Genomic DNA, 57,671 nt, shown 5'->3' on the forward strand with positions numbered 1-57,671 from the left:
GCTTGCTCGCACACTCAAAAAGGCAATAATAATGCTTACTGCCAAGACAGTGATATTAGCTGGGTAAATTGGAAACTTGATAAGCATGCTGATGAATTTAAAGTTTGGCTTGCCGATATAATCCAAGCACGACAAACTCATATGGTACCCATGATTAACGCCTTTAGTGGCAGTAAACGAACAAAGCAAAAAGTAAATTGGTATACACCTGAAGGAAATAACATGACCCATGGTGATTGGCACCGCGCCGAAGCACTGTGTCTTCACCTCAACATTTATGATGGTGAAAAAGAGTTATTAATAATGATAAATCAGTCCAATGTACCGACTCGTTTTGAGTTGCCTAAATCTCAGCATCATAATCGCTGGGCTTTGGTCTGTAATACCCAATACTCCACAATCGAATCAAAACATGTGATCTTTGATTACAGCCTTTCAGCACTATCTATCGCTATATTTAATGCAGAATAAAAAAGGAGGCTAATCAGCCTCCTTTTTAATTCATCGACTAAGCTAATCATCAAGCTTAGCTTCCGATTTTACACGTCCCTTGTGATATGTTCTATACGCTAAAACCATCAGCGTAATTACTAACTTGGATGTCATCCAGATCATATACGAACAATATACCTTAAATTGATGTGTAAAAAGACAAAGTGTCTTGTTCTAGTCGCCCCAATGTCATGGAACTGTCAAAATCTTACCAAAATAAAACATTATTGTCACAATATAAATACTATACGTCATGCTCTATATAATTTGAGCTAAACGATCTTGAACGACTCCAACAATCAAGTCTGGCTGGAATTTAGAGATAAATCGGTCACAACCTACTTTTGCTACCATCGCATCATTAAAGCTTCCGCTTAGTGATGTATTTAAGGTAATAAATAAATCATTCATTCTAGGATCGGTACGGATTTCATGAGTTAAACGATAGCCGTCCATTTCTGGCATCTCAGCATCGGTGATCATCAATAATATTTCATCATTAATGTTCTTGCCTTCATCACACCATTGTTTTAGTAAATTAAGTGCTTGTCTTCCATCACTTTTTTCTATCACTTCTAAACCAAGTTGCTCTAGTGTGTTTCGCACCTGTGTACGAGCAGTGCTTGAATCATCAACAATCAGTACTCTACGCCCATGCATATGATTTACTAACTCTTGATCTAATACACCTTCTGAAATAGAAATATCATATTCAATAATTTCGGCCAGCACTTTTTCAACATCGATAATCTCTACAATGCGACTATTCTCAGGCTCAACTTCAACTTGAGTGATTGCTGTAAGATAGTTATGACGCCCAACCGTTTTCGGTGGTGGCTGTATGTCTGCCCATGTTGTATTAATAATATTTTGCACTTGGCCAACTAAGAACCCTTGAGTCGTTCGGTTGTACTCGGTAATAATCAAGTTCATTTCTTCATCGTTACCCATCGCTTTCATACCAATAGCACCACGCAAGTCAATCACTGGTACTGATTCACCACGTAAACTCGCAACACCTGAAATATGATAATGAGATCCTGGAAGCTTAGTTAACTTTGGTACTTTCAGAATTTCTTTAACTTTAAATACATTGATAGCAAAAATTTGAGTTGTATTAAGCTTAAAAAGCAACAATTCCAACCGATTTTCACCTACAAGTTGAGTACGTTGGTCAACACTATTTAACATTCCACTCATATATATCGCTCATTTTATTATTTTCGTTGATAATATAGTCAACTATTGGTTTGATAACTCATTAATTATCTATAATATCGGCATTTTTCGAGAAGTCTTTAACAAGATAGTGCAAAAAAATAGACAATAATGTTACCATTCTTCGCATAAGCATCAGATAAGATGCATGTAGTACTCATTTAAAGGAATTTTATATGTCGCAAGCCCAGCCCCTATTCGTTCGTATGATGAATACAAACATCATAATTCAAATACTTATTGGTATTATTGCAGGTGTTGCACTTGCTACCTTATCCCCAGATATCGCCACTTCTGCGGGATTGTTTGGTCAGCTATTTGTTAGCGCACTTAAAGCAATTGCTCCTATCCTTGTTTTCATTTTGGTTGCCTCTTCTATCGCTAACCAAAAACGAGGACAAGATTCAAACATGAAACCTGTCATCGTTTTGTATTTAGTGGGTACTTTTTGTGCCTCATTAACCGCTGTGGTTATGAGCTTCCTTTTTCCAACAACCCTTACTTTAGTTACAGATGCTGCAACTAACAGCGCCCCTGAAGGGATTGCTGAAGTCCTTCATACTTTACTGTTTAAAATCATTGATAACCCAATCAATGCGTTAATAACAGGTAATTTCATTGGTATTTTAGGCTGGGCTGTCGCGTTAGGTTTAGGCCTACACTCTGCCTCTGATGCTACCAAAAAAGTCTTTATTGATCTATCGAACTGTATTTCAGACATTGTAACTGTTGTTATTCGTTTCGCTCCGATTGGTATCTTTGGTTTAGTATCAAGCACATTTGCTGAAACAGGCTTTGATGCGCTAGCGAGTTATTCTCACCTATTAGCTGTCCTGCTTGGTTCAATGGCATTCATAGCCCTTGTTGTAAACCCTCTTATCGTATTTATCCGTACGAAACGTAATCCATACCCACTTGTTTTCTTATGCTTACGTGAAAGTGGTGTAACGGCATTCTTCACTCGAAGTTCTGCGGCAAATATTCCGGTAAACATGGCACTGTGCGAACGTCTAAACCTACACAAAGATACTTACTCAGTATCAATTCCACTAGGTGCAACGATTAACATGGCAGGCGCTGCAATCACAATTACCGTATTAACGCTTGCAGCAGTAAATACAGCTGGTGTTGAAGTTGATTTAGCTACAGCATTACTACTTAGCCTAGTTGCTGCGGTTTCTGCATGTGGGGCTTCAGGTGTTGCTGGCGGTTCATTGTTGCTTATTCCATTAGCATGTAGCCTATTTGGTATTTCAAATGATATTGCAATGCAAGTCGTTGCTATCGGCTTTATCATTGGTGTAGTTCAAGATTCAGCTGAAACGGCGCTAAATAGCTCAACAGATGTTATCTTTACTACAGCAGCGTGCCGTAAAGCTGATAACCCATACAAACCACTAGTACAAACATCAAACTCTTAATATTGAATTAAGCGTTAGTTACTAAAACTGAAAATGGCCGCTAAGTTAGCGGCCATTTTTATTTGATAATCTTAAGTAAGATTACTTAATAATCTTTATGTTGGTATAAATAAACTGAATAAGAAAACGCTAACAACGCACATAATGTCGCAGGAATAGCTAGCGTATTTATCCCAAGAAAAGGATAGAAATAACCACCAATCACGCCACCAAACACAAAGCCCAATGCGATAAATAAATACAATGCTAAACGACGACGATGAATCGGCTCTCCCTTTAACTTCATACCTAGCATAATCCCAAGATCAGTAAGCACTCCGGTTACATGCGTGGTACGAACTACTGCACCACTATAAGTGGTAACCAAGCCGTTTTGTAATCCACAAGCTGCAGAAGCAAAGTAATGTCCCCACTGACTTCCTTCACCTAAAACAATCATTGCAGTAAACAACAAAATACTTTCAATACAGAGTGCGAAATTATATCGTCGCCCTAATTTTAATGCGGTACAACCGACAATTAAGCTACTTAATGAAGAGCCTAAGATAAAGCTAAAGATGATAAAGAATAAGTGCCATGTTGTTTCATTGAACCCAAGCAGTTGAGTTCCAAGCAACGTTGCTGTACCAGAGAGATGAGAGATAGATTGATGCTGAAAACCCAGTAAGCCTACTGAGTTAGTGATCCCAGCTAAAAGTGCTAGAAAGAAGGTGCCATATTCGACCCATTTAGGAAGTTTTGAAATCACAATGCGATACCTAGCCAGTAAAGAGCGTTATTCTATACCCAAGTAACGTCAAGATACAGTTTCAGAAAAATTTATCTTATCCTATACACTTATCGACCTTAAATAAAAAGGAAAGACGTAATGCCTTTCCTCTAAATATTGTCAATTAACTGTTTTATTCAAATTACGACAAATACATTTTAAGGTACTTATCTGCCGCTTCATCCCAACTAAAATTTTGCGTCATTGCATGTAACTGCACACGCTTAACCTCATTAAGATCTTGGCTATACAGTAATAAAGAACGCATTAGTACCAACAGTAATTCTATTGGATCTGGTTTTTTAAAACTAAAGCCTGTCGCATTTTCAGAGTCAGTATCATAATCAATAACACTGTCCTTAAGACCACCAACTTCTCGCACAATCGGTAATGTGCCATAAGCCATGCTATACATTTGATTTAAGCCACAAGGTTCAAATTCTGATGGCATTAAAAAGAAGTCTGAAGCCGCTTCTACCCAGTGTGCTAACTTATTACTGTAAGCTTCAACAAAAGCAAATTTATCGCTATGAATCGCAGAGATCTCAGCCAGTTGGTTCGCCAAAAAGGGATCTCCAGTACCCACAATAACGACTTGAACATCATTTTTTAAGAACTGTTCTAAGATTGGTAATAGATAATGAATGCCTTTTTGGTTAGTCAAACGACAAACCATGCCATAGATAGCAACATCTTTTTGAGGAAGATTCACTTCTGCTTGCAAAGCCGCTTTACACGCTTTTTTGCCTCGAACCATGCTGATACGATTTGCTTTAAACTGTTTAGGTATAAAACTATCTACTTCAGGGCTCCACTCACTGTAATCACAGCCATTCAGAATACCAAACAGATCGGCTTCTCTTGACTGAAATTCATTAGCCATACCATGAGAACCAAGCTCTGTCAGCAGCTCTTTGGCATACGTAGGGCTTACTGCATTAATTTTATCTGCACATAACACTCCTGCTTTAAGTAAGCTGACATGGCTATGACTGACAGCCGCTTCTGGCACATAATGTGATTTAAACTCAGAAAGGCATTCAATCTCATCATAATGGAAGATACCTTTAAACACCGCATTATGAACAGAAAGCACACTTCGGGTTTGTGCAAAAAACGCATCATTGCTATAACGTTTTTTCAGTAGGTATGGGACTAAGCCTGTATGCCAATCATTAGCATGAATGATTTCTGGCTTAATGTTCAATTTTGGCAGCATATCTAGACAAGCCGCACTAAAAAAAGCAAAACGCTCACCATTATCAGCATACGCTTGATTATTTTCTGCGTACATTTCTGTACGATCAAAATACTCTGCACACTCGATAGCAAATACAGGTACACCGTCCACGTCTAACGCTCGAACTTGATATGCGGTGTGTGGCCAGTGCTCTAATTTTGTAGTCAATAAGATATCTGCGTCATCTCGACCTGGAATAGTGATATAAGCAGGCATTGCAATGCTGACATTATGACCTAACTTTTTAAGCGATTTAGGCAGAGCCTTGGCAACATCGGCCAAGCCTCCACTTTTGATCAATCCTTCGACCTCAGATGCTACAAATAAAATTGAAAGCGTCTTAGTAACCAATTCTCTCTCCTTTAGGGATAACTACGATACCCTCGTCTGAAACATGATATTTTTTCTTATCTTCTTGAAGATTAACACCAATTTCAGTTCCAGGGGCAATATCTACACCTTTATCGACGATAACACGGCGTAAAACACAACCTTCGCCAATTTTTACATCACCCAAAAGAATACTTTCACTAATATCACACGCTGAAGCAATATTGCTACGGAAGCCTAAAACTGATTTTTCAATACGAGAGCCTCGAACATAGCTACCACCACATACAAAACTATCGATAATTTGCACACGGCCGTTATCAGAATCAGTAAATGTGGCTGGTGGTAATGGTGGATAGTACGTATGAAGAGGCCATTTTCGGTTATACAAAGAGAATGGAGCGTCCTTTTTAAGAAGATCCATATGTGCTTCCCAGTACGATTCAATCGTACCTACATCACGCCAATATACCTCTTCTTTTTCACCCGTAATATGGTTAGTACTGAAATCATAAACATAGACATTTCCTTCAGGGAACATCTTAGGAATGATATCTTTACCAAAATCGTGCGACGAATCTGCAAGATCTGCATCATATTTCAGCTCTTTACATAAACTTTCAGATTCAAAAATGTAATTTCCCATAGAAACAAGAGCAATGCCTGGTTGGCCTGGAATACATTTTGGATTTGCTGGTTTCTCTTCAAAACCAATCATTTTCCCATGCTCATCAACTTCAATAACACCAAAACCTGTTGCATCTTTCGCAGGCATACGAAGTGCAGAAACAGTCAGTGCTGCTTGTTTTTTCTTATGGAAATCGAGCATTTGTCGAATATCCATTTTGTAGATATGATCAGAACCAAAAATGCATACATGCTCCGGCTCTGATGCTTCAATAAAGCTAATATTTTGATAAATAGCATCGGCTGTTCCTTCATACCAACGCTTTCCTGTACGCATTTGAGCAGGAACAGGATCGATAAAGCGATCGGTAATTCCATTTACATTCCAACCTTTTTTCATATGTTGGAATAGAGACTGTGACTTAAATTGAGTTAAGACATAAATTCGCATTAAATCAGCATTTACAAAGTTATTTAATGCAAAATCAATTAAACGGTAACTACCACCAAACGGTACTGCAGGTTTTGTACGAGACTCCGTTAACGGACGAAGACGTGAGCCTTCACCTCCTGCCAAAATCATTCCTAATACACCAGCCATTTTCTCTCCTTGAGATTATTGTTAATATAGTCACTACTAATTAGTAGCGCTTTTAATCATTATTTGAGATTAACTTAACATATTTCATTTGCAAAACTGAGAAATATTCATCTTATATTTATTTGCAATATGAATTCATACAATAGTGTGCTTTAGTTCAATATTTCAAGTCTAGACAACGCAATTAGTTAACATTACATTTACCAATCCGATATATAGCCACTCATTCCTTAAAATAGTAATTGAAAGTGATGACTTTCAGTGCAATTATTTTATCAATAGTTACTTAGTAGGAATAATGGTATGGCACTCAGCTTGTTTCAACAGCTTCAACTTATTTGGGATTATCATCTTTTAAATCAACCAATCAAAAAAAGTGATGCTATTTTTGTATTATGTAGCTATGACTTACGTGTTGCTGAGCATGCAGCCCAACTTTATCTTGATGGTTATGCCCCTTTGCTTATTTTCTCTGGTGCGCAAGGACGTGCGACAGAAGGCTTGTTCAATTTAAGTGAGGCTGAAACTTTTGCAAATGTAGCGAAAGATATGGGGGTTCCCTCTTCTGCTATTCTTGTGGAAACAAAAGCGACTAATACGGGTGAAAATATTTTCTTTACTCAAGGTTTACTTAAAGAAAAAAATATCAACGTTGAATCTCTACTGTTAGTTCAGAAACCTTATATGGAAAGAAGGCTACTCGCCACTTTCTTAAAGAACTGGGACAATATAGAGTTCTGTATTAGCTCACCTAATATTAGCTTTATCAATTATCCGACTGACGACGTAACTTTTGATCATGTGGCTAGTATTATTTTAGGTGAATTACATCGATTAAAAGTCTATCCAACATTAGGTTATCAAGAAGCACAAAATATTCCCGAAGAGGTATGGGAAGCGTTTGAAAATCTTACTCAACTTGGCTTTGACGAATATTTATTACCCGAATAAAATAAATACATAAAAATAGCCCTGAATCACAAACATAATTCAGGGCTATATATTATCTTACTATTTTTTGACAGCTTACTTTAAACGATAGAATACCGTTGAAAGAGGAGGTAAGGTGATTAAGATAGATTGAGGTAATCCCTGAGACTCGATAGATTCCGTTTTCACTTTACTAACCACATCGTAATTACTGCCGCCATAGAAGTGCGCATCACTATTAAGTAGTAACTCATACTCACCAGAAACAGGCATGCCTAGACGGAAGTTTTCTCTTGGTGTTGGCGTAAAATTACTCACCACCAAAATACGCTCACCGTTATCGCCTAAACGTTCGTGAGCTAACACACTCATTTCTGCTTCATCCTGCAAACGCCATTCAAAACCACACGAGCTACAGTCATTTTGATACAGTGCTGGTTGTGACGTGTACATTTTATTCAAATCACGAACTAAAGCTTGCATACCAGAGTGACGATCAAACTCGGTTAAGAACCACTGCAGTTGACTATCATGATCCCACTCTGCGCTTTGGGCAATCTCTGCCCCCATAAAATTTAACTTCTTACCAGGCTGGCCATACATATAACCCATGTATGCCCGCATATTTGCGGTTTTTTGCCATTCATCGCCTGGCATTTTATCCAGAATAGCGCCCTTTCCATATACTACTTCGTCATGAGACAGTGATAATACGTAATTTTCACTAAAAGCATAAACCATAGGGAAAGTAATGGTGTCGTGATGATAACGACGATGGATTGGATCTTCTTGAATATAACTTAAACTGTCATGCATCCAGCCCATATTCCATTTAAAACCAAAACCTAAACCACCATCAAACGTTGGTGCAGAAACGCCAGGGAATGCGGTTGATTCTTCAGCAATAGTCATTGCATTTGGATAATGAGAGTAAACCTCTTCGTTCATCCATTTCAATAACGCAATAGCACCATGGTTGTGATTTCCGCCATCCCAGTTAGGGATCCACTCACCATCTTCACGAGAATAATCAAGGTAAAGCATCGAGGCTACCGCATCAACACGCAAGCCATCAATATGGAAATGCTCAAACCAATACAAAGCATTTGAAACTAAAAACTCACGTACGTGTTGTTGGTCATAATTATAAATAAAACTTTGCCAATCATTGTGCCAACCACGACGTGGATCTGGATCATTAAACAATGATGTACCATCAAAATTTGCTAAGCCATGCGAGTCAGATGGGAAGTGTGCTGGAACCCAATCCAATACTACTCCAAGGCCAGCTTGGTGACACTGATCAACAAAATATTTGAAATCGTCAGGCGTACCAAATCGGCTAGTTGGTGAGAACAAGCCTATCGGCTGATAACCCCAAGAGCCATAGAATGGGTGCTCAGATACAGGCATTAATTCAAGATGGGTATATCCCATATCAACCATGTATGGAATTAGCTGCTCAGCCAACTCACGATAAGTCAGAAACTCTCCTTGCTCATTTCGCTTCCACGATCCCGCATGAAGTTCATAAAAAGAGAGAGCTTCTTTTTGTTTTTGCGTTACAGAGCGTGTTTGCCAGGTAGAATCTTGCCATTGATAGCTTGCCTGGTCATAAACCACGGAAGCAAAAGAAGGGTATTGTTCATTATGAGCGCCAAATGGGTCCATTTTATGAGGCAGAGCTTCTCCTTGAGGCCCTTTAAGCTCAAACTTATATTTTACCCCTGTTGTATGTTCAGGGATAAACAAAGCCCAAAGCCCATTATCAATACGCTGCATTAGATGACGGCGGCCATCCCATTGATTGAAATCACCAATCACACTGACTGCTGATGCATTTGGAGCAAAAACAACATAACGCACACCCTGCACTGATTCACCACAACGCTCAACAGTCATGATATGTGCACCTAGGTGGTTATACATCTCTTTTGGCGTATGCGCTTGAGTATCACTTGGGGCAATATCATGATATTGATAAGGATCGTCAATTACTTGCTCTATACCGTCCCAATTAACGACTAACTGATAATGTTGATCAGTTAAATCGAGAGGCTCATTGAGAATAAACATCCCCTCTTGAGAAGGTTCAGTGTGTAATATGTAATTTTTTTGATTTGAAGAAAGGCGTGCACTAACGGAAGTGGCTCCCGGAAGCCAAACACGCAATGCAATGTCAGTAGATTGATATTGTGGACCTAAAAAAGAAAATGGATCTGAAAATGCAGCTCTTTCAAGCTGCATATAAATGTCCTTTTCTTTACGTTCAACAAGTAAGTTCAACGTAAATACTCCTATTATGTTCGGCTAGCTTGAGCACGAATGTCAGTTAAACGCTTAGTTAACTCATTCACTTCTTGACGATTAAAGATCTCATCCAAAGTAATAGATAACTTACGACGCCAGTTTGGATATTCATCAACAGTCCCCGGTATGTTAACTGGTTTATCCATCTCTAGCCAATCTTCAAGCTGTAAACTGAGAAGCGTGCTCGATCCGGCTGCCAAATGACACTGAAGCGCATTACTCAGATGTCTATCCATAGGTACATAAGCCGCATCACGACCAACGCCTTCAGGTAAGAAACCATGGAAATCAACACTGTTTAAGATCTCTTGCTTAGATTCCGCTCGAGTTTCGAATAACGCTTTTAACTGCTCCGCATCTGGGTATAAGCCAATTTCTTCACCCATTTTTAAATCATCGCAATGCCAGAAGCCGCGCAAAGTTGGCATATCATGCGTACACAACGCAGACATTGATTGCTCTTGGTAATGTGTTGGAGAGTAATAGCCACCATCTTCTGCTGTTTCGAAGAAGAACACTTTATAAGAATGAATACCAGCATCAGCTAGTAAATCAACGATTTCATCAGGAACGGTACCTAAATCTTCACCAATCACAGAGCACTCATAACGATGGCTTTCCAATGCTAAAATAGACAACATGTCTTCTACTGGGTAGTACATGTATGCGCCTTTAGTTGCATTTTCTCCTTTAGGGATCCACCACAGACGTAATAGTCCTAATACATGGTCTATACGTAATGCACCACAAGCTTTCATATTGGCACGCAGTAATTCGATGTACGCTTCATAAGCTGTCGCTTGTAATGCATGGGGATTTAATGGTGGTAAACCCCAGTTTTGACCTAGTGGACCTAAGATATCTGGCGGAGCACCAATGCTTACATCTAGGCATAAATTGCCATGATCTGCCCACGTTTCAGAACCAGAATCAGCAACCCCAACTGCCAAATCACGATACAGACCTACGTCCATGCCTTTTTTCTCGGCAAACTGCTGAACATCATTAATTTGCGTAAAAGCAATCCATTGTAAGTACATGTACAAATCAACTTGGTCGCGATTGTCTTTAATGAATTGCTGTACCTGCTTATTATCAAAGTGTTGAAGATCACTAGGGAATACTGGCCATCCCCAAATGCTTTGATCTTGGGTATAAAGTGAATTATGCAGCGCATCAAATGCCGCTTGATGAAGCAGACTTTCACCACCTTCTTCAACAAACGCAAGAAACGCATCAGAGCGAGCGCTACCCTTATCTAAATGACGTGTTTTAAACTCAGTAAACAACAAAGGAAGCACGCTCATTTTTAGCGCAGATACTTCAGTATAATTTACCCAATGAGACTGGCGAGCTTCATTCAGACGCTGTTGAAATTCAGCACTGCCAACCAATTCTTGTGCGTTATTACACAGTGCAAACTCAGGCACTGAACAAACATCAATATAAAGAATATTTAACCAACGACGAGAAGATGGGCTATACGGGCTAGCTCCTTCAGGGTTGGCAGGGAATAGAGAATGAATAGGGTTTAAACCAACAAAGTCACCACCACGTACCGCAATATCACCGACTAATTGCTTAAGATCACCAAAATCACCGATACCCCAGTTATGCGCGGTTCTTAACGTGTAAAGCTGAACACTTGGGCCCCACATTTTTTTGCCTTGAGTGATCGCTTCTTGTTTAAAACACGCTTGAGGTGTCACGATCAATGTCATTACATAAGGTGCTTTACGACGTTTGCGAATGATTTCTAATGTATGGTAACCCCATGCTAACGTAGGTAAAGAGAATAATAATACACCACCATTTTCACGGTCATCCTCAATGATTTGAGATTGCAAATAACCTTCAAGCGTCTCACCCTCTTCTGTAGTTACTTTCCAGTTAAATTCACTAATGCGAGCACTTTTTCCTAGGTGCATTTCTATTTGTAATGGCTCATTATCGCGAATCACTTTAACCGGCGCTAATACGTCTTTCTTCAACATTTTCTCAGAAGAGCTAAGTAATGTTTTATCATTTTTCGTATCATAACCTAAAGAAGCCAATAGACACGTTAAAGTATCGTCACTGACTTTTGCTTCATCGCCCCAAGCGCTTACATAACTATTTGCTAGCCCAGCCTGCTTTGCGACCTGATGTAGTACATTATTATTATCTTTCATCGCTTATCTCCAAGGGCAGCATAACACTGCCCTCATTATTTATTTCATAATCAATTAACGGTTTACTGCTTCTAGTTTCCAGATGTTATTTACATAATCTCGGATACTACGGTCAGAACTGAATTTGCCTACAAGAGCAGTGTTTAAAATAGCCATTTTCGCCCACTGTTTTTGATCACGATATGCCGCATCAATGTCATTTTGAGCACGAACATAATCTGCAAAATCAGCCAGTACTAGGTACGGGTCACCGCCATAAAGTAGGTTGTCACGCGTTGCTGATAGCAATCCAACTTTGCCAGGAGTAAACTCATCACCAGCAAGAAGATCTAATGACGCTTGCAGTAATGAATCTGCTTCATAATATTTATATGGGTTGTAACCAGAGGCTTTTAGCGCTTCAACTTCATCAACATCAAGACCGAAGATAAAGATGTTTTCGTCGCCAACTTCTTCACGGATCTCAACGTTTGCGCCATCCATCGTACCGACAGTCAATGCACCGTTTAGCGCCATTTTCATGTTACCAGTACCAGATGCCTCTTTACCTGCAGTAGAGATTTGCTCTGAAACATCCGCCGCTGGAATGATGATTTCAGCCATACTTACACGGTAATCAGGAATGAAGACCACTTTCAGTAAATCAGATACACGAGGATCGTTATTTACTTTCTCAGCCACTTTATTGATAGCAAAGATGATCTCTTTTGCTAAGTGATAGCCCGGCGCAGCTTTTGCAGCAAAGAAGAACACACGTGGGTGCATATCAAAACCAGGTTCATTCAAAATACGGTGGTATAAAGAAAGAATATTCAACAGATCTAAATGCTGACGTTTGTATTCATGCAGACGTTTAATTTGCACATCAAAGATCGCATCAGTATTTAGTTCAATACCCATGTTCTCTTGAACCCAATCCGCAAGACGCTGTTTGTTTTGCTTCTTAACCGCCATAAAGTCTTTTTGGAACTTCGCGTCATCGGCAAATTTTGCAATATCACGTAACTGGTCTAAATCTGCTGGCCACTCATTTCCAATTTTTTCAGAAATTAGATTTGAAAGCCCTGGATTACAGAACTTCAACCAACGGCGAGGCGTCACACCATTAGTCACATTGGTTAATTTGCCCGGAAAATATTCATTAAACTCAGGGAATAAATCACGCTTAACTAACTCAGAATGAAGTGCCGCTACGCCATTCACCGCATAAGAAGAAACAACACATAAGTTCGCCATACGCACCATACGGTGAGTACCTTCTTGGATAATTGATAGCTTACGTAGTTTATCTACATCACCCGGCCATTTCAGTTTTACGCCTTCTAAGAATAGATAGTTAATGTGATAAATAATTTCCATATGTCTAGGAAGTAAACGAGAAATTAACGATTCACTCCACGTTTCTAAGGCTTCTGGAAGTAACGTATGGTTAGTGTAAGCAAACGTCTTAGAGCAAATAGCCCAAGCCGCATCCCATGTTAAGCCACGCTCATCTACTAGAATGCGCATTAATTCAGGAATACCAATCGTTGGGTGAGTGTCGTTTAGTTGGATCGTTTCGTATTTTGGAAGATCTTCAATCTTATGACCTGCCGCATCATGGCGACGTAAAATATCTGCAATCGAACATGCACAATGGAAGTACTGCTGCATTAAACGCAGTGTTTTGCCTTTCTCATGGTTATCATTCGGATACAAGACTTTCGTTACGTTACCCGCATCAATCAGAGCGTGCTGCGCTTCAAAGTAATCGCCATTGTTGAAACTTGCTAGGCTGAAAGGCGCTTTTGCACGGCATTCCCATAAACGTAACGGGTAAACCGTGTCACTTTGGTAGCCTACAATAGGTAGATCCCAAGGCATACCTTCTACTGACATACTAGGAACCCAACGGCGCTTCTCTTCACCATTTTCAGTATAAGTTTCAACATGACCATAGAAACCAACATTTTGCGCGAAATCTGGACGCGCTACTTCCCAAGGGTAGCCTTCTACACCACACCATGCATCAGGTGCTTCTTGTTGGCTCCATCTTCAAAAGACTGACGGAACAGGCCGTATTCATAGTGTAGACCGTAGCCAATCGCTGGGAACTCTTGTGCCGCTAACGAATCCATAAAACACGCAGCTAGACGACCAAGGCCACCATTGCCTAATGCAGGATCACGTTCTTCTTCTAATAAATCCGTTAAGTTATGCCCTAACTCACCCATTGCCGCCGTAATTTCTTCGTAAAGCCCCATACTAATAAGGTTGTTGCCTGTTAGGCGGCCAATTAAAAACTCTAAAGATAAATAGTTTACACTGCGTGCGTTTTTAATTTTCTCATCATTTTCAGTTCCTACAAGGTCAAATGTAGTTAGTTCAGCCAGAGCTTTACCCATCGCTAAATACCATACTTTTGATGATGCTGTTTTTTCATCCGCACCAAACGTAGTAACTAAATGCTGTTTTACAGAAGCTTGAAATGCTGCTTTATCAAAATCTTTAATGTTGTTCGTTTTCATCTTGTGTCTCTCACGAAGGTTCATAAATCAACTGTGATTAATCCTGCCTTTTTCATCCAGTGGTCGCATCATCCTCCTAGGGGGAGGAGAATAAATGAAAGTAAGGCGTAGTAAAAAATAGTCAATTTAAGTGTGATAAGCAGCAAGTTTTGTAGGCTTACCTGCTTTTTTGGTGTGATGAAAAACACACATTCTCCACCTAAAACACAAAATGATAACAAGATCACAATTTTAAACATTATCAAAATTAATCTTTAATGTGTAATTAAAGATCTTGATTTATAAAACAAACACAAACTAAATAAAAACATAGATCACATTTATGGGGCGTAGATAAGACATTTCGTAACATTATTAAGGATAATTACCTCAGTATTTTTAAGAAGAACAATAATTATGTTAATACCATCGAAATTGCATTTCCCAAGGCGTTTGCATAACGCCATCATAAGACAACGTGTCCTCGATATCCTCGCTGATGCGATGCATTATAGACTCGTTTTATTTCGCTCTCCCGCAGGCTACGGGAAAACAACCATGGCAGCACAATGGTTATCCGACAAAGAAGCAACAGGTTGGTACAGTTTAGATGAGGCGGATAATGATGAATTTAAATTTGCCAAATACTTCATTCAAGCCATCAGCAATGCGACTCAATTAGAGCTCCCCCATTCCAAAGCGTTGACTGAAAAACGTCAATTTGCTTCGTTATCGAGCTTATTTTCCCAAGTCTTTACTGAGCTTATTCCTTTTCAAGATGAAGCCTACTTCGTTCTCGACGACTATCATTTAATCACCAATGAAGCGATTCATCTTGGGTTAAAGTTCTTCCTTAAACATTTACCTGATAATCTCACTTTGGTTATTACTAGCCGTTCTCAGCCACCACTAAATACCGCTAATTTACGAGTTCGAGATCTGCTTATTGAGATTGATAATCAAAGCTTGGCTTTTGATCAATCTGAGACTTCTCTTTTCTTTAATCAACGCCTTAATAGTGATATTGACCAAGAATCAATTACCAATGTTCGTAAACACGTTGAAGGGTGGCCATCTGCCTTGCAATTAATTGCACTCCACAGCATTCAACACAATCAGCCGTTAAGTAACTCGGCGCAGGTCATGGCTCAGCTTAATCATACTCATTTATGGGATTATCTTGCTGAAGAAGTGTTTGACCATTTAGATAAAGAAACTCAAGCATTCTTAATGCGTTGTGCCGTCTTTGAACGTTTCAGCACCCAACTGCTGCCAGAAGTCACCAGCCGTAATGACTCTCAATTGCTTATTGAAAACTTAAATCGCTTTGGGCTTTTTATTAACAGTGATGGTGATAATGGTGATTGGTATAAATTCCATAACCTCTTTGCCGAGTTTTTAACTCATCAACGACAAAGTCATCTTTCTCATGAAGAAACCGATTTACAACAAAAAGCAGCCCAAGCTTGGTTAAAACAAGAGAACATTTATCAAGCCCTTCGTCATGCAAAAATCGCTAAAGATGACCAATTAATTGCTAATATCCTCACGCAATATGGCTGGCATTTGTTTAATAATGGCGAGCTTGTGTTACTTGAATCAACCATTAAACAACTTGACCCAGAAGTCTTGTTTGCATCACCCAGACTTGTGATCATTCGTGCATGGTTAGCACAAAGTCAGCACAACTATTTACAAGTGGACGATCTTCTTTCTGAAGGCCAAAAAGAAATGTCTGCACGCAACATTACGTTAGACAGACACATGCAAGGCGAAATCGATGCTTTACGCGCACAAGTAGCCATCAATAAAAATGACCCTGAAGCCGCTCTCGCCTTTGCTGAAAAAGCACTTGAAGAGCTTGAGACCAATAAATACCGCAGCCGGATTGTTGCAACATCGGTGATTGGAGAATACCACCACGTTTCTGGTAACCTTGCACAAGCGCTTGCTTTAATGCAGCAAACTGAAAAAATGGCCATGACTTATGGTATTTATCACCAAGCACTCTGGGCGATTCTACAACAGAGTGAAATCTTAATGGCTCAAGGCTTTATGCAGGCTGCCTTTGATTTACAAGATAATGGTTTCAAACTAATTAAAGACCAAGATTTAGGCCAGTTACCTTTGCATGAGTTTTTACTTCGTTCGCGCGCTCAGATTTATTGGTTCTGGTTCCGTTTTGACGAGGCAGAGCAATGCACCTGGAAAGGCTTAGACGTTCTTTCACCCTTTGATGAGACCAAACACCTACGTGGTTACTCAATGCTTGCTCGTTTAGCAGTAGCTCGTGGTGAACTAGACAAAGCCGAGCGCTATCTTGAGAAGTGCCAACAGCTATTAAGCCAAGCTGATTACCATATTGATTGGAAAGCGAACGCGTCTTCTGCTCAGCTTTTCTATTGGCAAGCAAAAGGCAATATCGATGCTATCAGTTACTGGCTAACTCACACAGAAAAGCCAGAGACCCGTTGTAACCACTTTACTCAACTGCAATGGCGTAACATAGCAAGAGCCCAGTACCACTTAGGTGAGGTAGATGCCGCGATTATCACATTACAAGAGTCTCAGACCATTGCACAGCAACATAAATTAATCACCGATATTAATCGTAACGCGGTGATGGAATCCGTTTTACTTTATGAAAATAAGCAAGTAAATGAGTCAATCGAGGCTATGCATCTTGCTATAAAGCAATCCAATCAAACGGGTATTATTGGTAGCTTTTTAATGGCGGGTAAAGACATTTTAAAACCCTTAGCCAAATTACTACAAAAAGGAAATATCACCGAACTTGAAAAGCATCGAATTGAGCAATTACAAAAAGCATTATCTAATAATGAACGCTCTCGCTCTGCACATTTTGATGAAACCTTTATTGAAAAAGTGATTAATAATCCAGAGGTTCCCGAGTTGATCAGAACGAGCCCTCTAACTCATCGTGAATGGCAAGTGCTTGGATTAATTTATTCTGGTTTCAGTAATGAGCAAATTGCCGCAGAATTTGATGTTGCCCCTACTACAATAAAAACCCATATCCGAAATTTATACCAAAAGTTAAATTTAGCAAATAGAAAGGCAGCAATTGCTATGGCTGATGAACTAGTTAGTATGATGAAGTAATCTCATACTAGCTATTATCTCGTTAGTAATATTGGGATAATTAATTTTACGACATTTTTTATACAAAAACTTATGTATAATCACGTACCTTCGTGCATTATGCATAAGTTTTTTTTCATTTATATAGAGCTAAAATGAACTATTTAACGACATTCTTTAAAGGTATGGCAATGGGCGCAGCTGATGTTGTTCCTGGAGTATCTGGTGGTACGATTGCCTTTATTACTGGTATTTATGACACGCTTTTAGAAAGCATCCGTCGTATTAATCCTTCTATTTTAGGGTTATGGAAACGTGAAGGCTTTAAAGCGGCATTTGCACACATTAATGGTTTTTTCCTCATTTCTCTTTTTGGTGGTATTTTAACGAGCATTTTAACACTCGCAAAATTCATCACATGGATGCTGCATACGCACCCGATTCCTCTGTGGTCATTCTTCTTTGGTTTGATCATCATCTCTATTATTCATATCGCTAAGCAAATTGAGAAATGGTCATTAGATCGTTTTGTTATGTTATTGGCAGGAGCCGCGTTTGCTTATAGCATTACGGTACTAAACCCAATGACAATGACACCATCAACCTTTACTTATATTCTTGCTGGTTCAATTGCCATTTGTGCCATGATTTTACCGGGTATTTCAGGCAGCTTTATTCTTCTGCTTATTGGTATGTACAGCCCTGTTCTTGGTGCCGTAAAGTCTCTTGATTTGGTCACTATGGGACTATTTGCTTCAGGTTGTGTCATTGGCCTATTAAGCTTTTCTCATGTTTTATCTTTCTTACTAAGAAAATTTCGTGATATTACCTTAATCTTTTTAACCGGGTTAATGGTAGGTACGCTAGGTAAAATTTGGCCTTGGAAAGAAGTGATTGAATGGCGCGTGAACTCAAAAGGTGAACAAACCCCTTTAATTGAACACAACCTATCTCCATTTGACTATGAGCAAGTAACACAGCAACCTGCGCTTATTGGCTTTGCTGTTATTGGTGTGATTCTAGGTATAGGTTTGGTGGTTGGTTTAGAAATGTACGCAAAGAAAAACGACAAGTAATACGTATTTTTTGAACAAGCTATAAAAACAAAAATGGCGGTGAAAGCAAGTCTATACACCTTATCTTCACCGCCATTTTTATGGTAAAAAAATCAATCTCACTTAATACCATAAGATTGAATAAAAATAGACGTTACCGTATCGACCTTACTTTTCACCGCATCACCTGTCGGTTCAGTGTCCAAATTCATGACCTGCGGCCAAAAGAACAGCCCTTGAAATAAACTCACGTACACATCTGTCATTAATTTTGAATCGACATTCTTTAATCGCCCAGCCTCAATTGCCGCATTGAACCACTGCGTTATTGCGCGAATACTATAGATATTTTTTATTAAGTTTTTTGCCATTTCTGGTTGACGTAAAAACTCCATCACTATGGTGCGAGCAAGGGAAATACCATAGGTTTGATAAAGTATTTCTATCTCTTTATAAGCAATATCATTCAATTGCTCTTCGGTACTTTTCTCTTCATCAAATTGATAAGAAACGTTTTCGTTTACTGAGTCATTAATAATGGTTAATACCGATTCAAATAACACTTCTTTACTTTCAAAATGACGATAGAGGGTACGTTTAGACACTTCAGCCGAGGCGGTAATTCTATCCATATTGGCAGCAAGAAAACCGTGTTCAATAAATTCTTCTTTTGCCGCATTGATAATATCAAGGTGCTTTTGCTGTGATCGTGTCAGTTTTTTCATAGTCCCTCCATCACTAAATTTAGACCATTCTACCCATTCAAAATAAATATGTACACTCAAGAGTTTACTTTTAAAAAATTTAACCATAAAATAAACTCACGAGTTTACTTTGGTAATTAAAAAATGATTTACTCGACTATTTTATGTTCAACCAACCACTCTTTTCATGAGGAATGAGTCAATGAGCTCACGTATTTCGACTGTTATGTTAATGAAGAAAACCGTACTGGCTGTCAGCCTTGCGATTGGCACACTAATGATCTCTGGGTGTGACTCAACCGACGCACAATTAGAAACAACAAAAGTCGACACGATTCGCCCTGCACTTATTGAAGTGATTAGCCCAAGTATAAATGCACAACTACGCTTTAACGGTGTTGTACGCTCAGCCGAACGTGCTGATTTAGCTTTTAGAATGAATGGACGTGTTATTAGCGTGCTGGTTGAAGAAGGCCAACAGGTAACCAAAGGACAATTACTGGCGCAATTAGATCCTCGTGATGCGAAAACCGCACTAGAGTCAGCGCGTGTTGAATATAAAAACAGCCAAGCAGAATACAACCGTGGCAAAGCAATTTATGAAAAAAGCCAAGCCATTGCTAAGAGTGATTTAGATACGTTAAGCACTCGCTATAACCTAGCTAAAAATCGACTAGAAGAAGCAAAACGTCAATTAGAGTACACCCAATTGACCGCTCCTTTTGATGGTATTGTTGGTCGTAAGATGATCGACAATCATGTGCAAATACAAGCAAATAGCCCAGTATTGACCATTCATGACCTTGATAACTTAGAGGTACTTATCAATATTCCAGACAGTGTCATGTTAGGCGAATTAAAAGGCTCTGAAGCGATTGCTCAAATCAGTGCTGTTCCTAATGTGCGCTTTCCTCTTGTATTAAGTACGTATGGCACCCAAGCAGACCCAATAACGCAAACCTACCCAGTAGTACTAAAGTTTAAAGAATTAAGCGGCTTTAATGTATTACCTGGCATGACAGTAAAAGTGACTCCTGTATATCCAAAAGACTCAGCAGAAGAGAATACACTCATTACCGTGCCTTTAACCGCTATCGTACCGGATAACAAAGGCGGTAAATTTGTGTGGGTGGTTGATGCTCAAAATCAAGCACAACAACGCGCAGTTAATACTGGTGAATTACTGACAAACCGAGTGGTTATTACTCAAGGCTTGCAAATGAATGAGCGCATTATCATTGCCGGTGTCACTAGCATTAAAACCGACATGATCGTAAAACCCTATTCTGAACAATCAGCAATGAGTCACGGGGAATAGAAATGGACATTGCACGTTATACCATTACTAAACGTACCTCAGTGTGGGTGCTTATCACTCTGATCTTATTTGGTGGTTACTTAAGCTATTTAAAACTAGGTCGCTTTGAAGATCCTGAGTTTGTCATTCGCCAAGCGGTAATCAATACCCCTTATTCTGGCGCCACCGCTCAGGAAGTATCAGACGAAGTAACCGACATTATTGAAGGTGCCGTTCAATCACTTCAAGAAGTAAAAGAAGTGAAATCTGTCTCTAAACAAGGCATGTCTGAAGTGACGGTTGAAATCAAACTTGAATTTGCTCAAAGCCAAGCCGCTTTGCAACAAGTGTGGGATAAACTGCGTCGTAAAATTGGGGATGCACAACGCCAATTACCACCAGGAGCAAGCGCATCGATTGTTAATGATGACTTTTCTGATGTGTACTCGCTATTTTTTGCCGTAACAGGCGAAGGCTTTAGTGACAAACAACTGCAAGATTATGTGGATGATTTGCGCCGTGAACTTGTTCTTGTCCCTGGCGTTGCAAAAACAGCAACACTAGGCGAGCGCCAAGAAACTATTTTCGTTGAAATGTCGAGCGAGCGCATGGCGCAATTTGGTGTGTCTGCAGAGAAAGTGTATCAAGTACTACAAAAGCAAAACATCGTAACGGTTGCCGGAAGTATTGAAACAGATGCAATGCGTATTCCTGTGATCCCAAACTCAGGAATTAACTCAATTAATGACTTAAATAACCTGCAAGTAAGCCTTGGGAATAATCATACCGTTCTTCGTTTAGGTGATATTGCCACGGTTACTCGTGGCTACCAAGAGCCGACGTCTATGCTGGTTCGTTACAATGGTGAGCGCGCCGTAGGTTTTGGTATTTCAAACGTATCAGGCGGTAACGTGGTTGATATGGGCGATGCCGTAAAAGCGCGTATTGCAGAGCTAGAAGGTCAACGTCCATTAGGGATAGAGCTGAATGTCATTTCTATGCAATCGGATTCGGTTCGTGCGTCGGTAACTAACTTTATTGATAACCTCATTGCCGCTGTTGTGATTGTATTTGTCGTCTTATTACTGTTTATGGGATTACGCTCAGGCATCATCATTGGCTTTGTTTTGCTACTGACGGTTGCAGGTACATTATGCATCATGTTAATCCAAGACATCGCAATGCAAAGGATCTCTTTGGGTGCATTGATCATCGCATTGGGTATGCTGGTAGATAATGCGATTGTGGTCACTGACGGTATTTTAGTGCGTTTACAAACCACTCCAAATGACAGCCGTGATGAGATCGTTTCAGATGTCGTTAATGCAACTAAATGGCCTCTTCTGGGCGGTACGGTTGTAGGTATTTGTGCTTTCAGCGCTATCGGTCTTTCTCCATCAGACATGGGCGAATACGCAGGATCTCTATTTTGGGTGATTTTATACTCGATGCTATTAAGTTGGGTATTTGCGATTACAATCACGCCAATGCTATGCCACGATTTTCTAACCGTGAAAGCAATAGATAACCAAGCACCACCAAGCCGTATTAGTCAACAATACCGTCAATTATTAACGTGGGTATTAGCACATCGTGGTATCAGCCTAGGTCTTTTATTGGTTGTTTTGTTTACTTCTATTTATGGTGTTCGTTATATTCCACCGGGCTTTATGCCAGAGTCTCAACGTGCTCAGTTTGTGGTTGATGTTTATTTACCGCAAGGGTCAGACATTAAGCGTACAGAGCAAACTATTGCGGCCATAGAGCAAGATGTAAAACAAAAAGAAGGCATCACTAATATCACTAGTTTTGTGGGCGGTGGCGGTTTACGCTTCATGCTAACCTACTCACCAGAAGCGCGTAATCCAAGTTATGGTCAGCTACTGATTGATATTGATGACTATCAAAACATTGCTCCACTGTTGGTTGAACTTCAAACTGAGTTGGATGCAAAATACACCAATGCGTCGATTAAAGTATGGAAATTCATGCTAGGCCGCGGCGGCGGTAAGAAAATTGAAGCCGGATTTAAAGGCCCAGACAGCCATGTGTTGCGTCAATTAGCAGAGCAAGCAAAAGCGATCATGCTTAATGACCCACAATTGATTGCAGTACAAGACGATTGGCGTCAACAAGTGCCAGTGCTACGCCCTCAATTTTCAGAAGAAAAAGCACAACAATTTGGATTAACAACACAAGAGATAAATAAAGCCATCGCTCAAACATTATCAGGGCGAAACGTTGGTGTTTATCGTGAAGGTAATGACTTAATTCCGATTGTGGCTCGATCACCAGAAACAGAGCGTAACCATCAACGTGCGATAGAAAATACAGAGGTCTTTAGCCCAACAACCGGCAGTTTTATCTCAGTAAGCCAACTTATTGAATCATCAAACTTAGTTTGGGAAGATGCCATTCTGCGCCGTATTGATCGAATGCCGACCATTTTAGTACAAGCTGACCCAGCACCGGGCGTACTGACTGCGGATGCCTTTAAACAGGTAAGAGAGAAAATTGAAGCTATCGAACTTCCATCTGGATATCAGTTAATTTGGTATGGGGAATATAAAGCCTCTAAAGACGCGAATGAAGGCTTGGTAATATCAGCACCTTATGGGTTTGCAGCGATGATTTTATCTGTGATCTTCATGTTCAACGCATTACGTCAGCCATTGGTTATTTGGTTAACGGCACCTTTAGCCATTATCGGTGTATCGGTTGGGTTAATCGTATTCCAAACGCCATTTGAGTTTATGGCAATACTTGGGTTCTTAAGCCTTATCGGCATGATGGTAAAAAATGCCATCGTACTTGTTGACCAAGCGGATGTGGAAGTAGCAAATGGTAAGCCCCCTTATAATGCAATTATTGATGCGTCATTAAGTCGTGCAAGACCAGTATTACTCGGAGCACTAACAACCATACTTGGTGTTGCTCCCCTGCTTATCGACCCATTCTTTAAAAGCATGGCAGTGACTATTATGTTTGGTTTGTTGTTCGCAACCATACTGACATTAGTGGTTATCCCACTCTTTTATGCGATGTTCTTTAGGATCAAGGTAAACCACTAGTTGAAAATTACTAAATAACTGGCATAAAAAAGGAGCGTTCAATACGCTCCTTTTCTTTATCTAACGTCTATCTAAAATTTACATAAGCAGTTAGCGCATCAAATTAATGATGGTTTGGCTCACGTAGATAGATGATCCAGTACCCCATACCAACGAAGATACCACCACCAATGATGTTACCAATCGTCACAGGGATAAGGTTATTAATAACAAAATTACTTAATGTTAAGTCTGCAAAATCTAATGCAGAATAACCACTTGCCGCCCAAAATTCAGGAGATGCAAATGTTTTAATACCGACAGCCATTGGAATTTGGAACATGTTTGCAATACAGTGCTCAAAACCAGCAGAAACAAACATTGCTACAGGAAGAATAATAACTAAAATTTTATCCGTTAATGTACGACCTGAAAATGTCATCCACACACCCACACACACTAACACATTACACATTAGCCCTAGCGCAACCGCCTGCCAAAAACCATGATGCATTTTATGCTGAGCAATTTTCATCGTATTAATACCAACTGCACCGCCATCATTCATGTATTGCTTAGCAACTAACATGATACCAACAAGCAACATAGCACCAATAAAGTTACCGACATAAACAACCGCCCAGTTAGCACACAAGCTTTTCCAGCTAATTTTACCACTTGCACGGGCAACCAGTGTTAATACTGAACTCGTAAACAGCTCACCACCAGTGACGACAACCAAAATAAGACCAAGGCTAAAGGCAAGACCACCAATAAAGTGAGACATACCCCATGGCATTGACTCTGCGCCAGTAGTAACTGTGGTATAAAAAATGAAGGCAATACCGATGTGAATACCAGCAGTGATCGCTAATAAAAATGATTTGAATGGGTCTTTAGTTGCTTTTGCTACGCCAACTTCAGCAGCGCGTTCAGCCATTTGTGGCGGTAATAAAGAGTCGAACTGGTTCATATTAGTAACATTTTGATACAAGTGAATAGGAAGGTCGGATAATCCTCCTATTTTGTACGGAATACAAGCGATTTTCAGGTCTGCAAGCATTAAAATTGAGAAAATTTACAACTATTTTAAAAAAACACAAAATGAGACATAGTTCACACTCAATAAGTAAATATAAGATTTAGATTTTGATGTCTATCTTATCTTTATGGCGACGATCTTGTTTAAATCGTCTCTCATACAAAACAGGTTTAGAAGGGTAATTTCGACGGTCTTCTTTCTTACGCAATTCTTCTTGATACGTTCCGTCAACATCCACCGTATCAATAATATTTTCTTCTACATTAGGTAATGATTTCTTATTCATTACTTTTCCTTACTGTCTTTATTATAACAAGGGCAGCTAACTAAGTGATCATTCACGACCCCTGTTGCCTGCAAAAAGGCATAGCAAATAGTAGATCCCACAAACTTAAAGCCACGTTTCTTTAAATCTTTACTTAATTTATCTGATAACTCAGTTGTTGCTGGTACCTCAGACATGCTTTTCCAATGATTCTGAATAGGCGTTTGGCCGACATAACCCCATAGGTAATTAGAAAAACTGCCGAACTCTTTTTGTATATTAATAAAAGCGTGAGCATTAGTAATTGTAGATTTAATTTTAAGTCGGTTGCGTATAATTCTCACATCCAGCATTAACGCATCTACTTTTTCTTGATCGTATTGACTGATTTTTTCAATATCAAATTGATCAAATAGAAGCCTATATCCTTCTCGCTTCTTTAAAATAGTCGACCAGCTTAATCCAGCTTGAGCCCCTTCTAGAGTTAAATACTCAAATAATTCATCATCAGAATAAACCGGAACGCCCCATTCATTATCATGATAATCTCTATCTAAATCAGAAACCTCTGCCCATTCACAACGCTTTTTATCCATTGTTATAACCTCTTTTCTTAGACAACTTAACTGAGTTCACACTACCGCAACTAGTATCCTATTCTGTATTGTCATTATGCTACCATTTGCGCACTTTTTTCTGAGTGGCTGTCTGTATGAAAATTCTTTCAACTGTATTCAAAACATTCTGTATTACTGCCTTATTACTTATCGGCTTCTTTTTCTCTGACATGACTCATTTTGTCAAAAATCAGCTCAAGCCAAGCATTGCGATTGAAGATACTTGCCAGCTATCGACTCAACCCTGCATACAAAATGGCGTTGATATTCAGTTACAAAAAGACACTCTTACGCCTTTAGAGCCTAGCTCTATTACCGTTAAATGGCCAAATACGAACTCAGAAAAACTCCTTCTTTCTCTTCAAGGGGTCGATATGGAAATGGGTAATCCTATTTTCCAACTAACCAAAACCAACAACAGCACATTTGAAGGCGAGATCCTATTACCTATTTGTACTCAAAATACAATGGTGTGGACAGGAACCCTCACTGATGGAAATACAGAAGTCACTATTTCATTAAAGGCTCAACAATGAAAAAACTCTTACTCATTATCGCGATCGTATTCGCAGGATTTGCGTTAAAACAGATCTACTTAGCAAATCTCACTGATGATGCCTCTCTTTATGGCGAAAACAATAATGCCGTTGATCTGTTTGATCTTAACGATCCACGTATTCGTATTATCTACTTCGGTTTTACACGCTGTCCTGATGTTTGTCCTACGTCATTAGCTATGCTATCAGGCGCATTCAACCAGATAGACGACACCACATTATCTCAATTTCGCCCTATTTTTATCACGCTTGACCCACAAAGAGACTCACCAGAGCACTCAGCTGAATACGCACATTACTTTCACAAAAAGATAGAAGGCAGCTCTGGCTCACTGCAAGCGATCAATATGTTAACTGAGCGTTACGGCGTCACCTTCCATAAAACTGAACTGAAAGACTCTGCATTAGAGTATACGATTGATCACTCCTCCTATTTTTACTTTCTAACACCAGACGGAACATTAATCACCAAAGTACCTCATACCGTGACACCTGAACCAATAGTGAAAGCGATTATGTCTCTTTCGCAATAAAAATAACTCGTGTCCCTAAGGGACCACTACTTCTTAAAGGAATATCCGATGAAAAAAACCATCTTTGCTCTAAGTACTCTTTTACTTAGCTCTACCGCTTTTGCTCAAAGTGAATTAACCATTGAAAATCCATACGCACGTGCAACGCCACCCAATGCGGTTAATAGTGCTATTTTCATGACCATAAAAAATGACGGCGATAAAGATCGAACATTGGTATCAGCCACGACCTCAGCTGCAAATAAAGTTGAACTGCATACCGTGATAAAGACGGACGGCATGATGAAAATGCGTGAAGTAGAATCTATCACCATTGCAAAAAACTCAAACACCGTTTTAAAGCCAGGTGGATTACACATCATGCTTTTTGAACTAACAGGCCCGTTAAAAGAAGAAGAGTTTATTGACGTAAACCTTAACTTTGCAAATGGCGATAAAGAAGTATTTAAAGCACCAGTAAAAAAAGTAATGGCAGGAATGAAGCACAAAATGTAATCATGTCTTTCTAATAAATCAAAGTGTCCGATTAGAGATATATATAATTAATTGTACCTGTCAAACTGCATCCCATTATCCTCTGATGAGATGCAGTTCACATGTATTATCTTTTACCGCTATTCACCGTACTTATTTGGGGCGGCAATTCTATTATTAATAAAATGGCAGCTTCTGCTATTGAGCCAAGTGCAATGAGTTTTTATCGTTGGGCTTTTGCCATGCTGATTTTGACTCCATTTTGTTTGCCTTCTGTCATCAAATCTCGTCATGTGATCCGTCCTTATTTAAGTAAATTAGCTTTTTTAGCCCTACTTGGCATGGTGTTAAACCAATCTCTAGGATATTACGCTGGCCTAACAACAACGGCTTCCAACATGTCTCTTATTACCTCGCTAGTGCCTTTGATTAGTATTTTCTTAAGCTTACCTCTACTAGGTAAACGTATTTCTAAATTAAGTATTGTGGGTGCGGTGATCTCGCTAGCTGGCTTAACATTCATGCTTGGGCATGGCGATGTGACTTTCTTCTTACATCAACCAATTACTGAAGGTGATGGCTTAATGGTTATCGCAGCTCTTTGCTATGCGGCCTACTGTGTTTTATTAAAACGTTGGAAAATGCCCATCACCAACTGGCAGCTAATTTACATGCAAGGCTTATTTGCTGTTGCTATGTTGACCCCACTGTGGCTAACGAGTGAAACATTACTTCCTACTGAAGGCTCTATTCCACTCATCATGTATGCCTCAATTGCAGCATCTATTCTCGCGCCTTGGATGTGGGTAAAAGCGATTGATGTCATTGGTGCAGAATCAAGTGCGATGTTCATGAATCTACTGCCTGTAGTGGCGGTATCTCTAGCCGCGATTCTGTTGGGTGAGAAGATTGAGAGCTACCATTTAATGGGTGGTTTAATGGTAATTTCTGGTGTTATCTTGGCTCAAATTAAAACCAAAAAAGCCAAACCAGAAGCAAACGAACTTATCAAAGCGTAATTATTGTTAGTATTAACATGATATAAGAAAGCCGACTGTCTATAAGTCGGCTTTTTTGTGGGTGTTCGTTAGTTATTACTGAATAATTAAATGGAAATTAGTTACCTACCATCTCATGATGCTCAGTCAGCTGCTTATACAAAGTGTCTTTTAACTCCATACGCTGATGTTTTAATGCATTCATGCTCTCATCATCAATTGGGCTACCGGATATTTCTAGCTGTCGAATGTCGTAATCCAATTGATGGTATTGCTGGAGATCGGCTTTAAATTTAGGATCGTCATGATTGAGCTGAACAATATCTAATTTAAGCTCTGGAAAATCTAAGATAAAAGCGTGGTTTTCATTTAGCATTGGCACTTCCTTTTCTATCAGATTATTTACCAGTATAGGAGCAATCCATCAAAAGAAATGTGCCGTATCACGCAAAGTTAATCACGAATCTTCTGCAAGGTATTAGCCCTCAGCGAGTTGATCTTCATGCTTCGCTACTTTATGTCCATCTTCAGTACAGCCCTCTTTCCAGTAGCTGCTGATATAAAGATCGTCTTTATCGACTTCTTTTTCATTACGGAAATAAGTGCGAAGTTGTCTCATTTGATTAAACTCGCAAGCACTCCACACAGCAACTCTGCCCGTTTTCCACTCTTGTGCTCGAACTGTACCTGTTAAGTCTTGTGTATCAGATTTGAGTACCCACACTAACTCAATGCCTTGTGGCTTAGCTAACGTCTGTTTATCTGATTCATGATTAATTTCAATCACAGCGTAGCCTACCGCTGTTGCTGGTAAGGCTTCTAGTTTTGCAGACAAAGCAGGTAACGCTGTCATATCTGCCACTAAAAAGAACCAATCTGCACTATGATTAAGCCCTTTGATGCTTCCTGGACCTGCAATTGAAATCGTATCGCCACTTACTGCATTTTGAGCCCATGCCGAAGCAAAGCCTCCTGTTTCAGCTGTCATCACTGTATTCGCATGGTGATGGCGAACAAAATCGACATCCAGCTCATTCTGCTCTTTTCTCAAATTACGCACGGTATAAGTACGCATCATTGGACGAGTCCCGTCAGGAATACCAGAAAGATCGGTTCCGCCATTCTCGTTAAACATCAGCTTGATGTAACCGCCTTCACTTTCCATATCAAAAGTAGAAAGGTCTTCGGCTTTAAACGTAATGCGCTGCATGTTTTCTGTTAGTTGAGTGCTATTAATAACCGTCAATACACGTGGAGAGGGTTTCTTATTCATAACTTAATCCTTTATTGTCCGTAATACATACAGATACGTTGGCCATTAACTTCATGGATATCAAATTCAGTTTCGTAAATCTCGGATAACACGTCTTTTCTGATCACTTCAGCAACGGTACCATTTGCTACTACTTTGCCCTTTTTAAGCGCCACAATGTTGTCTGAATAACAGGATGCGAAGTTAATATCATGAATCACTATCACTACGGCTTTTCCTAATTCATGAGCCAGCGTTTTAATGTTTTTCATGATTTGCAATGAATGCTTAATATCTAGATTGTTTAACGGCTCATCTAAAAAGACATAATCCGTATCTTGTGCAACCACCATGGCAATAAATGCCAATTGACGCTGGCCACCACTTAATTGATCTAAGTACTTATTCTGAATAGGTGCAAGATCTAAATAATTGATCGCCTTATCCATTACTTCATTATCATGCTTTGTTAACTTACCTTGGCTATAAGGAAATCGACCAAAAGCAACAAGCTCACGCACCGTAAAACGCATGTTTAAATTATTTGATTGTCGAAGTACCGCTAGTTTTTTCGCTAAGGCTTTTGTGTCCCAATCCACCACTTCTTGGTTTTCAATGAGCACACTGCCACTGTCTTTTGCTAATAAGCGGCTTGCCATAGATAGCACGGTACTTTTACCGGCACCATTAGGTCCAATGATCGACGTCACTTCACCTTTAATAAAAGAAGCAGAAGCTTGGTCGACAACTTTTTGCTGACCAAATGATTTTGATAGTTGAGATAATGAAATCATACGTTTCTCTATTGAATTTTTTGTCGAACTAACAGCGATAAGAAGTACAAACCACCGATAAAATTAATCACTACGCTTAATGTCGTTTCAAACTTAAAGATATTCTCAATCGCCCATTGTCCTGAAAGCAGCATCGACATCGCCATTAAACTGCTTCCCAGTAGTAAAGTTCGGTGACGATAGGTATGGAAAAACTCTTTTGCTAAGTTAGCCACCAATAAACCAAAGAACATTACAGGACCAACTAATGCTGTCGATACTGAAATTAAGATAGCCACTAAGATAAGCACCTGCTTAGTTACTTTACCCACATCAACACCTAAACTGGTCGCGTTATCGTTATCAAGCCAGAATACATCAAGCACATTCGACATTCGAAATAACACGGCACTAATTAGTAATAATGGGATAACACACAAATAAACTAACTCTTTGTTAATATTATTAAAACTTGCAAACATACTAGATTGAATCGAAGCAAAGTCGTTTGGATCAACCAACATCATAAAAAATGAAGAAACGTTAGAAAACAGCTGCCCAAAAATCACACCAAGCAATAATAAGGTAATGACATTACTGTTGTTTTTCTTAAAGTAAAAGCCAAATAACAACAAAGAAAAACCGACCATTATCACAACTGACATAGCAAAATTAACAAATGGGTTTAATAGGAAAATACTAAAGCAACCAAAAATAACCACAACCAATACTTGAGTCAGTAAATACAAGGCATCAAACCCCATAATACTTGGTGTTAAAATGCGGTTATGCGTAATGGTTTGAAATACCAAAGACGACTGTGCAATCGCAATACTGGCTAAAATCATCGCCAATACTTTAGGCACTCGACGAGACAAAAAATACTCATAATTGGAAGCATCAAGCCCAATACCAATAAACAAAAAGGTGAATAAAACGGTTATAAAAGCCAATGCCGTTAGTTTAATTGAATCAGACATTTTGTTTACCTTTAACGATAAAGAAAATAAACACCATTCCACCAAGAATACTAATGATCATAGAGATTGGGATTTCATAAGGGAAAATGATCACACGTCCTACAACGTCACATACAAGGATTAATATCGCGCCAACAATCGCCGTTAAAGGGATGTTTCTGCGTAGGTTATCACCATAAAACTGAGCAACTAAGTTTGGTACGATTAAGCCAAGGAAAGGCAATTGACCTACAATCATCACTACCGTTGCTGACATAACAGAAACTAAAATAATACCGAGAAATAGAATTTGCTTGTACTTCAAACCAATATTGGTCGCAAAATCTTTCCCCATGCCAACGGCAGATAAACGCGTCGCGTACCAATAACTTATCACTGAAATTGGCACCGCAATGTATAACAGCTCATAGTTACCTTGCAGAATATTAGCGAAGTTCGCAACCGTCCATGCAGAAAGGTTTTGTACTGCATCGTATTTATAAGCGACAAAGGTTGCAGCAGAAGAGACAACGTTACCAAAAATGATGCCGATTAAGGGTACATAGATGGCATTTTTAAATTGAATACGATGAATGAATTGAATAAAAAGAAGTGTACCGCCAATCGCCATGGCAAAAATCAGCAATAAATTATCGCCATGCCCAAAGATCACCAAGCTTAATACGTAACCCAACATTGCACACTCGATGGTGCCAGAGGTTGATGGTGCAGCAAATCGGTTTTGACTGATCTGTTGCATGATTAACCCAGCAATACTCAAGCCTGCACCAGATAATAAAATGGCCAATAAACGTGGGAGACGACTTACTGCAAGGAGTTCTAGAGCTTCTGTATCTCCTCGGAAAATAGCTGATAACGACAAGTCAGCAACACCGATAAATACCGAAGCAAAGCTCAGCACAATAAGAACAAGCAATAACTTTTTCAAAGCTAACCTCAGCCTGCACAAAGCGTGCTATCTCAAAGAAATAGCACGCTTTACAGTGGAATTAAAATAAAACTTAAAGATGAATAGACTGCTTTACATCAGCAATCATTTGGTCGGTTGCTGTAACACCTGCAATTGCTAAATACCATGCATTTATATCAAGGTAGGTTAGGCTGTCATTTTTATAAGCATCGGTTGCTTTAACTAATGGATTAGCAAACTCTTCTCGAGTACGACTTTTATCTTTGTTGATCAACTTGTCTTTATCAACGATAAGAAGATTTGATGGGTTTACGTCACGGATAAATTCATACGACACTAAATCACCATGGCGAGATTCTTTAATGCCTTTTACTGCTTCTTGAAAACCAAAATCTTTATAGATAGCAGAAAAACGAGATTGCGCACCGAAGGTCGTAATATTGCCGCCTGCACTCATAACCGTTAACGCTGCGACATTATTCGTTTTGTTGTGTTCAGCAATCGCTTTAAACTCTGAGTCTACACTCGCTATTTTTGCTTCAACTTTATCTTGAATTTCAAATACATTACCTAGCATACGCCATTGTTGCTGTGTACTTTTCCAATAGCTTTCTGAATCTGCAGTAAATACGATTGTTGGTGCAATTTCAGATAACTCTTTGTAGGCTTTAACAGCACGAGAACCAATAATGATTACATCTGGTTTTTGCATATAAATCGTTTCAAAATCTGGCTCACTTAAACTACCAGAAGAAGCAAACTCTTTTGCTTTGTACTTTAATAAATATGAAGGCATTGCAGTTGCTTGAGTAACCGCTACTGGCTTGATACCAAAATAATCAATGGCATCTAAAGTTCCTGTTCCAATCACAACAACACGTTGAGGTTTTGTTTCAAGCGTTGTTTTACCTAGTTGGTGAGAAACGGTAATAGTTTCAGCATAACTTGATGCAGAAACCACTAAACCAAATAACATTGTAGCGATACTTTTTTTCATATTCTTTACACTCAAGTGATAATTGTTCGTATTTGAGATTCACTATAATGAAAACGATTCGCATTCACCAGAATAAAAAAGTAAAGATTGTAAAGACGCACTTAATGTAAGGTTTATTGACCCAAAAGACGTGTTTTTAGAAGAGATAAATGATTAATACCAATGTAACTAATTAGATGAACATTATTGGAATTGGTATAACTTTGGCTTATAACAGACAATAAAAAAGGTCATTATAGGGGGAGCAATAATGACCTTAAAAATACATAGCTTGTTTACTTTAGTGTAAGTGTCTCTTCGTTACTTCACATGAAAGAGTCTCATGATCAAATAAGAAGCGAAATGCATGAGAATTAAAGTATTTCCCATCACTCCATAGAACTTCACCAAAGATCTTGCAAAGATCTTGCAAAGATCCATGTCTGATGCTGAACCTTTCTTATCGATAAGTCCAATAACAGATAAAACTTGGCTCTCTATATCCTTGGGACAATTTTTAATTGACCATTTATGAGTCATACTCACTCTTTCCATAATAACTAGCCTAATGTGTTTTTATTTTATTTTATTTGTGAATCAAGTCACGAAGAGCAGTTTAACCTAACATTAACTTAAAGCCAAGCATTTTGTGACTTGAGTCTCATAAAGTTACAAAAATGACTAACAATAGAACTATTAACAAGTAAATCTCATTAATAAAGCAGCGGTAATTTTACAAAAAACACACATAAAAAAGCGAACTATCAATAAGCCCGCTCTTGACTACTACTTTATAGGTACCTGTAACCTTGTGAATACTAAGGATATTTTCCCTCTAAGAAGGCCATAATATCTGATGATTCATACATCCAAGTCGTTTCGCCATCTTTATCAATGCGTAGGCATGGCACTTTTACTTGCCCACCACCGTCTAATAATTCTGCTCTATGATCTTCATTATTTTTTGCATCACGCAGCTCAATTTTTAGTGATTGACGCTTAATTGTACGACGAACTTTGACGCAAAATGGGCAAGCTTCAAATTGATACAATGAATAATTTTCTGTTTCGGCATCTATTTCTGCTTGTTTTTCAGCATCACGCTTAACGCCTGATGGCGAAAAAATACAATCTAAACCCAAAATAACTTTTCCAAGCACGAAACGAATTAATTTCATGTTTACTCTCCTAGTATTGCGCTGTAATTGATTATAGTTATATCTCTCTTTGAAGTGCGTGAATTGTAACAGTTTCATTTCATTGAACATACAAAAAAGCCCCAAAAAGAAAAGAGACTTTATGGGGCTTTCATCTACATTGTTTTAATAAGAACGTTTATTCAAACTCAACCAAGTTACGCTCAAACTGCTCATGTTGTTTTAGAACCTCTTCTTCTGGCTCTCCCGTCAGCTTACTTACGCTAACAATCGCTACTGTTGCAAGTATGATCCCAGGTACAATCTCGTACACATCAAACCAACCGCCCGTTAGCTGCTTCCAGATAACAATAGTGATACCACCAACGACGATACCAGCAAGAGCACCATTGCGATTCATACCTTTCCAATAAAGACTTAGTACAATTGCAGGGCCAAATGCAGCACCAAAACCTGCCCATGCATAAGACACTAAACCAAGCACTGAACTATCAGGGTTCATCGCTAATAGTAAAGCAACTACTGATAAAGCGATCACGGCAAAACGACCTACATTTACAATCTCTTTGCTTGTCGCGTCTTTTTTGATCAGCTGTTTGTATAAATCTTCAGACAATGCCGACGAAGAAACAAGAAGCTGCGAATCTGCAGTGCTCATGATTGCCGCTAAAATTGCAGCTAATAAAATACCAGCAATAACCGGATGGAAAATCGCATTGACTAACAGCATAAATACTTTCTCGCCATCAATCGCTTCGCCCCCCATTGAACCTGTTACATAAAGTAATCCGACTAAGCCAACCAGCACAGCGCCGAACATAGATAATGCAGTCCATACCACGGCAATACGGCGCGCGGTGGTCAAGTCTTTATTCGTTCGTGATGCTTGGAAACGAGCAAGAATGTGTGGCTGACCAAAATAACCAAGCCCCCAAGCAACTAATGAGATAATAGCAATTGCACTTAGCGGTTTGCCATCCATACCTGTCCATAGCGTCATAAGTTCTGGATTAATTGCCACTAAATCAGTACTCAACTGACCAAAACCACCTTGCATCGCGGCAATGGGTACAATCATCAATGCAGCAGACATTAAAAGCCCTTGAACTAAATCGGTCCATGCTACTGCTAGGAACCCACCAAATAAGGTATATGAGACGACACATAATGTTCCAATCACAACAGCTACTTTGTAATCTAAACCAAATACAGTCTCAAATAACTTACCACCTGCAACCAAACCTGAGCTCGTATAGAAAAGGAAGAACAGCAAAATAAATAGAGCTGAAATAGTTTGGATCAGTTTCGATTTATCATTAAAACGGCGTGATAAAAATTCAGGAAGTGTTAATGAGTCATCAGTAGTGATACTGTAAGTTCTTAGCCGTTTCGCACAAATTAGCCAGTTCAACCACGTACCCACTAATAAACCGCCAGCAAGCCATAACGACTCTAAACCTGCAGCGTAAGCATAACCAGGCAAGCCAAGTAATAACCAACCACTCATGTCAGAAGCACCAGCAGATAACGCTGCAGGCCATGGTCCTAATGTGCGGCCACCTAAAAAGTAATCAGATGAACTGTTCGTTCGTTTATATGCATAAACCCCAATCGCAAGCATCATTATCAGGTAAGCGATAAACGTCCCTGTAATGGCAAAATTATTTTCAATCATTGTATTTCCTTTATGTTATTGGCAGTAAGTTTAACGTCGTTACTGCTGTATGAGCATCTTAGCCCTATTGTTATGGTGTAATAACGACGATGGGATCCGACACCAATGTGGACAACTACTTATCCAAATTGATATCAGTCATTAAATATCAGTGGTTACCACCTCCAAGTTCAAGCAATGTTGCGTTGCCGCCAACCGCTGTCACATTGATTGTTCGTGTACGCTCTGTAATAAAACGTAGAACAAAGTGAGGGTCTGTAATTACGGGTAAGCGTTCTTGATCGGTTTCTGCAATCAATTGCGCTAATAATCCATTTCGTTTCGCTAGTTGTTGGTTAATCGCTATCGATTGTTGCTCATTACCAACAAAGCAGACGCCAGCTAAACGAACATCATTAATGTCTATTATTGCAAACTCTGTCTGTTGAGCTGCTAATCTTGGAACCTTAGCTTTATGCAACCCTTCAAGAATAACTGAAGTTAGTTTCGCATCCTGACTCGAAAGGGCGACAATAATAGCGTTTCCTGCCACTAATGCTGCAGTTATTTGCCCAACTAAAGCAACAACCGATGATTTTTCATCCGATGTGATATAAAAAACACCTCTCGCGACTGTGTAAAGTTCATTACTCTCCCCTGTTGGGCCCGGCATTAACTCCGTTTCAGAAATTAAATGCTGTGCTCGTTGGCATTGAAAACGTACCATTTTTGCTGCCAAAACGCCAAAATCAGGATGCTCAGCTAAATACTCTGACCAACGTAATAATTTTTCCATCCGCGTTGAGAATGAATCCGCTTGCCATTCCATTTTCCCTTGAGAAAGTGCAGAGTCAATAATATGAGTAATTGTTGTCATGAGGTTCTCCTTTCTCATTTAGAGTCAGTGGCAGTAGAGGAAATTTGTTGTGCTTGAGTGTATCGGAATAAATAACGAGGCCCACCCGCTTTTGGCCCTGTACCCGACAACCCTTGACCACCAAATGGTTGAACACCAACGACCGCACCAACTTGATCACGATTGATATAGCAGTTACCCACCTTGATGTTTTTTTCAATTCGTGTGTATGTCACTTCATTACGACTATGAATACCCATGGTTAAACCAAACCCTGTTGAGTTGATTTCAGACACCACTTTATCAATCTCATTCGCTTTAAAACGCACAATATGAAGAATAGGACCAAATTGCTCATTTTCTAATTGGCTAATGGACTCAATTTCAAACGCACTTGGTGGTACAAAATCACCATTATCTGACCAATCTGGCAACTCTGCTTGTGCAACCAAGTGAGCCTCTAACGTCATCTTTTCAATATGCGCGAGCAACTTCTCTTTGGCTTTTAAATCGATAACAGGACCAACATCCGTGCAATGCAGTTCAGGTAAACCGACTTTTAGTTCAGCCATTGCCCCTTTGATTAAATTAATAATTCTGTCTGCGATGTCTTGTTGAACAAACAACACACGCAGTGCAGAACAACGTTGACCTGCAGAAGCAAACGCAGAGCGCATGACATCACGCACCACTTGTTCTGGTAAAGCGGTGCTGTCCACTATCATGGCGTTTTGACCACCGGTTTCTGCGATAAAAGGCACAGGAGCTACACCAACATCTTTAACTGTTCGATTCGCTAATGTACGGTTTATTAACTGTGCGGTTTCTGTCGACCCAGTAAATGCAACGCCTGCAACACGATGATCTGATGTTAATGGCGCGCCGACTGTTTTACCATCACCCGGCAATAAATGAACCGCTTGTGGTGCAATACCTGTCTCTAACAACAACTCCATTGCTCGAACCGCAATTAACGATGTTTGCTCTGCCGGTTTTGCAATCACGGTGTTACCTGCGACTAAGGCTGCCGTAACTTGACCAAGGAAAATAGCCAATGGAAAGTTCCATGGACTAATACATACAAAAACACCACGGCCTTGGCGAGCAATTTGATGTGAAACATCATCAAAACCAACAATGGTTTCAGGGGTGGTAAAATTCAGCTTGGCTTGAACGGCGTAATAACGACAAAAATCCACCGCTTCACGCACTTCATCAATACTGTCATGAATTGTTTTACCCGCCTCTTTATGGCATAACGCGACTAACTCTGGCATGTTTGCTTCAAGTTTATCAGCTAATGCTTCAAGGTAATCTGCACGCTCTGTTACTGGTGTTTGTTGCCAAATAGGAAAGTAGTCATGTGCAATATCTAACGCGTTAGATACTTGCTCTTGTGAACTCCAAACTAAAGAGCCGACATCATTTGTACGATCATAAGGCGAACTAATAACATGAAGTGCAGAACCGTGTTCCTTGATCATGCTTTCGTAATCACGCGTATTATTTACAATCGGTCCACCCTGCCAGTAAGTTGTCATCTGTGCTTGAATTAAGGCTTCAAATGGCTGTGCTTCACTCTCTACATCTAAATTAATGCTGTATGAGTTTTTACGATCAGAGAAAATTTGGGGTGGTAATGGAATTAATTGATTATCTAGGGATGGACACGCTAATAATGTATCAACTGGGTGCTCTGTTAAACTTTCGATTGGGCAATTGGCATCCACTAAACGGTGAACAAACGAGCTGTTTGCGCCATTTTCAAGTAAACGACGCACTAAATAAGGCAGTAGATCTTTGTGGCTTCCCACTGGAGCGTATATTCGAACATTACGATTAAACATTTCCATCGCGTGATCGTATAACGCATCTCCCATACCATGAAGTCGTTGAAATTCAAATTCATCATGAGTTGCCATTGACGTTATCGCTGCAACAGTATGTGCGTTATGGCTGGCAAATTGAGGAAAAATATTGCCTTTTACATGATCACTCAACAGATAACGCGCACAAGCTAAATAAGAAACATCCGTCGCTTCTTTACGTGTAAACACAGGGTAACGTGCAAAACCAAATTGTTGAGATATTTTAAGTTCAGTATCCCAATAAGCACCTTTCACTAAACGAAGTGGGATCATATCCCCCTGCTCTTTTGCGAGTGCCGTTAACCAAACGAGAACTGGCAACGCACGCTTAGAGTACGCTTGCACTACAATGCCAAATTTACCCCAGCCTTTGACAATGTCGCTACGATATAACTTTTCAAATAACAGTAAAGAAAGCTCTAAGCGATCCATCTCTTCTGCATCAATCGTGATACCAACATCCAATTCACGCGCACGCTCAAGCAATTTAAGAACGGTGTCGCACATCTCCCCCATTACGCGAACTTTATTCGCCACTTCATAGCGAGGATGCAATGCGGATAGCTTAATAGATACAGTAGGATCTGGTGAGCCAGCAATACTAGCGGCACGGCCTACACTTTCTATCGCCATGATGTAATCTTTAAAATACTTATGAGCATCTGATTGGGTTAATGCTGCTTCACCAAGCATATCAAAGGAGTAGGTATAGCCCTTCTCGCGCATCGCCTTACCTTTTTTCTGCGCTTCTTCAATGGTCCTACCTAATACAAATTGGTGCCCCATGATTTTCATCGCTTGATTCATGGCTTGACGGATCACAGGCTCTGAGAATTTATTAACTAAACGGCTAATGGCATTAGAAGGTGAACCATCTGCTTTAACGTCCATACTGACCACTTTACCTGTCAGTAATAAACCCCACGTTGAGGCATTTACAAACGTCGAATCTGAATTTTTAAGATGTGACTTCCAATCGGCAGCACTCAATTTATCACGAATAAGTGCATCTGCCGTTTCTGCATCAGGAATACGCATTAAGGCTTCAGCAAGACACATCAATAATATGCCTTCTTTAGTATCTAAGCTGTACTCTAATAGCAGCGCATCAATCATTTGCACAGCTTGCTTATCATCACGAACACGCTGAATCAGTTGAGCCGCCTGATCTGTCATCATAATAGCTTCACGCTCACTTGGCTGAGCTAGTGGGATAAGCTCTTTTAACCATTTAGCTTCATCAACCATATAAAGAGGAGAAATGGCCGACCATAACGTAGGTAAAGAGTGATTAATAATGGATGAAGACAATACATCTTTCGCATGAAACATACCTGTTTCCTCTAATTATCTGACATGATTAACTAAACGATTATGCTTCTAATTATTTTTGATTATTAAAGCAAGTTGCGAAAGAGTCTATTTCCTATTAACGAAAAATACTTGTCAAAAACTCCGATTTAATTGCTAAATCGTCCATCTAGTTACAAAATGAGAACAAAGGCGGTAATTTTAAGTTACGAATTAAGTGAGATTGATGCACAGAATTAAGAAGAGTTACCCCTTTAGAGGTGGCTATATTGTACTGAAATGCAATTGACGATATTTACTTGGGGCTCCTCCTGTATACTTCATGAATGCATGACTAAAAGCACTTTGATTAGCAAAACCGGTTTGTTGAGCAATTTCACCTACTGTAAATTGACTTGTTTCAAGCAATGTTTTTGCATATTGAATGCGTTTTTCTACAATATATTTATGCGGTGTAACTCGAAACTCTTGCTTAAAAATGGCGTAAAATTGACTCTCCCCAAGAAAAACCGTGCTTGATAGCTGCGCGACTGTGATCTTACTTCCAATGTGTTGCGTTATAAAATTGTCGATCACCTCTTGATTTAAACGTTTAATCGTTTTTTCTTCATTTTCATCAATTAAATGACGGTGAAGCAAAGAAATTATCGTGTCGCTACATGCTTTATTTAAAAGATGATCATCAATATTAGCTTGAATTTCACACACTAATAATTGTATTAGGTTCTGGATTTGTGCATCTAATTGATAATACCCATGACTAACAAAGAGTTCATTTACTCTATTTGCCAATTCGTCATTCCCAAAAAACTGAGGGAAATTAAGTACTAAGACTTCTGCCTGATATAAACTTGAAAAAGCATGCTGAAAGTTAGCAGGAATGACACCGACTTTTCCCGCATAAATCATGCTGCTTTTATCATTAATTTCAAATTCCGCTTGCCCTTTTAAGCCAATCACTAGCTGATGATACTCATGCGAATGCAGATCTCTTTCTTCAGGTAGCATGATAATTTGTGTGGGGAAAATCCAATCCATTTGTATGATAAATCCATAAATAACTAATATTACTAATGAACAAGAGTGTAACCAAGATCATAAAAACAATCTATTGATAATAGCTATTCGAAAGCATGATCATGAATCAATATAATACAGTCAATGTCATTTCAATTTTATTACTTCAAAAATAGTGCACTAATAAAATTAAAAAAACCTTTATTAACAATAGATTAATGAAACGTTAAATAATAGAGAATCCACTTTCTTATTTTTAAACTTGATCATTGTTCCATTAGCCCGAAACGATGATCAAATTAAGGCTATCTTCGACACATTCAAACACAAAAGGTTGGTATAAAAATTGCTTTGTTTTATATGGCGTCAAAACTATGAATAACAGATACTTATCTGCATAAATCATTTGTACCAACCTTAAAGAAGCCACTGAATAGATAATTGGCGATAATGAGTATAGATTGGTATTATTAAAGTGAAGTATGTAGATCAGTATCAATATACGATTAGCCCTCACTAAATGAAGAAGAACAAATGCAATATCACGTTCTTCTATCAGCGGTGCGGAGATGGGTTAATTTTTATGAATTTATTACTAAAAAAATTATTTATGTCTATTATTAAAAGCAGAAAAATTATGAACCGTAAAGGACTACCCGCTCTAGCACTACTGTTATCGCCGGCGCTTTTTACCTCTGTTGCGCTTGCTAATACCGACACTCAATCAATAACGCCTACTGTTGATTCTGTTGCTTCTATTGATATTAAACTGACTCACAAACGTGATGAAGTTAAGCAACTAGAAAACACTGTGGTTAATGATCAAAGTCGTCTTCGTGAATTGCGTAATCAAAGTGATGCTTTAGATAAAAAAGCAACACAATTAGATTCTAAACGTAAACTTGCTCAACGTAATTTAGATGAGCAATACAATCGAATGATTGATGACCCAGATCTAGATATCACTCCTTTCCAAAAGCAATACCAAGACTCTTGGAAAGAAGTAAAAGAGAACCAAGTCGCTAAATTATCCATTCAACAGGATATTCAAGAACAAACTCGAGTATTAAAAACAAGCAGCACTAAAAAACAACGTGCATTAGACGAACTTGAAATTCTTGGTGAATCTCGTCAAGAAGCTCGTGTACTTCGCCTACAAGAAGAATTAGCAGCACAAGATACTTTAGATGTAGTTCATACTGTTACTTGTAAGATGTCGATGACATTAAGCGCATGTTCAAGCCAAGGTAAAACGCTAAGCATGCAAAAAGCAGTAAACAGCTTTCAGCAGCAGTTGATCAACGGTTTTACTGAAGCAGAAACAGTGAAGCAGCATGTAGATAATGTATCGTTAAATATTCATGTATTAGACAGTGCGATTATTGACAGTGGCTTTAATGGAAGCAACCGTTACACCACTAAATTACAAGCTTCATTACGTGCGCGTCCGAACACAACAGCAGCATGTCAATTATTGGGCCTAGAAAACCGTTACTGTATTGAAGAAGGCACAGCGCAATCATCAAATGATAAAATCAAAAAAGAGAAGAAATGGGTTGGTATTACCATTCGCTCTAACCGTCATGAAGATAACGTAACCGTTAATGGTGTTAATTATGGCAGCACACCGGTAGACGTTATGCTACCTGCTGGTCAGCATCAAATTACCGTTGAGAAATCAGGTTTTGAGCCATACAGTCGTCAAATGTCACTATCTAAAGACATGACGGTATGGGCTGAATTGAAACTTCAGGAAAATCGTCCAAAGCCAGGCAAGAAGTTTGCTGACCGTCTAAGCAACAATCTATTAGCACCACAAATGGTTGTAATTGGTTCTGGTAATTACCATATTGGTAAAGATGCAGCAAAAGACGTAACTATTTCAACAGCCTACTCTATTGCAGCTACTCCTGTAACCGTTAATCAATTTGATGCGTTTGTTGCTAGCTCAGGCTACATTACTGAAGCTGAAAAAGGTGCTGGCTGTAATGCTATCAATGGCGGTGAAACAAAACGTCACCAAAACCAAAACTGGCGTAAACCTGGATTTGAACAATCTAAAAATGCACCTGCAGTATGTATTTCTAAAAAAGATGCAGAAACCTACGCAAACTGGTTAACAAAACAAACTGGTTTTACGTACGCACTGCCTTCTGAAACACAGTGGGAAGTAGCTGCACGAGCTGGTAGTAAAGATGCATACTGGTGGGGTTCTGACATTGGCTCAGGCAACGCAAACACAGGTTGGGGTGGTTCATCTTGGGCAAACAAGTCAACTTCTCCGGTAGGTAGCTTTGGCGCAAACCCTTACGGTATCTATGATACCGCAGGTAATGTTTGGGAATGGACAAACACTAAATCAGGTGTTGTTCGTGGTGGCGCATGGAGCTTTGCACCAACAAAAGCAAAAGCCTATGAATCTCTAGAGCTAAATCCATCAACAAGCGCTAACTACACTGGTTTCCGTGTTGTACGAACTCTGTAATTAATGAATATACGTTAACTAAATTCATAAATAACAAAAACCGCTGACATCAGCGGTTTTTTTATGTTCAAATAACGTTAATCAACCGCTTCAGGCAAAATGCATGCAAGAATCCTTAGACATCAGTTGGGCATTGATGGGGCTATTTAGCCTTACTCTTGTGATCCCATTTACCATTAATCGCATTTACCAATTGGATCTTGCTAAAGAGATCGGTATTAGTGTGTTTCGTATGGTGGCACAACTGGCTTTTATTGGTCTTTATCTTGAGTTTGTTTTCCAGCTGAATAATCCACTACTGAATACACTTTGGATTATTTTAATGATAGGCATAGGCTCTAGCTCTATCATCTCTAAAGCTAAACTTCCTAAAAAACGATTACTGTTTCCTGTTGCAACGGGGTTATTGGTTGGGCTCTCACCTTTAGTTATTTTACTTAGCTCTGTGATTATTCAGCCAACACCGCTATACAGCGCTCAATATGTGATCCCTTTAGCCGGCATGCTACTAGGCAATAGTTTGAGTGGAAACATCGTTGCATTGCAAAACTTATTCACCGCATTTAAAGAGCGTGAGAGTGAATACCATGCGGCCATCGCTCTTGGTGCCTCGCCTCGTTATGCCACGCTCCCTTTTGTTCGCTCTGCGATGCAAAAAGCCTTTGCCCCTATTATGGCATCAATGGCTACGACTGGCTTAGTTACCCTTCCCGGCATGATGACAGGTCAAATTTTAGGCGGGGTTAATCCAATGGTCGCCATCAAATATCAATTACTTATTTTAATCGCCATTTTTGTTATGCTGACAATATCAGTTACCATCACATTACAACTGACCCTCAAACATAATATTTCTAAAGAAGGGAAAGTATTAGTCCGTTTTCTAGATCAATGATCTAATAAAAATCAAATAAAGGAGCCTTCTCAAATGGAATACTCAACACTTGGTAGCAGTAATCTATCAGTCTCTCGTATCTGCTTAGGTACCATGACATGGGGAAAACAAAACAATCAAGAAGACGCCAATCAACAAATTGATTACGCACTTAGCCAAGGTATTAATTTCATTGATACGGCTGAGATGTATGCAGTGCCTCCTTCGCCTGATACCTACGGTAAAACAGAAACCATTATTGGTAATTGGTTAGCTGCAAACCCTGAACGACGTAAAGAGATTATCTTAGCCTCTAAAATCGCAGGTCCGGGATTACCTTGGGTTCGTGAAGGTTCGCCAATTACAGGTGAAGCCGTTATTGCTGCAGTAGATGCATCACTTACTCGTTTACAAACGGATTATATTGATCTTTACCAGTTGCATTGGCCGAACCGTACTTCTCCACATTTTGGTAAGCATTTTCCTAACCAGTTTAAATTCAGTGATTTTGATGCAAAGAAAGAAGAAACAGAGATGCTTGAAATCTTGCAAGCATTAGATACTTGCATTAAAGCAGGTAAGATCCGTCATATCGGGTTATCAGACGACACGCCTTGGGGTATTAACACTTACCTTAAACTGAGTGCTAAATACGATTTACCGAAAATGGTTTCAATTCAAAATGAATTCAGCTTATTACACGCGAAAGATTGGCCATATTTAATTGAAAATTGTGTTCATGAAGATATTGCATACTTACCTTGGTCACCATTAGCGGGCGGTATGTTAAGTGGCAAATACTTAGATGGAAAAATGCCAGAAGACAGCCGTTGGACGTTCTCACAACGTAATGGTATTTTTCGAGATACGCCTGCGGCAAATGAAGCAGTACGAGCGTATATGCAAGTAGCAGAAAAACACGGTTATACACCTTGTCAGCTTGCATTAGCATGGTGCGACCAAGTAGATGGAGTTACATCAACCATTATTGGTGCTACGTCTCTAGATCAACTAAAAGAAGACATTGAGGCGTTCTCAAAACCATTAAGTAACGATGCTATTTCAGAGATCAATGCCGTATTTAGAAAATACCCAATGCCGTTTTAATTAACGAAGTAGATGATCATTACATAGAAAAATGGCGCATCCTATCTTGATGCGCCATTTCTTTTCTTTCTGTAAAACTCTATTTAGGATATGTTAAATTACTTAGCCTCTAACGATAATAATACGCTACTGGTGTTTTGCTCTATATCGAATCTACTATCAAGTAGAAAAACACGAGATGCATCGACTTTAACGGTATCAACCAAATACGCTTTTACTGCTTGAGCACGCTTTTGAGCTAATTGTCCTAACTGTGCTGGTGATACCTCTTGCTTATTTAATACCAAATTATATAACGCAATATGCCAACGTTTCGCTAACTCTTCATCAGTTAACTCTACGCCTTTTTTATCTTCTTCGTCTTCTATTCTGTCTTCTACTACGCTTGCCTTTTCGCTAAACTCTTGCTTATACAGTTGTTGTAAAGCATCCGATAACTTACCTGATGTAGGCATTGTGCTCGCAGTCAAGTTTGTCGGTAACTCGGTGATCATTACCTGTGCAGAATCAGCTAGAAGTTGATTAAATTGCGTTAGGGCTAGCGCTTTACTGTCTTCTGGCGCATTAACAGCACCATCAACCGTTAGTTTTAGTTTCGGGCGAGTTTCTAAAGCTGTACCTAACGTTTTTAATTTTTCTTGCTCTTCAGTCGTTAACTCATTAGAACCAAAGTTAAACGCAATCACATTCAATTCTTCATCTGAGTCCGCAAGACCTGCAATGAACGAGAATGGCGCAGTTACTGCTTTAGTTATGATGTTTGAAATCGTACTCCAAATAACAGCACCTAAACTAAACTCAGGATCATTTACATCTCCAGTTACTTCAACCCCTAAATCAATCACTCCATCGTTATCTTGCAATAAAGCAATCGCTAACTCTAACGGTAGTGAGGTTGCTAAATCACTGTCACTGGCTTTACCTAGCTGTAATTGATCGATAATTACGTGATTCTCACCCTTTAATTGGTTGTTTTCTAATTTATAGTTAAGCGCTAACGTTAATTGGCCTTTATCAATGTAATGACCTGCATACGTGCCTGAATAAGGGTTAACCGTGGTTAGCTCTACACTTTGGAATATGACATCAAGGTCTAAGTAAGGCTGTTTGAGTAATGGGTTTATTTCACCTTTTACTTTTACCGGTGCGTATTTTTCAATATTACCACTAATATCAACCGTTGCTTTGGTGCCTGGAATACTCGATACATGGCCGATATTGCCTTTTAATTGCTCAATGCCTGAAGAGAAATTCGGCGTAAGGGAGTTATCTGCAAAGAATGCCGAACCATTATTGAACGCAATTTTTCGAACTCTCAAATCAAACGGTTTTGTGCCCTTTTTCTTGGCTGTTGTTTTCAATTTTTTAGCTTTCGGCTGTGTCACAATTAAGTCGCCAATATTGGTGGTACGGTCTTTATTGATCACCACTCTCGCATAAGGTTGGCTTAAGCTTAACGTATCGACTGCTAATTTATTTTTTTGTAAATCAAAATCAAACTGATTGACCGCTAATGAGCGCCATTTTACGAACGGTTTTCTTAGTTTATTGTCACGAATCGAAAGATGATTTACTTGAATACCACCGCTAACCTCAACTTTACCTTTTGCATTGGCGTCTAACTTAGCTTGCGTACTCACTTCCCCTTTGGTTAAGGTTGCATTTACTGCGGTTGCTAAATAAGGTTGGAATTGCGCTAACTTCAATGACTTCACATCAATATCAGCCAATACGGCTTGTTGTTTGGCATCGGCTTGGCCTTTAACGCTGATATCACCTTTACCATTTAGCGACGTAAAGAAATCAAAATCAATCGGTTTAGAGAGATCACTTACAATCTGACTTGTCGTTAAGTTAATTGGAGATACCTGCCATTGATTGGCTTTTTTGGTAATGACTTTCTCTTCGACGTTTAACTGGTAGTCTTTAATTTCTACGCCACCCAGTGTCACTAACCATGAAGGCGCATCAGCAGTAGGTTTAATCTCTTTTTCTACCGATTCTTCTTTCTTTTCTTTTGACTCTTCAGTAATAAATTTAGGGGTGAATAAGGCAACAAGATCGGCACCTTTATTATCGACTCTTGCTGACACATTTAAGCCATGAGAAGTAACAGAAGCGATGTTAACAGTCTGATTTTCTACATTAGTTGCAATGCCATTCACTGAAAAATTAGGTAAAGAAACAATCGATTTATCTTCTGCATTAAAATTTAGGTCATTAACTGAGAACATACCATTATCAGTAGTGATGCTCATCGTATCATCACTTTCGATATCACCGATGGTTTGAGCCAGATGATAGTTCGATGAAAAATTCACATTACCCGAAGTTAATTTGGCAATAATGTCTTTTTCAATGAATCCCCATAAACGTGGTAATTGAATATATTGAACCTTAACATCGCCAACCACTTCTAACGGTTTTAATTGCAATTGACCTTTCAGCTCTGCCTTGCCAGAATCTGCATCGGTAATTTGTAAATGGTAGTTATTCTTTTTCTCTGCATCTGTAAATAAGCTTTGGGTAGAAAACGCACCTAACGTGAAATTAATATCTGGATACGCTAATTCTGTTGCTGTAATACCATCAAAGAAACTCACATTACCTTGTGTTAGGGTGGTTTGCTTAATCAATACAGGGAATAGTGCCTTATGGCGATCACTGGGCTCTTGTATCTTGGGTTCAGGCTTTTCTTCTGAAGCCAAATTACGATTTACTGCATCTAAAATATCACTGAAATTAAATACCAGCTGTTCTGTGTTATTTAGGCGTTCGATATCAATATAAGGCTTATCTAATGCAATATATTCAATTGAGATCGCGCCATTAAAAATGGACTCCCAAAAATTAACTTGGACGCTGGCATTTTCAAAACTGACAAAAGAATCTGAAGACTCAATATCCTGGATAGAAAACTGATCTATATCTAACTGAAGAGTAAAAGGGTTAAACGTCACATCAGCTAGAGTCACTGGGCGTTCTATGAGTTTAGATAGGTGTTCTGGGATCTGCTGTTTAGCAATATAAGGAACCAGTAAACCAAACAATGCGGCATATAAAAGATAAGCACTTAATCCATACGTACTCCAACGAATACGTCGAGGAAAAGCACGAAACGTGGCTATTGCTGTTTTAAATTTGTTCGACATTATGACTCTATACTCCTACGTCTATATCGACAAGGATCAGATACTCATCTGGATATTCTTTAACACTAAAACTTATCCAGATACGCATCTTTCCCTGATTAACTAAAAAAGCCATCAATGGCATAATGACAAGAATAATTACTTATTCCTATGATACCTAAGTAAAGCACCAAAATTTTATCTCTAGTGTTTGTTGATGTCTACCAATCTCCTCGTATCGATCATCAAAATTCGACAAAAGTAACTTTGAAGCGAGATCACCATCCTCAATGGTGCGGTATTTACTCTAAATCCCTAAATAAATACTGCCATAGTCCTGTTATGCATTTATTATCAACACATAAAATAATTTACCCCGTTCATGGTTAGGTACTCTAAAAATGAAAGTCATCTCTATAATAAGTGCAGTTGCTATGACTGTTTTCTCCACCCCACTTTGGGCTAACGTAACTCCACTTAGTTCATCTCAATGCCAAGCCATGATCGGCAAAGGTGTTATGTCGACTAAAGCGCCAGTTCAATGTAATCGTTTACGTAATGTTTCCTTTAAACATTACACGTTTGATGGAAAAACAACGACAGGTAAACTGGTTGTATTAGATGCTGTGGCACCTCATGTTGAACGTATTTTTGATGCGTTGTTTCAGCAAGGCTTCCCCATTGAACAAGCCAAACCTATCGAGTATTACGCTGGCAATGATGTTAAATCCATGGATGCTAATAACACCTCAGCATTTAACTACCGACCGATTGCAGGAAAATCTTCCCTCTCTTTACACGCTTATGGCGTTGCTATTGATATCAATCCTCTACAAAACCCATTCGTTGAATTTACGTCTTGGGGAACTGCGACATTTAAACCACTAAAAGGTCATGAATATTCAAACCGAATGTTACAGCGCTTAGGGAAGGAGGACAGAAAGGGATTTGCAGAAGAGGTTATTAATCTTTTTGCTAAAAACGGATTCATTTACTGGGGCGGCTATTGGGATACACCCATTGATTTCCAGCACTTTCAAACCAGCCGTGATATGGCGTATTTAATGACGGCGATGCCAGTCAAAGAGGCATCCTTATTCTTTAATCATTATGTTGATTGGGTTCAGTCATGCCAACAAAATTACGGTTCTAAGCAGATGAATAAATTCAAAGATTACACTTCATATTTACAAACAGAATTAAAAACAACGACGTCTTTAAACCGTTTGTATAAAGCTAACCCTAGTGCTGTGATGCAAGCAATAAACAAAAAAGCACAAGTGTCACAATCTCGTTGCTTTAAATAACCTGAACCTGAACCTGAACCTGAACCTGAACCTGAACCTGAAAAGCATAAACCCGTTGAACTCTCATTCAACGGGTTTATTTTTACTCAGTTTATAACGGTTATTTGTTTAAACGATTCGCAGTCCAAACATACAGAAGCTCTAAAGCAATCGTCGCACCAGCCAGTGCTGTGATATCACTTTGGTCGTACGCAGGTGATACTTCTACCACATCCATACCAACCATGTTGATGCCTTGCAAACCACGGATGATTTTTAAGATTTTATCTGAATTCAAACCACCACAAACAGGTGTACCTGTACCCGGTGCAAATGCAGGATCAAGACAATCGATATCAAACGTTAGGTATACTGGTTTATCACCAACAATGCCTTTTATTTGTTCAATAATCGCATCAACACTCATGTCATTGGCTTGCATGGCGTTAATTACATTAAAGCCGTGATCTTTTTGATCATACTCAGTACGAATACCAATCTGCACTGAATGCTCAGGCGAAATTAACCCTTCATTTGGTGCATGGTAAAACATAGTACCGTGATCGTAACGACTGCCATGGCTATAAGTATCAGTATGAGCATCAAAATGAATTAATGCCATTTCACCATATTTTTTACCATAAGCACGTAACAAAGGCAGAGTAATAAAGTGATCACCACCTAAACCTAATAACGTTTTACCACTATCTAAAATAGCATCAGCTGCAGCTTCAAGGCGTACCGTTAAATCTTCTGCATCGCCCGTATCAAAAACAAGGTCACCTGAATCGATAACTTTAGTATGATCAAATACATTGAAATCCCATGGGAATTTTTTGCCTTCCCACGCTAGATTTACTGATGCACGACGGATCGCGTCAGGGCCTAAACGCGCACCAGGACGACCTGAGGTTGCCATATCTAATGGCGCACCTAACACAACGATGTCAGCATCGTTATCAATTGGGTTTTGTACCAATGGGCGACGCATAAATGTCATTGCATTTGAGTACAATGAATAATCTTTTTTGGTAAATAAATCGTTCATTAAAAATCTTCCAAATAGGTGTAACCCATTAAGCCTTGCTCTAACTCTTCAAGCACGCTTTGTTGTTCTTCTTCTGCAACTTTCGCTGTCACCATGTCTTTGTAGTTTTGACGGATCAAATCCACATCAATATGCACATAACGCATCATATCTTCAACGGTATCGCCTTCATTGATATAATCAATATTCGCTTCACCATTTTCATCAACATTTACAACAACGCTGTGGGTATCACCAAATAGGTTATGCATATCACCCAAGATCTCTTGGTATGCACCCACTAAGAAGAAGCCCATCAAATAAGGTTCATCAGGGTTCCAAGCCGGTACTGGCAGTGTGGTTTCAATACCTTGGCCATCAACGTATTGGTCAATCGTACCGTCTGAGTCACACGTAATATCCAGCACAACTGCGCGATGTTCGTCCGCATTATCAAGACCACTTAACGGCATAACAGGGAATACCTGATCAATACCCCACGCATCCGGTAACGATTGGAACAGAGAGAAGTTCACAAAGAATTTATCCGCTAAACGCTCACTCAATTCATCTAGAATTGGACGGTGGTAACGGTTCTTGGTGCTCATTTTTACGCTTAATTCATAGTTAATACGTAATGATATTTGTTCTGCCCATGCACGGTGTTGCAGGTTAATCATGCCTGTCGCAAACTGATTATGCGCTTCTGCTACGTCACATTGAGTATCGTTATAAATCTCAATTAATGCGCGATCATCGCCGCCATTTTCTAACTGCTCTAGGTTACGCCACATATTGTGTAATAACAAAGGATCATCACCACAAGGCGCTTCTATTGCTTCTGGCGTGTAGCTTTCAGTTCCAATAACGTTAGTAATTAACACCGCGTGATGCGCCGTTAACGAACGACCAGATTCAGAAATGATCACTGGCATTGGTTGTGAGTAAAGCTGACAAATGTCACCGATTGTCATCACGATATTACGCGCGTATTCCGCCAAGCCGTAATTCATCGAGTTAGATGATTGACTGCGAGTACCATCGTAATCCACCGCCAAACCACCACCCACATCGAGGTATTTTAGTTTTGCGCCAATATCACGTAATTCACAATAAAAACGGGCCGCTTCACTTACACCATTACGCACATCACGAATGTTGGCCATTTGTGAGCCAAGGTGGAAATGCACAAGCTCTAAAATATCTAGTTGGTCTTCTGCTTTCAGACGGTTAATTACCGTCAATACTTGAGAGGCAGACAAACCAAATTTCGATTTTTCACCACCACTTGCTTGCCATTTTCCTGCGCCTTGAGAAGCAAGACGAATACGCAAACCAAGGCGTGGTTTAACACCTAATGCTTTTGCTTCAGATAGAACTAAATCTAATTCTGATAATTTTTCAAGAACGATAAAAACACTGTGACCAAGTTTCTCACCAATCAGTGCTAAGCGTACGTACTCGCGGTCTTTATAACCGTTACATACGATAACTGAACTCGCTTTTTGAGCTAGCGCTAGTACGGCCAATAGCTCAGGCTTACTGCCCGCCTCTAGACCTAATTGCTTTTGCTCTAATTGCGCCTGACTTGCAAGAATTTCATCAACCACTTCTTTTTGTTGGTTTACTTTAATTGGGTAAACAAGAAGATAGTGGTTTTCATATTGGTATTCATCAATCGCTTGGTTAAATGCATTACAAATATTATGTACGCGCTGATGAACGATTTGGGGAAAACGAACCAAAGCAGGCAATCCGATATTTCGCTGCTCTAATTGATTCACAATATGACTTAATGGGACTTGATGATCAGATTCACTACGTGGTGAAACATACACTTCACCATTATCATCAATACCGTAAAAACCTTGGCTCCAGTGCTTTACATTATACTCAGCACGGATACGATCCAAATTAACCGAATGTTCCAAATCTCGACCTCACATAAATAGGGCCATCAAAAGAAAATACCTCGTTGGAATATCGAAGCATAACCTAGGGCGTGTTATCCCTAACAATCCTTGTAATCTAACAAATTGTCGACGGCATTAACTAACATTCTTTAAACGTAGTCCAATAATGAATATTTATCGTAAGAATCGAAAAAATTTGTCGTTATTTTGGTTCAAAATTGAGAGATAAAACTGTAACGCTTTTTGTCATTATCCTTGTTTATCTGATACGAAACAGTAGAATCTCATTCAACATTTGCTGTAATTAATATGTTCTTATGCCAAAACTGAATCTGCATCGCCGTGACTATGTATCAATCTTAGGAGGCGATATCTCTGCAGATAAATTAGAGCAATCGCTCAATCCACATTTTGAAAAACCACTAAACAAAATCACTCCAAGCCCTTACCTAACTGAAAAAAACCTTACTCGCCGTTGGGATAAACTTGGAAAACCTGAACTCCAATCAGAACTTCTTGATCCACATACCCAAAATCAAATGCATGTGTACGAGAAAAACATCGAGCATTTTATTGGCACAGTAAAACTTCCAGTTGGTCTTGCAGGCCCATTACGTGTGAATGGCTTATTTGCCAATAATGATTACTTGGTGCCTCTTGCCACCACAGAAGCCGCCTTAGTTGCCTCTTATAACCGCGGAGCACAGCTATTGACGGCAAGTGGCGGCGCAAGTGCCATGCTGTTAAACGAAGGAGTAACACGAACGCCTGCGTTTGCTTTTTTTAGTTTAGCCGAAGCGGGACAATTTGTGGCATGGGCGGTGACTCAATACGACACATTCAAACAACTGGCTGAATCCACCACCTCTCATGGGAAACTCAGCGACATTAATATCAGTATTGAAGGCAATCATGTTTATCTGGTCTTTGAGTTTTTAACTGGTGACGCTTCAGGACAAAACATGGTCACTATTGCTACCAATGCCGTGTTTAGCTACATCATGGAAAACTCTCCAATTACTCCAGAGAATGCCTATTTAGATGGCAATTTATCAGGTGATAAAAAAGCCAGCAGCCAAACTTTGCGTAGTGTTCGAGGTAAAAAAGTTACTGCAGAAGCACACATCCCTGCGGAGTTAGTGAAAAAATACCTACACACTACCCCTGAAAAAATGATGCAGTTTACCCAAATGAGTACGGTTGGAGCCACACTCAGTGGAACCATTGGTATTAATGCACATTATGCTAACGCCCTTGCCGCTCTTTATATCGCTTGTGGGCAAGATGCGGCATGTGTAGCTGAATCAGCCATTGGGATGACACGCATTGAAGTGGATAGAAATGGTGACTTATATGCAAGTGTCACTCTACCTAACCTTATGCTTGGGACAGTTGGTGGTGGTACCGGATTACCAAGCCAAAAAGCGTGCTTAGAATTAATGGGATTACATGGCGCAGGTAAATCTCAAGCACTGGCTGAAGTATGTGCGGCTTTATGTTTAGCTGGAGAGCTATCCATCGTAGGGGCATTCTGTGCGGGGCACTTCTCTCGAGCACATCATAAATTAGCGCGCTAATTAATAGATTGGAATATCCAATATTCGTTAACTAACGCGACAATTAATTATTGCTCAACAAAGATAAGTTCATTTATTTTAAAACCTAGTGATTGAGCCGTTGATACAAAACGCTCAATCACTTCTTGATCAACCTCTTTTGTTCGAGATAGTAACCATAAGTAATCAAGATCAGGGCCTGAGACAAACGCATATTGGTAATTTTCTTTATCTAATTCAAATACCACGTATGAACCGTAGAAAGGGCCAAAGAACGATACTTTAAGATAACCTTGGTCTTCTGCATCAATGAATTTCGCTTTTCCTTCTGCTTCATTCCACTCCTGCTCTTCTTTTGAATAGCCTCGATTAATAACCTTAACGCTTCCATCTTCATTAATGCTGTACTCGGCGCTGACTTTACTCAACCCTTCTTCAAAAGAATGATTTAATCGCGCCACTTCATACCATTTTCCTAAATAGCGATTTAACTCAAAGCCTGATACAGGTTCAACGCCCTTTGGCATCCCTAAGCAACCACTTAGCATGAATAATACTGTTGCTATGAATCCTATTTTTGTTATACGTTTTATCATCATCGTTAGCTCCCTTAACTTTATCTTATTAATATTACGGCAGATTAGCGTAAAAAGATCACTTATCGCATCAATACACACACAAAAAACGAATTAACTACCCTCTCCGTAATTAATTCGTCTTCTTAACATTGTATTGCTCTACATTATATAACTACAAAGCTTGTAGATAAGATTTTGCAGCCGTTAGTCTTACCGTCGCTCCACCGATAATATCCATAAACCCTAAAATTGAATGTGGCTTCTCAGCACTTATCCATGCAGAGCCTGTCGCTCCAATTGGTAGCATATCCATCGTTTCTTGGTCTATCTCAAGAATCACCGTTCGCCCGACTGGTGCCGAACCACGTTGAATATGACGCGATACAAGCTGCTCTTGAGGTAATAAGCTACCTTGCGCTTCACCAGTCGCATTGACCACACTGTGTACTTTTGCCCTAAAGATTTCCCCCGGATACGCCGTTACAAAAAACTCACTAAATTGCCCCGGTTTAATATTTTTATACGATTGATCTGGAATACGCATTTCAACAAACTTCTTACTGGTATCCCATAAGTGAAGTGAACCGATACGAGAGCCGTCAGCAATAAATACGTGTGTCACCATGCCATCAAAAGGCGCGGTGATCGTCAAACGATCCAATTCAAAATTTAAATTCGTAAGTTGAGCTTTTAAACCTAAGTCTTTGGCTTCTAACACATGAATTTCAGCGATTAACATTTCCACCAAGTCTTGTGATTCCTCAGTATCACGCACTGACACATGCTCTTTCATTCCTAAGTTTCGCTGATGATTACGCTCTGCTTGCTGTAAAGCGACCTTCTTTGCTTCAATGCTTTTTTCTACTTCTAATTGAGCCGACTCAACCTCGATTATCGCAGAAGTAATTTTGTCATCTTTAAGTAGATAAAGTATATCGCCTTTCTTAACATGCTGGTTATGATCAATGTAGATCTCATCAATATGCTGACCAACGGATGGAGACAGCACAGCGTGAGGCGCTTTAACTGTCGTCGAATTGGTTAAATCCGCTGGCGAATAGAATCGATGTCCAAAAAATAGTGCTAGTGCTAAAATTACACCCACAAAAGTGGTGACAAAGTAATTCCCCGCAGTTCGCTTTAATACATTAAATTTAAACAATAACCACACGATTAAAATATACGGCAGCATTATCTCTTTCATGATTGTGCCCCTTTAAACCATGCTTGAACTTTATCCCAATCGGTGACAATAGCCAGAACTGCCAGCACCCATAGTGGTTTCCACACTAGACCTAAAATACACATCCAAAAAATCAATTTTGCCTGCGCTAAGCCTTTTTCTTTCGCCAAATGCTTTGGAATAGAATGAATATGCCAAATCTTAGCCGCTACCCATGAAATAATGGCAACCGTAACTAAAACAATAAACCACATAAATACAATGGAATCGAGAAGTGCATAAACACTAGGGAGGTTTTCAAACTCTAAACTGGTAGGATGTATCTGCATTGGAACACCTATTGTCGTTATTCTATTTATCCTTAGATTTTAAGCCCTCTTATTCCTTAAAATGGCACATCTAAATTCGATATAATGAAGGTAACGAATATGGAGGGCTCTACCAATGGCATACACGTATTGCTGATATAACAGATTTGATATTTCTAATGAATGACGTTAGTTTATAGTTAATCAACATTTATCAATAAGGGCATAAAATGGATTTAGCCAAATTTGATCTTAATCTACTGAAAACTCTTTTAGTGCTGCTGCAAGAAAAAAACACCAATAAAGCAGCTGAGCGACTTAATACTAGCCAACCCGCAGTAAGCCGTACTCTAGCCAAGATCCGAGAAGAGTTTGATGATCCTTTATTTATCCGACAGTCTCGTGGGTTAAAACTCACGCCAAAAGCTGAAGAATTAGCGATCAGTTTACCTAAGATCTTCGAAGCGCTTGAAGGAACCCTACAGAGCGACAGCTTCTCGCCTAAACACCTGACAGGGAAAATCAAGATCGCAATGAATGGGTTTGTGATTGAAACTCATGGTTATCAGATCTGCCAAGCCATTAAAAAAGATGCGCCTAATGTCTGTATTGAACTGCATAGTTTTACTCAAACCACTGCGGATGATTTAATTAACGGCGAGCTTGATTTTGCTATTAATTATTACCCGATTGATATATCAAAAGAATTAAGACAGCTTCCTGTTGGCCTATTCACTTATGCTGGGATCTGTAATATTAACCATCCAATGGCTAATACAAGCATTGATCTTCAAGAGGTTTTTAACTACCCACTGGCAGGGTTAATCGTCCCTGAATTTAACTTTAAAACCATGTTAGCCCCTCAATATTCAGATAGAGACATCAGCCATCAACCTGAATTTCGTTGTCAGCAAGTTAATCCGATTTTAAAGGCTCTTGAAGAATCAGATATGCTTTTCATCGCTCCACAAAGCTTAATGGAAGTGCTTGATCCAGCAAAATACGCCCTTGTGAAAGTTAAAGATAAATTAAAACGCCATGAGATGAAGATAGGCCTCATCTACAATACTAAGTACATGAATTCAGAAAAATTTAATTGGATAGAACGGTTAGTGGATAATATTTTACCACCGAAGATGACGAAGCATTAATGCCATGTTGTTGTCATTAGATTTTCATT

The 57,671-nt window shown here is 39.3% G+C and carries 44 protein-coding genes and 1 pseudogene (1 of these 45 cut by a window edge); 17 read left to right on the forward strand and 28 right to left on the reverse strand.

Translation table 11 applies throughout. The annotated features are described in order from the left end of the window. Positions 1-471: the 3' portion of a glycogen debranching protein GlgX gene (gene glgX, locus PVK71_RS07530; protein ID WP_274418657.1), read on the forward strand. 1,485 nt of this gene lie to the left of the window's left edge; only the last 471 of its 1,956 coding nucleotides appear in the window; the start codon falls outside the window, past its left edge; it ends in the stop codon at positions 469-471. 279 nt (positions 472-750) lie between these two features. Here glgX and PVK71_RS07535 read toward each other — a convergent pair whose 3' ends face one another. Continuing rightward, a complete protein-coding gene (locus PVK71_RS07535) occupies positions 751-1,692 on the reverse strand; it encodes a chemotaxis protein CheV (protein ID WP_130048350.1) in 942 nt (313 codons plus the stop codon). A gap of 194 nt (positions 1,693-1,886) precedes the next feature. Here PVK71_RS07535 and sstT point away from each other — a divergent pair, with 194 nt between their 5' ends. Continuing rightward, positions 1,887-3,131 (forward strand): serine/threonine transporter SstT, encoded by a 1,245-nt coding sequence (gene sstT / locus PVK71_RS07540; RefSeq protein WP_274418654.1) that lies wholly within the window; start codon positions 1,887-1,889, stop codon positions 3,129-3,131. Between the two features lie 85 nt (positions 3,132-3,216). On the opposite strand, the gene PVK71_RS07545 is transcribed toward sstT, so the two are convergent. The 3 genes from PVK71_RS07545 to glgC all read right to left on the reverse strand — a co-directional run bounded on the left by PVK71_RS07545 (position 3,217) and on the right by glgC (position 6,698). After that, positions 3,217-3,879 (reverse strand): YoaK family protein, encoded by a 663-nt coding sequence (locus PVK71_RS07545; RefSeq protein WP_130043658.1) that lies wholly within the window; start codon positions 3,877-3,879, stop codon positions 3,217-3,219. A 163-nt stretch (positions 3,880-4,042) separates the two neighbouring features. Beyond that, positions 4,043-5,491 carry a glycogen synthase GlgA gene (glgA, locus tag PVK71_RS07550; protein ID WP_274418649.1) on the reverse strand — a complete coding sequence of 483 codons (1,449 nt, stop codon included), beginning with the start codon at positions 5,489-5,491 and terminating at the stop codon, positions 4,043-4,045. Further along, entirely contained in the window at positions 5,481-6,698 is a 1,218-nt protein-coding gene (gene glgC, locus PVK71_RS07555) for a glucose-1-phosphate adenylyltransferase (protein WP_274418647.1), read from the reverse strand. The genes glgA and glgC overlap by 11 nt, the downstream gene beginning before the upstream one ends. A gap of 303 nt (positions 6,699-7,001) precedes the next feature. On the opposite strand from glgC, the gene PVK71_RS07560 reads away from it, so the two are divergent. Then, positions 7,002-7,649: a YdcF family protein gene (locus PVK71_RS07560; RefSeq protein WP_274418646.1), complete on the forward strand. Its 648-nt coding sequence runs from the start codon at positions 7,002-7,004 to the stop codon at positions 7,647-7,649. A 75-nt stretch (positions 7,650-7,724) separates the two neighbouring features. Here PVK71_RS07560 and glgB read toward each other — a convergent pair whose 3' ends face one another. From glgB to PVK71_RS07575, 3 genes and pseudogenes are all read right to left on the reverse strand, one after another. Beyond that, positions 7,725-9,875, reverse strand: coding sequence for a 1,4-alpha-glucan branching protein GlgB (glgB, locus tag PVK71_RS07565; protein ID WP_274418644.1), 2,151 nt, complete (start codon positions 9,873-9,875; stop codon positions 7,725-7,727). Between the two features lie 53 nt (positions 9,876-9,928). Then, the gene (malQ, locus tag PVK71_RS07570) at positions 9,929-12,109 is read right to left on the reverse strand and encodes a 4-alpha-glucanotransferase (protein WP_274418643.1); all 2,181 of its coding nucleotides are present in this window, start codon (positions 12,107-12,109) and stop codon (positions 9,929-9,931) included. A gap of 54 nt (positions 12,110-12,163) precedes the next feature. After that, positions 12,164-14,616, reverse strand: a pseudogene (locus PVK71_RS07575) (glycogen/starch/alpha-glucan phosphorylase). Between the two features lie 396 nt (positions 14,617-15,012). On the opposite strand from PVK71_RS07575, the gene malT reads away from it, so the two are divergent. Then, positions 15,013-17,718 carry an HTH-type transcriptional regulator MalT gene (gene malT / locus PVK71_RS07580; protein ID WP_274418641.1) on the forward strand — a complete coding sequence of 902 codons (2,706 nt, stop codon included), beginning with the start codon at positions 15,013-15,015 and terminating at the stop codon, positions 17,716-17,718. A 134-nt stretch (positions 17,719-17,852) separates the two neighbouring features. Next, positions 17,853-18,773: a DUF368 domain-containing protein gene (locus tag PVK71_RS07585; protein WP_274418640.1), complete on the forward strand. Its 921-nt coding sequence runs from the start codon at positions 17,853-17,855 to the stop codon at positions 18,771-18,773. 98 nt (positions 18,774-18,871) lie between these two features. Here the strand turns inward: PVK71_RS07585 and PVK71_RS07590 are convergent, their stop codons facing one another. Continuing rightward, positions 18,872-19,477 carry a TetR/AcrR family transcriptional regulator gene (locus PVK71_RS07590; protein ID WP_130086310.1) on the reverse strand — a complete coding sequence of 202 codons (606 nt, stop codon included), beginning with the start codon at positions 19,475-19,477 and terminating at the stop codon, positions 18,872-18,874. A 181-nt stretch (positions 19,478-19,658) separates the two neighbouring features. On the opposite strand from PVK71_RS07590, the gene PVK71_RS07595 reads away from it, so the two are divergent. Together PVK71_RS07595 and PVK71_RS07600 are read left to right on the forward strand one after the other, a co-directional pair. Beyond that, positions 19,659-20,774, forward strand: a complete 1,116-nt coding sequence (locus tag PVK71_RS07595) for an efflux RND transporter periplasmic adaptor subunit (protein ID WP_274418638.1) — start codon at positions 19,659-19,661, stop codon at positions 20,772-20,774. A gap of 2 nt (positions 20,775-20,776) precedes the next feature. Beyond that, on the forward strand, positions 20,777-23,824 hold the full coding sequence (locus PVK71_RS07600; protein ID WP_274418636.1) for an efflux RND transporter permease subunit: 3,048 nt from the start codon (positions 20,777-20,779) through the stop codon (positions 23,822-23,824). 103 nt (positions 23,825-23,927) lie between these two features. Here the strand turns inward: PVK71_RS07600 and focA are convergent, their stop codons facing one another. The 3 genes from focA to PVK71_RS07615 form a co-directional block, all read right to left on the reverse strand. Beyond that, a complete protein-coding gene (gene focA, locus PVK71_RS07605; protein ID WP_130043646.1) occupies positions 23,928-24,776 on the reverse strand; it encodes a formate transporter FocA in 849 nt (282 codons plus the stop codon). Between the two features lie 169 nt (positions 24,777-24,945). Beyond that, positions 24,946-25,131 (reverse strand): hypothetical protein, encoded by a 186-nt coding sequence (locus tag PVK71_RS07610; protein ID WP_274418634.1) that lies wholly within the window; start codon positions 25,129-25,131, stop codon positions 24,946-24,948. Continuing rightward, a complete protein-coding gene (locus tag PVK71_RS07615; RefSeq protein WP_274418633.1) occupies positions 25,131-25,706 on the reverse strand; it encodes a DNA-3-methyladenine glycosylase I in 576 nt (191 codons plus the stop codon). Before PVK71_RS07615 ends, PVK71_RS07610 begins: the two co-directional genes overlap by 1 nt. Positions 25,707-25,822: 116 nt before the next feature. Here PVK71_RS07615 and PVK71_RS07620 point away from each other — a divergent pair, with 116 nt between their 5' ends. From PVK71_RS07620 to PVK71_RS07635, 4 genes are all read left to right on the forward strand, one after another. After that, a complete protein-coding gene (locus tag PVK71_RS07620; protein ID WP_130048365.1) occupies positions 25,823-26,263 on the forward strand; it encodes a hypothetical protein in 441 nt (146 codons plus the stop codon). Continuing rightward, complete coding sequence (locus PVK71_RS07625; RefSeq protein ID WP_274418631.1) at positions 26,260-26,817, forward strand: SCO family protein; 558 nt, start codon at positions 26,260-26,262, stop codon at positions 26,815-26,817. The genes PVK71_RS07620 and PVK71_RS07625 overlap by 4 nt, the downstream gene beginning before the upstream one ends. 48 nt (positions 26,818-26,865) lie before the next feature. Then, positions 26,866-27,312, forward strand: a complete 447-nt coding sequence (locus PVK71_RS07630; protein WP_274418629.1) for a copper chaperone PCu(A)C — start codon at positions 26,866-26,868, stop codon at positions 27,310-27,312. 101 nt (positions 27,313-27,413) lie between these two features. Beyond that, positions 27,414-28,310, forward strand: coding sequence for a DMT family transporter (locus tag PVK71_RS07635; protein ID WP_274418626.1), 897 nt, complete (start codon positions 27,414-27,416; stop codon positions 28,308-28,310). A 97-nt stretch (positions 28,311-28,407) separates the two neighbouring features. Here PVK71_RS07635 and PVK71_RS07640 read toward each other — a convergent pair whose 3' ends face one another. From PVK71_RS07640 to PVK71_RS07690, 11 genes are all read right to left on the reverse strand, one after another. Continuing rightward, positions 28,408-28,665 carry a YdcH family protein gene (locus PVK71_RS07640; RefSeq protein WP_274418625.1) on the reverse strand — a complete coding sequence of 86 codons (258 nt, stop codon included), beginning with the start codon at positions 28,663-28,665 and terminating at the stop codon, positions 28,408-28,410. Positions 28,666-28,767: 102 nt separating this feature from the next. Continuing rightward, on the reverse strand, positions 28,768-29,562 hold the full coding sequence (locus PVK71_RS07645; protein ID WP_274418624.1) for a siderophore-interacting protein: 795 nt from the start codon (positions 29,560-29,562) through the stop codon (positions 28,768-28,770). Between the two features lie 11 nt (positions 29,563-29,573). Beyond that, positions 29,574-30,335: an iron chelate ABC transporter ATP-binding protein VctC gene (gene vctC / locus PVK71_RS07650; protein WP_045104150.1), complete on the reverse strand. Its 762-nt coding sequence runs from the start codon at positions 30,333-30,335 to the stop codon at positions 29,574-29,576. Between the two features lie 8 nt (positions 30,336-30,343). Further along, the gene (locus PVK71_RS07655) at positions 30,344-31,294 is read right to left on the reverse strand and encodes an iron chelate uptake ABC transporter family permease subunit (protein WP_274418622.1); all 951 of its coding nucleotides are present in this window, start codon (positions 31,292-31,294) and stop codon (positions 30,344-30,346) included. Then, a complete protein-coding gene (vctD, locus tag PVK71_RS07660) occupies positions 31,287-32,222 on the reverse strand; it encodes an iron chelate uptake ABC transporter permease subunit VctD (RefSeq protein WP_274418621.1) in 936 nt (311 codons plus the stop codon). The genes PVK71_RS07655 and vctD overlap by 8 nt, the downstream gene beginning before the upstream one ends. Positions 32,223-32,295: 73 nt before the next feature. Continuing rightward, complete coding sequence (locus tag PVK71_RS07665) at positions 32,296-33,201, reverse strand: siderophore ABC transporter substrate-binding protein (protein WP_274418620.1); 906 nt, start codon at positions 33,199-33,201, stop codon at positions 32,296-32,298. Positions 33,202-33,998: 797 nt separating this feature from the next. Then, on the reverse strand, positions 33,999-34,358 hold the full coding sequence (locus tag PVK71_RS07670; RefSeq protein WP_274418616.1) for a glutaredoxin: 360 nt from the start codon (positions 34,356-34,358) through the stop codon (positions 33,999-34,001). 157 nt (positions 34,359-34,515) lie between these two features. Continuing rightward, positions 34,516-36,012 (reverse strand): sodium/proline symporter PutP, encoded by a 1,497-nt coding sequence (gene putP / locus PVK71_RS07675; protein WP_274418615.1) that lies wholly within the window; start codon positions 36,010-36,012, stop codon positions 34,516-34,518. Between the two features lie 148 nt (positions 36,013-36,160). Further along, on the reverse strand, positions 36,161-36,868 hold the full coding sequence (locus PVK71_RS07680; protein WP_274418614.1) for a 1-pyrroline-5-carboxylate dehydrogenase: 708 nt from the start codon (positions 36,866-36,868) through the stop codon (positions 36,161-36,163). 14 nt (positions 36,869-36,882) lie between these two features. Further along, positions 36,883-40,047: a bifunctional proline dehydrogenase/L-glutamate gamma-semialdehyde dehydrogenase PutA gene (gene putA, locus PVK71_RS07685; protein WP_274418613.1), complete on the reverse strand. Its 3,165-nt coding sequence runs from the start codon at positions 40,045-40,047 to the stop codon at positions 36,883-36,885. 243 nt (positions 40,048-40,290) lie between these two features. Next, entirely contained in the window at positions 40,291-41,064 is a 774-nt protein-coding gene (locus PVK71_RS07690; protein ID WP_274418612.1) for a helix-turn-helix transcriptional regulator, read from the reverse strand. A gap of 562 nt (positions 41,065-41,626) precedes the next feature. On the opposite strand from PVK71_RS07690, the gene PVK71_RS07695 reads away from it, so the two are divergent. The 3 genes from PVK71_RS07695 (at position 41,627) to PVK71_RS07705 (ending at position 45,509) form a co-directional block, all read left to right on the forward strand. Next, the gene (locus tag PVK71_RS07695; RefSeq protein WP_274418611.1) at positions 41,627-43,528 is read left to right on the forward strand and encodes an SUMF1/EgtB/PvdO family nonheme iron enzyme; all 1,902 of its coding nucleotides are present in this window, start codon (positions 41,627-41,629) and stop codon (positions 43,526-43,528) included. A 103-nt stretch (positions 43,529-43,631) separates the two neighbouring features. Beyond that, on the forward strand, positions 43,632-44,423 hold the full coding sequence (locus PVK71_RS07700; RefSeq protein ID WP_274418610.1) for an ABC transporter permease: 792 nt from the start codon (positions 43,632-43,634) through the stop codon (positions 44,421-44,423). A 33-nt stretch (positions 44,424-44,456) separates the two neighbouring features. Next, positions 44,457-45,509 (forward strand): aldo/keto reductase, encoded by a 1,053-nt coding sequence (locus PVK71_RS07705; protein ID WP_274418609.1) that lies wholly within the window; start codon positions 44,457-44,459, stop codon positions 45,507-45,509. A gap of 98 nt (positions 45,510-45,607) precedes the next feature. Here the strand turns inward: PVK71_RS07705 and PVK71_RS07710 are convergent, their stop codons facing one another. Continuing rightward, positions 45,608-48,661, reverse strand: coding sequence for a DUF748 domain-containing protein (locus PVK71_RS07710; RefSeq protein ID WP_274418607.1), 3,054 nt, complete (start codon positions 48,659-48,661; stop codon positions 45,608-45,610). Positions 48,662-49,041: 380 nt separating this feature from the next. Here PVK71_RS07710 and PVK71_RS07715 point away from each other — a divergent pair, with 380 nt between their 5' ends. Continuing rightward, positions 49,042-49,947: a M15 family metallopeptidase gene (locus PVK71_RS07715; protein ID WP_274418606.1), complete on the forward strand. Its 906-nt coding sequence runs from the start codon at positions 49,042-49,044 to the stop codon at positions 49,945-49,947. 100 nt (positions 49,948-50,047) lie between these two features. Here the strand turns inward: PVK71_RS07715 and speB are convergent, their stop codons facing one another. Further along, positions 50,048-50,974 (reverse strand): agmatinase, encoded by a 927-nt coding sequence (gene speB / locus PVK71_RS07720; RefSeq protein ID WP_274418605.1) that lies wholly within the window; start codon positions 50,972-50,974, stop codon positions 50,048-50,050. Continuing rightward, positions 50,974-52,866 carry an arginine decarboxylase gene (gene speA, locus PVK71_RS07725; protein WP_423734703.1) on the reverse strand — a complete coding sequence of 631 codons (1,893 nt, stop codon included), beginning with the start codon at positions 52,864-52,866 and terminating at the stop codon, positions 50,974-50,976. Before speA ends, speB begins: the two co-directional genes overlap by 1 nt. Positions 52,867-53,183: 317 nt before the next feature. Between speA and PVK71_RS07730 the strand changes: the two genes are divergently transcribed. Further along, on the forward strand, positions 53,184-54,443 hold the full coding sequence (locus PVK71_RS07730) for a hydroxymethylglutaryl-CoA reductase (RefSeq protein WP_274418604.1): 1,260 nt from the start codon (positions 53,184-53,186) through the stop codon (positions 54,441-54,443). Positions 54,444-54,490: 47 nt separating this feature from the next. On the opposite strand, the gene PVK71_RS07735 is transcribed toward PVK71_RS07730, so the two are convergent. The 3 genes from PVK71_RS07735 to PVK71_RS07745 form a co-directional block, all read right to left on the reverse strand. Continuing rightward, positions 54,491-55,018 carry a lipocalin family protein gene (locus PVK71_RS07735; RefSeq protein WP_443111713.1) on the reverse strand — a complete coding sequence of 176 codons (528 nt, stop codon included), beginning with the start codon at positions 55,016-55,018 and terminating at the stop codon, positions 54,491-54,493. Positions 55,019-55,172: 154 nt separating this feature from the next. Continuing rightward, positions 55,173-56,204, reverse strand: coding sequence for an HlyD family secretion protein (locus tag PVK71_RS07740; protein WP_274418603.1), 1,032 nt, complete (start codon positions 56,202-56,204; stop codon positions 55,173-55,175). Further along, positions 56,201-56,512, reverse strand: a complete 312-nt coding sequence (locus PVK71_RS07745) for an Mg2+ and Co2+ transporter (RefSeq protein ID WP_274418602.1) — start codon at positions 56,510-56,512, stop codon at positions 56,201-56,203. The genes PVK71_RS07740 and PVK71_RS07745 overlap by 4 nt, the downstream gene beginning before the upstream one ends. 209 nt (positions 56,513-56,721) lie before the next feature. Between PVK71_RS07745 and PVK71_RS07750 the strand changes: the two genes are divergently transcribed. Further along, positions 56,722-57,642, forward strand: coding sequence for a LysR family transcriptional regulator (locus PVK71_RS07750; RefSeq protein WP_274418601.1), 921 nt, complete (start codon positions 56,722-56,724; stop codon positions 57,640-57,642). Positions 57,643-57,671 lie beyond the last annotated feature (29 nt).

Origin of the sequence: Aliivibrio sp. S4MY1 (assembly GCF_028765545.1) — a bacterium.
Taxonomy (GTDB): Bacteria; Pseudomonadota; Gammaproteobacteria; order Enterobacterales; family Vibrionaceae; genus Aliivibrio.

Excerpts from the sequence above, each read along its gene's own strand:
- PVK71_RS07640 (WP_274418625.1), bottom strand. The coding sequence starts at position 28,665 with ATGCTAAATGAAAACCACGCTTTTATCTTAGATTTTCCAGAGCTTAAA.
- PVK71_RS07750 (WP_274418601.1), top strand. The coding sequence starts at position 56,722 with ATGGATTTAGCCAAATTTGATCTTAATCTACTGAAAACTCTTTTAGTG.
- glgB (WP_274418644.1), bottom strand. The coding sequence starts at position 9,875 with ATGCAGCTTGAAAGAGCTGCATTTTCAGATCCATTTTCTTTTTTAGGT.
- PVK71_RS07620 (WP_130048365.1), top strand. The coding sequence starts at position 25,823 with ATGAAAATTCTTTCAACTGTATTCAAAACATTCTGTATTACTGCCTTA.
- speB (WP_274418605.1), bottom strand. The coding sequence starts at position 50,974 with ATGAACGATTTATTTACCAAAAAAGATTATTCATTGTACTCAAATGCA.
- PVK71_RS07735 (WP_443111713.1), bottom strand. The coding sequence starts at position 55,018 with ATGATAAAACGTATAACAAAAATAGGATTCATAGCAACAGTATTATTC.
- PVK71_RS07645 (WP_274418624.1), bottom strand. The coding sequence starts at position 29,562 with ATGAATAAGAAACCCTCTCCACGTGTATTGACGGTTATTAATAGCACT.
- PVK71_RS07610 (WP_274418634.1), bottom strand. The coding sequence starts at position 25,131 with ATGAATAAGAAATCATTACCTAATGTAGAAGAAAATATTATTGATACG.
- PVK71_RS07740 (WP_274418603.1), bottom strand. The coding sequence starts at position 56,204 with ATGAAAGAGATAATGCTGCCGTATATTTTAATCGTGTGGTTATTGTTT.
- putP (WP_274418615.1), bottom strand. The coding sequence starts at position 36,012 with ATGATTGAAAATAATTTTGCCATTACAGGGACGTTTATCGCTTACCTG.
- PVK71_RS07615 (WP_274418633.1), bottom strand. The coding sequence starts at position 25,706 with ATGGATAAAAAGCGTTGTGAATGGGCAGAGGTTTCTGATTTAGATAGA.
- PVK71_RS07655 (WP_274418622.1), bottom strand. The coding sequence starts at position 31,294 with ATGTCTGATTCAATTAAACTAACGGCATTGGCTTTTATAACCGTTTTA.
- sstT (WP_274418654.1), top strand. The coding sequence starts at position 1,887 with ATGTCGCAAGCCCAGCCCCTATTCGTTCGTATGATGAATACAAACATC.
- vctC (WP_045104150.1), bottom strand. The coding sequence starts at position 30,335 with ATGATTTCATTATCTCAACTATCAAAATCATTTGGTCAGCAAAAAGTT.
- PVK71_RS07710 (WP_274418607.1), bottom strand. The coding sequence starts at position 48,661 with ATGTCGAACAAATTTAAAACAGCAATAGCCACGTTTCGTGCTTTTCCT.
- PVK71_RS07705 (WP_274418609.1), top strand. The coding sequence starts at position 44,457 with ATGGAATACTCAACACTTGGTAGCAGTAATCTATCAGTCTCTCGTATC.
- PVK71_RS07670 (WP_274418616.1), bottom strand. The coding sequence starts at position 34,358 with ATGAAATTAATTCGTTTCGTGCTTGGAAAAGTTATTTTGGGTTTAGAT.
- PVK71_RS07730 (WP_274418604.1), top strand. The coding sequence starts at position 53,184 with ATGCCAAAACTGAATCTGCATCGCCGTGACTATGTATCAATCTTAGGA.
- PVK71_RS07745 (WP_274418602.1), bottom strand. The coding sequence starts at position 56,512 with ATGCAGATACATCCTACCAGTTTAGAGTTTGAAAACCTCCCTAGTGTT.
- PVK71_RS07680 (WP_274418614.1), bottom strand. The coding sequence starts at position 36,868 with ATGACAACAATTACTCATATTATTGACTCTGCACTTTCTCAAGGGAAA.
- PVK71_RS07625 (WP_274418631.1), top strand. The coding sequence starts at position 26,260 with ATGAAAAAACTCTTACTCATTATCGCGATCGTATTCGCAGGATTTGCG.
- focA (WP_130043646.1), bottom strand. The coding sequence starts at position 24,776 with ATGAACCAGTTCGACTCTTTATTACCGCCACAAATGGCTGAACGCGCT.
- malT (WP_274418641.1), top strand. The coding sequence starts at position 15,013 with ATGTTAATACCATCGAAATTGCATTTCCCAAGGCGTTTGCATAACGCC.
- PVK71_RS07715 (WP_274418606.1), top strand. The coding sequence starts at position 49,042 with ATGAAAGTCATCTCTATAATAAGTGCAGTTGCTATGACTGTTTTCTCC.
- PVK71_RS07585 (WP_274418640.1), top strand. The coding sequence starts at position 17,853 with ATGAACTATTTAACGACATTCTTTAAAGGTATGGCAATGGGCGCAGCT.
- PVK71_RS07630 (WP_274418629.1), top strand. The coding sequence starts at position 26,866 with ATGAAAAAAACCATCTTTGCTCTAAGTACTCTTTTACTTAGCTCTACC.
- PVK71_RS07595 (WP_274418638.1), top strand. The coding sequence starts at position 19,659 with ATGAGCTCACGTATTTCGACTGTTATGTTAATGAAGAAAACCGTACTG.
- PVK71_RS07700 (WP_274418610.1), top strand. The coding sequence starts at position 43,632 with ATGCAAGAATCCTTAGACATCAGTTGGGCATTGATGGGGCTATTTAGC.
- glgC (WP_274418647.1), bottom strand. The coding sequence starts at position 6,698 with ATGGCTGGTGTATTAGGAATGATTTTGGCAGGAGGTGAAGGCTCACGT.
- PVK71_RS07665 (WP_274418620.1), bottom strand. The coding sequence starts at position 33,201 with ATGAAAAAAAGTATCGCTACAATGTTATTTGGTTTAGTGGTTTCTGCA.
- PVK71_RS07590 (WP_130086310.1), bottom strand. The coding sequence starts at position 19,477 with ATGAAAAAACTGACACGATCACAGCAAAAGCACCTTGATATTATCAAT.
- putA (WP_274418613.1), bottom strand. The coding sequence starts at position 40,047 with ATGTTTCATGCGAAAGATGTATTGTCTTCATCCATTATTAATCACTCT.
- malQ (WP_274418643.1), bottom strand. The coding sequence starts at position 12,109 with ATGAAAGATAATAATAATGTACTACATCAGGTCGCAAAGCAGGCTGGG.
- PVK71_RS07635 (WP_274418626.1), top strand. The coding sequence starts at position 27,414 with ATGTATTATCTTTTACCGCTATTCACCGTACTTATTTGGGGCGGCAAT.
- PVK71_RS07560 (WP_274418646.1), top strand. The coding sequence starts at position 7,002 with ATGGCACTCAGCTTGTTTCAACAGCTTCAACTTATTTGGGATTATCAT.
- PVK71_RS07690 (WP_274418612.1), bottom strand. The coding sequence starts at position 41,064 with ATGGATTGGATTTTCCCCACACAAATTATCATGCTACCTGAAGAAAGA.
- PVK71_RS07600 (WP_274418636.1), top strand. The coding sequence starts at position 20,777 with ATGGACATTGCACGTTATACCATTACTAAACGTACCTCAGTGTGGGTG.
- PVK71_RS07695 (WP_274418611.1), top strand. The coding sequence starts at position 41,627 with ATGAATTTATTACTAAAAAAATTATTTATGTCTATTATTAAAAGCAGA.
- PVK71_RS07535 (WP_130048350.1), bottom strand. The coding sequence starts at position 1,692 with ATGAGTGGAATGTTAAATAGTGTTGACCAACGTACTCAACTTGTAGGT.